Here is a 42,655-nt window from a genome sequence, read left to right as displayed (position 1 = left end):
GATGCGGGCCCACTGCCCGTCAGTCAAAACAGAAGTACGAGACACCCAACAAGCATCGCGGCTAAGGAACCCAGGATTTAGGAGACACGCCCTAGCCCGCAGCAGGAACCCCGCGCGCCGGGCGGCGTTCTCTGGCAGAGTATGACCATGCTCACTGTTATCGGCGAAGGCCTAGTTGACGTGGTCCAGCGCAGCTCCGGAATCGAAGCCCACGTGGGCGGCAGCCCGCTCAACGTCGCCGTCGGGCTGGCCCGCCTGGGGCACCCGGTGCAGTTCGTCGGACGGTACGGCCGGGACGCCTACGGTGAGTCGGTGGCCGCCCACCTGAGGGCCAGTTCCGTGATGCTCCCGCTGGCCCCGGACGGGCTCCCCACCAGCGTGGCCACCGCGCTGGTGGACGACGACGGCGGCGCCACCTACACGTTCGACCTCGCCTGGGAGCTCCCCGGCCTGGGCGAACGGCTGCCGTTCATGCTGCAGGGAACCACGCTGCTGCACACCGGCTCCATTGCCACCATGCTGGCGCCCGGCGCCGCGGAGGTGCTGGCCGCCGTCGAACATGCCCACCCGGCGTCGACCATTAGTTTTGACCCAAACTGCCGGCCCAGCATCATCACTGATGCCGATCATGCCCGCCGGCAGGCGGAGAAGTTTGTGACCCTCTCGGACATCGTCAAGGCTTCCGACGAGGACCTCGCCTGGCTCTACCCCGGCGAGGACCCGCTGGAGTCCGCCCGCCGCTGGCTGGAGCTCGGCGGTGCGGAGGGGCCGGCCGTGGTGGTGGTGACGCGCGGCGCGGCCGGGCCGTGGGGGATCACTGCCGCAGGGGAGGCCGAGTTTGCCGCGCCCCGCGTGGAGGTGGCGGATACCGTTGGTGCCGGGGATTCGTTCATGGCGGCGCTGCTGTCCGGCGTGGTGGACCGCGGCCTGGACGGCGCGCAGAACCGGGCGGACCTGCGGGCACTCCCGGTCGAGGGACTCACCGCCCTCCTGGCCCACGCCTCGCGCGCGGCAGCGGTGACCGTGTCCCGTGCCGGCGCCAATCCGCCCACCCGGGCGGAGCTCAACCACATCGAAGCAGCAGCAGAGGAAGCAGAAGTTCCCACCACCTGAGGAGCATTCATGACATCGCCGGGTCCGTTTTCAAACCTGCCGGACGTCCCCACGTTCGGGCTCACCAGCCGGTCATTCCAGGACGGCGAGACCCTTCCGCCGCCGCAGCGCAGCGGCCGCATGCACGCGGGCGGGGCCGACGACTCCCCGCAGCTGAGCTGGAGCGGTGCGCCGGACGGAACCAGGAGCTACGCCGTGACCGTGTTCGATCCCGATGCACCGGGCCCCGGCGGGTTCTGGCACTGGGCGGTCCTCAACATCCCTTCCGACGTCACCTCGCTCGCGGAGGGCGCCGGGGCCGAGGCCGGCCCGCAGCTCCCCACCGGTGGGGTGCAGCTGAAGAACGACGGCGGCTTCCACGGCTACCTGGGGGCGGCCCCGCCGCCCGGTCACGGCCGGCACCGCTACATCATCACCGTCTACGCACTGGATGTCGAGGAACTGCCGGGCGGGGCAGGGGCGAAGCCGGCCGGCCTGGGTTCCGAACTTGCCCGGCATCTGCTGGGCACGGCCACGCTGACGGGCGTCTACCAGCGCTAACCCGCCCCAAAAGAACTATTGACAGGACAAAGCTCGGCTTTTATCCTCGATTTTGTGGAGCGCTCCAAGGGCGCTCGGTCACATCCTCTTCTCCGGCAGTGTTCTCCCGTCGGAAGATGCAGGACGTGGTTTTCCCAACCATCTGGACACGATCGAAGGAGATCACCAGTGAAGAAGTTCTTTTGGCGCCGCGCTGCGGTGGCTGCAGTTGCGATCCCCATGCTGGCCCTGACGGCATGCTCCAGTCAGGGCGGCCGGGTGCCGGAAGGCAACAGCGGGGGCGGCGGAGGCCAGGTGGCCTCGACCCCGCGGATGAAGATCGCCCTGATCACGCACGCCCCGGCAGGCGACACCTTCTGGGACACCGTCCGGAAGGGTGCGGAGGAGGCCGCGGCCAAGGACAATGTGGAGCTGCTCTACACGAACGATCCCGAAGCCGGCCGGCAGGCGCAGCTGATCCAGCAGGCAGTGGATCAGAAAGTGGACGGGATTGCCGTCACCCTGGCCACGCCGGGTGCGCTGAAGGATTCCCTGAAGAAAGCCTCGGACGCCGGCATCCCCATCGTGAGCCTGAACGCCGGTGAGGACGTCTCGAAGGAACTCGGGGCCTTCACGCACTTCGGCTCCAACGAGGAGCTCGCCGGCCAGGCTGTGGGGGAGAAGCTGGCTGCCGGAAACTTCAAGCATCCTGTCTGCGTGATCCAGGCCCAGGGGCATGTGGGGCTGGAGGCGCGTTGCGCGGGCGTGAAGTCCAAGGTTCCGGGAACCGAGATCCTGTACGTGAACGGTGCCGACATGACATCTGTGGAGTCGACGGCGACGGCGAAGCTGCAGGCAGCCAAGGACGCCGACGTCATCATCGGCCTGGGGGCACCCATCACGCTGACCCTGCTGAAGTCCGTGGCCACCGCGGGCAGCTCGGCGAAGGTGGCCTCCTTTGACCTGAACAAGGAGCTGGCCCAGAAGATCGCCGACGGCACGGTGCTGTTCACGGTGGACCAGCAACCCTGGCTCCAGGGTTACGGTTCCGTGGACGCGCTGTGGCAGGTCAAGCGGGGCGGCTTCAAGATTGGCGGCGGGCAGCCCGTGCTGACCGGGCCCACCATCGTTGACAAGTCCAACGCGGCCGACGTCGTGAAGTTCTCCGATCAGGGCATCCGCTAGGGCATCACTCGCCCGCGACGAGGCGCCATGGGGGAGTGGCGAGGTCCACCACCGGCACGGGAACTGACCCTGGACCGACGTACGGGCCCTCGAAGCGGGTGCCGGGGGCGAACCGGGCACTGTTGGAGGCGACCACCTTGCCGGTTTCCGTGATCAGGGCGACGTGCTCGTCGCGGCGCCCCAGGTTGAGCAGGAAGGTGCGCTCGATGGACTCCATCGACAGGTCCGCCCCGGCCACCGCCACGGTCCGCTGGCCGTGCTCCACCGGCCGTGACGCGGTGACGATCTTCATGTCGGCGCCGCCGAAATCGATGTACGGGCCAATGAGTTCGGGCCGGCCGGAGGCGAGCGGCCGCTCGTACCAGGTCATTTCCGTGTAGTCGTAGTAATTGATGGACGCGGGGTTGAGATTGTGGGGGATGAACACCAGCTTTCCCCCAACCAGGCTCCACCACTGGTGCCAGGCGTCGGCGTCGCTGAACAGGCCCCGGGCCACGGAGACGCCGGCGCTGTCCACAAGGCCGTCATGCTTCAGGACGATATCCTCCACGACGGGCCTGAGGGATTCGAGCTTGGTTCTCGACGTTCCGGGCGCCGCGAGAATGTCCGTCGTGGCCTTGTCCAGCACCGCCAGGTCGGCGAAGACGCGCTCGAGGCTCTCGCCCAGGGCGCGGGCGGTCGACTGCAGCACCTCATCGATGGGCTTCACCGCTGATCCGCCAGGTCCGAGGTGAGGATGGCTAGCTTCTGATTGATGATGAGGGCGCCTTCCCGTTCAAAGTGTGCGATGGCGGCGTTCTCGGCCGCTTCAGGGTCGCCCTGCTCGATGGCGTCGAGGAGTGCCTCGTGCTCGGCTACCGCGGCCGTTTGTTCGTCCAGCCAGGCCTGGCCCCAGGTCAGCGGGGACAGCTCGGCGTGGATCTGGATGAGGAGGGAGGTCAGGCGGCGGGACTGCGCCGCCACGCCCAGCCCAATGTGAAGCCGGGCATCCGCCTGGCGCAGCATGTGCTGCTCCGAGCCTGAAGCGAAGCGCCGGGCGAGCTTCCGGAGGCGCCGCACGTCCTGCTCGTCGGAGCGTTTGGATGCCAGCCGTGCCGCTGAGCCGGCCGTCGCGGCGGCGAGGTCGATGAGGTCGCGCAGGTCGTCGCTCTTGTAGCGGCGCAGTTGCTGGGCGATCTCCGCCTCCCGCACCGGGAGTACGCCCGCTACATAGCTTCCTCCGCCGCGGCCCCGGCGGGTGCCCAAGAGGCCCTTGCTCCGCAGCACGGCAAGGGACTGGCGCAGGGTGAGGGGTGAGACGCCCATATGCTCGGCCATGACCGATTCCGGCGGGAGCCGCTCGCCCGGGTTGAGCAGGCCCATTCCGATGGCGCTCTCGAGCTGCAGGGTCACCTGCTCCGCACGGCCGGTGATGTCCTGGCCCTGGGTCCGTACCTGGGCTGCCATTTCCAGGGCACGGAGGGACACGGATCCACCATCATCCCTCACATCATTCGCCATGGGGTCCGGCCCGCTCCTCGTCGCGCAGTCTCAACAGATAACACTAAGTTTTAGACTATCGACTTCTGCCCACCCACTCGACCGTCCCCGGCTGCCGCTAAAAAACGCCCAGGCGTGCCGCCCGGAGGGGAACCCCGCAGTGGGAACCCACACCGAACGGCACGCCTGGGGTTTCGGTTAGTGTGCCTGCAGCGCCGGTTCATCCTTCCCGGCTGATGCTTCAGGCTCTCCGCCGGCCTGGGCCAGCGTCATTCCCTTGGTTTCTTCAGCCATGAACAGGCAGACGAAGAATCCGATGGCGGTCAGTACCGCGGCGACGAGCATGGTGGGGCCAATGCCCCAGTACGCGAGCCCGAACGGCAGCGCGAAGGTGCCTAGGGCCGCACCGATGCGGCTCACTGCCGTGGTGATGCCGACGGCGCTGGCGCGGACATGGGTTGGGAAGATCTCGCTCGGGTAGGCCCACTCGAGGATGCTGGGTCCGCCGGAGAACAGGGCATAGGCAACGAAGCAGCCCACAATGATGGCCACGGGAGCCGACGGGAACAGGCCCAGGATGAACAGCGGGATGGCCATCAGGGCGAAGCACCAGATGATGAGAGGCCGGCGGCCCCAGGATTCGATGAGCTTGAGGGCCGGGATGCAGCCAGCGAGGAACACCATGTCGATAATGACCGAACCGAGGTTGGAGAGGTTGCCTTCACCCATGCCGAAGGCCGAAAGGATCGTCGGCCCGAACGTGAAGATCGCGAACAACGGGCCCACCTGCAGGGCGTAGAACGAACTGCAGAAAACGATGCGCTTGAGGTACGGCCGGCGCAGGAGCACGCGCAGGTCGACCTTCTTCTTGGCCATGGGAGACTCATCAGCCGTTTCAAAGACCACGTGGTCGACGTTCAGCTGGTCCGAGAGGGCGGCACGAAGCGCCAGCTTGGCGTCGGCCTTGCGTCCGTTGTGCAGCAGCCACCGCGGGGACTCCGGCGTCCCCAGGCGCATGAGCATGACGACGGTGCCCAGCACGGCAGCCGTGAGCAGGATCCAGCGCCAGGAACCGGCGCCGAATGCCTCAAAGATCACGTATCCGACGAGGGATGCCAGGGCTGCGCCAAGGAACCAGCCGACCTGCAGGACGCCAAGCATCTGCCCGCGGCGCTTCCGGGGCAGCCACTCTGCAAGGAGCGAGTTGGCAATCGGGTAGTCCGCGCCGATGGCCAGGCCGGCGATGAAGCGCAGAATGATCAGCTGCAGGGAGTCCTGGACGAAGAATTGCAGCACTGACACGATCACCAGCGCCCAGAGGTCAATGGTGTACATGAGCTGCCGGCCGATCCGGTCGGTCAGCGGACCCAGCAGGACAGCGCCAAAAAAGATACCGACCAGCGCCGAGGCCCCGATCAGGCTGGTCTCAAGCTCGGTCGTGTGGAAATCGGCAGAAATGCCCACGAGGGCAATGGCAATGATGCTCAGGATGTAGCCGTCTAGGACCGGCCCTCCCATGCAGGCAGCGACGAGCTTCTTGTGGAAGCGCGTGAACCGGGCTTCGTCAATGGCGACATGTATGTTCATGAATCCTTCTCACCTGGGTGGGGGAATGAGCCCAGCCGCTTCCTGCGGGAAGTAGCGCCGATGCTACGGGCAGGCCGATTGGGCTGGGCCACATCTCGTGCCGGATCTATCGTCGACAGATCAGCAACACTTGATATATCAGGACAGTAGTGTGGGTCCCGTCACAGGTCAATAGAAAAACGTAAATTACGTGGAGCTGATGTAGGTGCTGAATCCGCTGACGTGGTCCGCCATCAGTTTCGAGGCCTTCGCTTCGTCCTTGGCCAGGATCGCCTGGATGACGTCGTCCAGCTCCAGGATGTGCTCCAGGATCAGCGGTCGCCGCTCCAGCATCACGCCCTGGATCCTGGTCCACAGGTTGGCGTAGCGGATGAGGATTTCCTCCATATGCCCGTTTCCGGCTGCCCGGTAAATCAGTTGGTGGACGGCCAGGTCCAGCCGCATGAGGTCGCTTTGGTCCACCGTGGCCGCCTCCAAGGCGCGGATCACCTCTGAATATTTCCCAAAAGTCTGACGGGCGTCCGCACGTGCCTTGCCCGCTGCCATTCCCGCCGCCACAGGCTCCAGCGCCCGCCGCACCTCGGCGATCTCCTCAAGGTCGGCAAGGTCGACTGGCGCGGCGAATGTGCCCTTGCGGGCGTGCGAGACCACCAGGTGGTCATTTTCGAGTCGCTTCAAGGCTGCCCGGATCGGTGTGCGGCCCATCTGCATTTCTTTCGACAGCTGGGTTTCGTTGATCGAGGCGTTGGGGCGGATGCCCAGCATGATGACCCTGTCGGCGATCACCCGGTAGGCCACATCTTCCAGGGACTCATCGCTGCCACCGGTCTTCCCGGCAATCGGGATCTCCAGCATTGAGCCCACCCTTCTCTCCGCCCGCGGAGCGTCCGGCGCGTTTGATCTACATCACAAAGTCACAACTACGATACCCGCGGGCAGGGCGGCCCAGGACAACGCCGGAAGCCTGCCGGCTGGTGCGGGCAGGCTTCCTGCGCCTGTCTGTTGGCGCTCTGGGGTTAGGGGCTGACGAGTGAGGCGCTGAGGGCGGCGTCGGCGTCCTTGAGGACTTTAGCGGCGACTTCGAGGCCTTCGATGCGGCCGAGTTCGACGTCTTCGTGCTCGATGTTGACGAGCATGCCGGGGTCCACTTCATGGAGGGCGCGCAGGAATTCGGTCCAGTAGGCGGTGTCGTGGCCTTTGCCGAGGGCGACGAAGTCCCAGGCGGCGGGCTTGGGCCACTCGTTGGCCCATTCGTCGCCGCCGAGGTTGGTGCGGTTTTCCTCAGGGGAGAGCCGGCGGAAGCGGTTGTCGAGGACGCCGTAGATCGCGGCGGTGTCCTTGTTGACGCGCACGTCCTTGGCGGCGGCGTGGAAGACCAGCGGCCCCAGTTCGCGGACGACGGCGACCGGGTCCATTTGCTGCCAGAACAGGTGCGAGGCGTCCAGTTCCACGCCGACGTGGGTGGCTCCCGTGAGTTCGACAAGCTTGTGGACGTCGGCGGGGTTGAAGACGAGGTTCTGCGGGTGCAGTTCCAGGGCAACCTTGACGCCGTGGCCGGCGGCGAGCCGGTCGGTTTCCTTCCAGAACTTCGCGGCGACGTCCCACTGGTAGTCCAGGACGTCCAGGGCTGCGGAGTTCCAGGCGTTGACGATCCAGTTCGGCACGGTGGCGCCGGGTTCCCCGCCGGGCAGGCCGGACATGGTGACGACGCGGTTCTGTCCGAGGCGGTGGGCCAGGCGGATGGAGCGGCGGATGTCCTCGGCGTGCTTGTCGCCGATCAGGCGGTTGGGGTGCAGCGGGTTGCCGTTGCAGTTCAGGCCTGAAATGGAGACGCCGGTGCCCTCGAAGATGGCCAGGTAGTCGTCGCGGGCGGCATCGCTGTCGAGGATGTCGTCGAAGGTGGGAACGTGCACCGCGGGCAGAAACCCGCCGGAGTTGATCTCGATGCCGGTCAGGCCCAGGTCGGCGATGACCTTCAGGGCCTCCGGAAGCGGGCGGTCGTGCAGGATCGCGTTGTAGACGCCAAGCTTCATAGCGTGATCTTCTTTCCGTTGTTCAGGGCTGATTCGGTGACGGCGGCGAGCAGTTCCATGTTGCGGACGCCTTCGTCGAAGGAGGCGCAGCGGGGCAGGGATTCCGCCTCGCTGAGGCCGGCGACCTCCTCGAGGAACGCGCGCGACTGGTAGGCGAAGGCGTCGTTCTGGCCGAAGCCGACCTCGGGGGCGTCCATGGCAAGGCCGCCGGCGATGTAGGGGTGGCCCGGGCCGAGGATGACCTGGCGGTAGCCGCTCTCGTGGCCGGAGCCGTCATTGAGGAACAGCTGGACCTCACCGGGGCGGCGCTGGTCGAACTTGGCGGAGCCGTTCTCGCAGAAGACCTCGAAGTTGAGGCTGTTCGCGTGCCCGGCGGCGACGCGGGACACTTCGAAGCTGCCTGCGCCGTTTTCGAACTCGGCGGAGAACGCTGCGTAGTCGTCGTTCTCCACGGCCTCGTAGGTGTCGCTGACGGCGGCGTGGTCGTGTCCGATGACGGCGCCCAGCGGCAGGGGCCGCTTGTCGATCGCGGTGCTGAGCCGGCCGCCGCTGATGGACCTGATGTCGCCGCAGAGGAACTCGGAGACGTATGCGAGGTGGCTTCCGACGTCGGCCAGTGCACCAGATCCCGGGCCGCCCTTGTAGCGCCAGCTCATGGGAGCCTCGGGGCTGAAGCCGTAGTCCGTCCAGTAGCGGCCGCTGAAGTGCAGCACCCTGCCCAGGGTTCCGTTCCGGATGAGGTCGCGGATGTAGGCGATGCCCGGGGTGCGGCGGAAGGTGAAACCGATCCGGGCGATGGAGGAGGCGCTGCGGGCGGCGTCTGCCATAGCGCGGGCGTCCTCCAGGGTGTCGCTCAGCGGCTTCTCGCACAGCACGTGCTTGCCGGCGGCCAGGAGGCCCTCCACCACTTCCCGGTGCAGCGAGTTGGCGATGACGACGCTGACCACGTCGATGTCATCGGCCTCCGCGATGGCCTGCCACGAGGTGTCGTTGCGCTCGTAGCCGAAGCGCCGCGCAGCGAGTGAACCGAATTCAGGGTTCACGTCTCCGATGGAGACCAGCCGTACCGGTGGCAGGACGGGGTTGTAGAGGGCGGAGGCGGTACGGAAGGCGGCGGCGTGGGCCTTGCCGGCCATGCCCGCCCCGATGACGGCTACGCCGATATCTTTGGGCACTGGTTTTCTCCTTTGAAACGGGCTTTGCGGGACTCGGCCGCTGTGAATGGGAATGCTAAATGGAGCGCTCCATAAAAACGATAAGGGTCCAACTTTGTCCTGTCAATATCCCAAAATGCGGGGAACATGGGTCACAATGGCAGGGTGACCCAGGAGACCGGCAAACGCCCGAACATTTACGACGTCGCCTCCGCGGCCGGGGTCTCGAAATCCCTGGTCTCGTTGGTCCTGCGCGGTGCCCCCGGCGTCTCCGCCGCCCGCCGGGCCGCCGTCGAGGAGGCCATCCAGCGGCTGAACTACCGGCCCAGCCGCGCAGCGGCCACCCTGGCCGGAAACCGTTCCCGGACCATCGGCGTCGTTCTGGACGACTTCCGGAATCCCTGGTTCGTCGGCTTGCTGGGCGGGCTGCACGACGAACTGGCCCCCCTCGGCTTCCGGGTGGCCGTCGCCGACCCGTCGTTCAATGCCCACCTGGACCGGACGCCGGTGGACGGGTTGTTGTCGCTGCGGGTGGATGGCATTGTGATCGCGACCGAGCCCACGGAAGAGATGTTTGCCGCAGTCGATGTTCCCGCGGTGGTGGCGGGTAACCGCGACGTCGTTGTTCCCGGGGCGGACATTGTTGCCAACGACGACGAGGCCGGCGGCCGGCTCGCCACCGAGCACCTGATCGGGCTGGGGCACACGGAAATCGGGCATGTAACGGGCGGCGGCGGCGCCGCCCGGCTCCGGACGCAGGGACACGAGGCTGCGATGCGCGAACGCGGGCTGCGGCCGCACACCGTCCAGGGCCACGGGGAGACGATGGAGCCGGACGGCTACGCCGGCGGGCTGAAGCTGCTTGATGAAAATCCCGCACTGACGGCGATTTTTGCGGTCAATGATGTAATGGCGATGGGTGTGGCGGCAGCAGCGCGGGACCGGGGGCGCCGCATCCCGGAGGATCTCTCCCTGATCGGTTATGACAACTCGCCGCTGGCGTCGGCGAACCTGCTCCGCCTGACCACCATCGACGGCCGCAACGCCGAGGTGGGCGTCGGGGCCGCGAATTCCCTGCTGGAGCGCATGAAGGATCCGGGACTGCCGGTCCGGACCAAGCTCGTGGACCCGGAGCTGGTGGTCAGAGGCTCGACGGCGCCGCCTGCCTGAGCTGCCTGGATTGCCTGGCCGTACGCAAACGGCGCCCCCGCCCGCGCAGGCGAGGGGCGCCGTCGTTCTTTGGTGCTGTTCTACAGGCTAGAGCGCGCCCTGCGTGCTGGTGCCCGCGGGGATGGCGGCCAGCCGTGTCACTTCCACCGGCTCCGCCAGGAGCCCTTCAAGCGAGGCGTTCAGGCGCTTGACGGGGTCGCCGGCGCCGTGGGCATCGAGGAGTTCGGCACTTTCCCATTTCTCGATCATGACGATCTGGCCGTTCGGTGCCTCGTGGATGGCGTACAGAATGCAGCCCGGCTCCTCGTGCACCTCTGCGATGGCAGGGTTGAGGGCGGCGACGACGTCATCGAAGGCGCCTTCCTTGGGCGTGAACATGGCGGTGACAACTACGGTCATGGTTTTTCCTTTTCTTAGCGGGTTACGGACTTGCTGGCTATGGAGCGGACCGGTGCGGCGCAGCTGCTGCGCGGCACGAAGTCCGCCTGCACTTCGATGGTTCTGGCGCCGGCGGGGAGCCGACCCTGCATCCGTCCGAGGACAAGCTCAAGCGAATGCACCGCGAGCATGCCGATCGGTTGCCGGATCACGCTGAGCGGGGGGCTTGTCAGTTCGGTCCACGGATTGTCGTCAAAGACGATAACCGAGAGGTCGTCGGGGATCCGCACACCCATTTGAACGAGGCGCCGGACCGAGCTTTGCACCTGGGCGGTGTTTGCCACGATCAGTCCGGTGGGGGCGTCGGGGAGCGCAAGGAGGGACCCCACGGCGTCGCCCCCGCCATCGCCGCGGAAGGGAACATCCCGGACCAGCATGGGATCGAGGCTTATCGATGCGCTTTCGAGGGCAGCCCGGTAGCCGCCGATCCGCGAACGCCCGGTGGAGGTGCTGGCTGGTCCGGTAATGAGGGCGATCCGCTCGTGGCCGAGGGCGATGAGGTGGTCGGTTGCGCGCCGGGCCGAGTCGGAGTTTTCGATGCTTACGACGTCGACGTCGCTGAGATCGGCAATGGCGCGGTCGACGAAAACCACGTTGACCCCAAGGTCCCGCAGGCGGTCCCATTTTTCGACGTTTCCGCCCGTTGGCGTGGCAATGACGCCACCCACCGAACGGTCCAGCAGCGTGTCCAGGGATTCGGCCTCAAGGTGCGGGTCCTCCTGGGTGGTCATCACCACCACCTGCACCCCGTGGCTGCGGGCCTCCCACACCACGCGGTCCGCCAATTGGGCGAAAAACGGGTTGGCGAGGTCCGTGACCACCAGGCCGACGGTGAGGGCGTGGCCCGCACTGAGTTCGCGCGCCGCGGCCCGGGGCCGGTACCCGAGTTCATTGATGACACTCAGGACCTGTTCGCGCTTCGCCGGCGCTACGGGTCCGGAATCGGGGTTCAGTACCCGCGACACCACGGACACCGAGACTCCCGCCGCTGCCGCCACATCGCGGATAGTGGGCGCCTTCTTCAATGCTCCTCCTCGTGGCCGGTGGGGTTTACCGACATCTGTTGACACAGCTTAACACTGACTGGTACAAAAGTGGAACCGGTTCCACTCGGTTACCCAGATCACAGAAACTGCGACGAAGAGTTTGCTCCATCCCAGGGTGGACAGCCACCCCTCTTCGATCAGATATCAATCAGAGAGCTTCCCCATGAACCTTCACAAGCTTCTTAGCGACCGCGAGAACCAGGGCCGCCCCATCCGCGTAGGCCTCATCGGCGCCGGCCGGTACGGAACCATGTACCTGGCTCAGGCAAACAACATCCCGGGCATCCATGTTGTTGCCATCGCCGACATCAATGTGAAGCGGGCAGAAGGCGCCTTCGAGCTGGTGGGATGGCCGAAAGACCAGATCGCCCCTGACATCGCCACCGCCCTGAAGAACCGCTCCACCACCATCGTGGCCAACGCGGACGAGCTGTTCGACGTCGACATCGATGTGATCGTCGAAGCCACCGGCAACCCGATCGTCGGCGTGAAGCACGCGCTGCGGGCGATCGAAACGAAGAAGCACATCATCATGGTCACGGTCGAGGCCGACGCCCTGGCCGGCCCGGCCCTCGCCAAGCGCGCGGAGGAGGCCGGCGTCGTCTATTCGATGGCGTACGGCGACCAGCCCGCGCTCATCATGGAACTGGTGGACTGGGCCCGGACCAGCGGCTTCGACGTGGTGTGTGCGGGCAAGGGCGCCAAGTACCTCGAGCACTACCACGAGATGAACCCGGACAACGTGTGGGAAAACTGGGAGTTCTCCAAGGAGCTCACCGACTCCGGCCAGCTCAACCCGTACATGCACACCTCCTTCCGTGACGGCACCAAGGCCTCCATCGAAATGGCAGCCGTCGCCAACGGTGCCGGCCTTACGCCGTCGGACAACGGCCTGAGCTTCACCCCGGGTGACGTCGAAGAGATCGCGACCATCTGCCGCCCGGCCGACGTCGGGGGAGCCCTGGCCCATGAGGGCAGCGTCGACGTCATGTCCAGCGTCAACCGCGATGGCAGCTGGATCAGCCACAACACCCAGGAAGGCGTGTTCGTCGTCGTGAAGGCCACGAACGGCTACGTCTCCGGCTGCTTCAACGAGTACCCGTGGCACCCGGACCCCACCGGCCAGTACGCAGCGCTGTACCGCCCGTACCACTACGTGGGCCTCGAACTGAACATGTCCATCGCCAATGCAGCCCTTCGCGGCATCGCCACCGGCTCGCCCGTTGGCTTCTTCGGCGACGTCGTTGCCACCGCCAAGAAGGACCTGAAGGCCGGCGAATTCCTCGACGGCGAGGGCGGCTTTACCGTGTGGGGCAAGCTCGTCTCGGCCAAGCACTCGGTGGAGATTGGCGCCCTGCCGGTAGCCCTGGCCCACCACGTCGAGCTGCGTGCCGACATCGCCAAGGGCGCCACCGTCCGGTGGGAGGACGTCATCATGGACGAATCCCTGTCCCAGGCCCTTGAGCTGCGCCGCGAAACGGAAGCGCTCGTCGCCGAAGCCGCCCTGAGCGCCTAATTCACCAAGCAATTCACAAGACTCCTTCCAATGAAGAAAGGCATCACATGAACACCAAGACCCGCGCCCTCACCGGAGTGCTGGCCACCACCCTCGCCGCCACGCTCCTCGCCGGATGCGCTTCCGGAGCCCCGGGCGCCGGCGCACCGGTGGCCAAGATCCAGCTGTCCATCCCGGACCCGCTGACCTCCTCGGTGGGCGTCTCCGCCCAGCACTTCGCCGACCAGGTGAAGAAGACCTCCAACGGCTCCGTGGTTGTCACCGTGGTGCCCAACGGAACGAGCTTCAGCGGGGACCAGAACGCCGCCGTCACCAGGCTGCAGGGCGGGTCCCTGGACGCGCTGATCCTGTCCACGTCGGTGTACGCCTCGGTGGTCCCCGAAATGAACGCCATCAGCATCCCCTACCTCTTTGATGACACGAAGGAAGAGGCAGCGTTCCTGGCAGGAAAGCCCGGCGACGTGCTGAAGGAAAAGCTCAAGGAGAAGAACACGGTCGCGCTGTCCTTCCTCACCAGGACCGGCCGCCAGATCACCAACTCCGAACGGCCCATCGAGCAGCCCTCTGACCTCAAGGGCCTGAAGATTCGCGTTCCCGGCAACCCGCTGTGGACCGACTTCTTCGGCAAGCTGGGCGCCAGCCCCACCACCATGGCCTTCTCCGAGGTGTTCACCGGCCTGCAGACCGGAACCATCGACGGACAGGAAAACCCGATCGAGGTGCCATGGACCAACAAGTTCTCCGAGGTCCAGAAGTACGTCTCGCTGACGCACCACATCAACGACGCCTGGGTCCTGGCCCTGTCCTCGAAGAAGTGGGATTCGCTCAACGAGGACCAGAAGAAGATCCTGACGGACGCCTCGGCCGAGACGGCCACCTTCAAGACCGAATACGACGCCGAGCAGTCGGAAAAGCAGTTGGCCGAACTTACCGCCAAGGGCATGAAGGCCAACGAGCCCACCGCCGCCGGCATTGAGCAGTTCAAGGCCGTCTCCAAGAGCCTCTACCCGGACTTCTCGAAGCTGATCGGCAAGGAATTCTTCGATCAGGCGATTGCCGCCGCCAAGTAAGACCCTTTGAGGGCCGGGGCGCACTCCGACGCCCCGGCCCTCAGCCCCGCATCCCGAACTCAGCATCCCGCTCTCAACGTTGACAGTCTGGAAGAACATGGAACATACACTCGCCCCCAAGGACCTCGAAGAGGTGCTCCCGTCTGACGCGGAAGAGATCCTCCACCACGGGCACGTCGCACCGCGCTGGAGCGGTGCCATCTGGCTGGACAAGGCCCTGGAATGGACAGTGGGCGCGGCAATCCTCGCCGAGCTCGTGGTTATCCTGCTGAACATCATGGTCAGGGTGGTCACGGGCGATTCTGTGCTGTGGACCCAGGAAGTCTCTGAAATAGCGCTCCTGACCATCGCCTTCATCGGCGGTGCGATCGCCTATCCCAAGGGTGCGCACATGGCCGTCCAGGCCCTGATCATGCGGCTTCCGGCCAGCTGGAAGCCCTACCTGGCGGCCCTCGTCGACTGCCTCGTCTTCGTCATGAGTGCGGGTGCCTTTGCGCTCTTCGTTCCAACCCTCGTCCAGCAGCTCGAGGAAAAGACGCCCATCCTGCAGCTGCCGGTGTTCTGGGTCTCGCTGCCCTTCTCAGTCGGTATGGTGCTTATCGCCTGGTTTGCTGTGCTGAAGCTCTGGCGGCAGCCGCGCCGCGCCGTCCTGGTCGGCGCGGGAATCACCGCCGCCCTGGCCGCCGCCGTTGTCCTGTCCCAGCCATTGTTCTACTACGCCTCGCCCAACGTCCTCCTCGGCGTGGTCCTGGTTGCCCTGTTCGCCCTGCTGTTCCTTGGCCTGCCCATCGCGTTCGTCCTCGCCCTGGCTTCCGGGATCTATCTGTACCTGGGCGGGATCTCCGAGGTCAGCGCCATCCCGATCGGCATGGCCTCGGGGGCCAAGGGCTTCGTGTTGCTGGCCATCCCGTTCTTCATCCTCGCCGGAACCGTCATGAACTCCGCCGGCCTGACCCTGCCGCTCGCCAAGCTGGTGGACGCCCTCATCGGGCACCTGCGGGGCGGCCTGCTTCAGGTGGTCGTCGTGACCATGTACATCTTCTCCGGCATCTCCGGGTCCAAGGTTGCGGACGTCGCCGCCGTGGGCACCACCATGCGCGGCATGCTCGAGGAACGAAAGTACCCCCGCGGCGAGGTGGTGGCGGTACTGTCCGCCTCGGCCATCATGGGTGAGACCATCCCGCCGAGCATCGTCCTGCTCATCATGGGCTCCATCACCACCATTTCCACCACCACGCTGTTCCTCGCCGGCTTCGTTCCGGCTGCCTTCCTGGCCCTTGTGGTCATGGCGCTCGTCTTCCTCCGCGCCAAGAAGCAGGGTGGCGTCTCCAGCCCCAAGGCCACCTGGCGTGCGCGCGGCTCCGCCACGTTCTTCGCCATCCCCACGCTGCTGCTTCCGGTGGGCATGGTGGTTGGCATCCTGAGCGGGTTCGCCACCCCCACCGAGGTGTCCTCGGTCGCCGTCGCCTATGCCTTTGTTCTTGCCGCGGCCTACCGGCGCGGCAGCAAGCGGCTGCTGGGCGATACGCTGCGGGAAACGACGACGACGGCGGGCATGGTTCTGTTCATCATCGCTGCCGCGTCGCCGCTGGCCCAGACGCTTGCCCTCGCCGGTGTGTCCCAGCAGATCCACGACCTCATGTCCGGCCTGGGCGACTCACCCATCCTCTTCATGCTTTTCACCGTGGTGCTGCTGATCATCATGGGGCAGCTGCTGGAGGGCCTGCCCGCCGTCCTGATCTTCGCGCCCCTGCTCCTGCCCATCGCCACGGAATTCGGTGTCAACCCGGTGCAGTACGCCATGGTGCTCATCATCTCCATGGGCATCGGCTCCTTCGCCCCGCCCGCCGGCGTCGGCTTCTACGTCGCCTGCGCAACCGGCCTCGAGACCGTGGAAAAGAGCCTGAAGCATTTCTGGCCGTACCTCATCGCCGTGTTCATCGGGCTGCTGGTGCTGGCCGCCGTTCCGTGGTTCAGTACCTTCCTGCCCGCCATGGCCGGACTCATTCCCTTCTAACGGACTGCCCTTCAAAGGAACATGAGCACAGTGACAGACACACAGAACCCCATCCCGGGCGCACCCACGTCCGTTGCCCTGCTGGGCACAGGACCCATGGGTGCCCCGATCGCCAGGAACATCCTTGCCGGCGGCGTTCCCCTCAAGCTCTGGAACCGCACCGCGGAAAAGGCCAGGGCCATCGAAGGGGGACAGGTAGCTGCCACCCCGGCCGAGGCCGCCGCTGAGGTTGTCCTGACCGTCCTGCCGGATCTGCCCCAGGTCGCAGCCCTTCTGTCCGGCGAGCACGGGCTGCTGTCCGGGTGGCGGGCGGCCGGTATCGAGGAACCGGTGCTGGTGGTTCACGGAACGGTTTCCCCCGTGGCTGTTGCCGAGTTCGCCGAGGACTGCCGCCGCCGGCACGGGGTCACGGTGGTGGACGCGCCGCTCAGTGGCGGGACCATCGGTGCCGAGGAAGGCCGGCTGAGCACCATGGTGGGAGGACCCGCCGACGTTGTGAAGCGCCTCCTGCCGCTCTTCGGGCTCTACAGTTCCACCGTGGTCCGGTTCGGTGAAACCGGCGCGGGGTCCACGGTCAAGGCGTGCAACCAGATCGTCGTCTCCGCAACCGTCACGGCCCTGGCCGAAGCGATGGCGGTGGCGACTGCCAGCGGGCTCGACCCCGGGAAGGTGCAGTCCATCCTGGCCGGCGGGCTGGCGAATTCGGAGGTGCTCCGGCAGAAGGGCCAGCGCTGGATCGACGGGGACTTCGAAGGGGGCGGCTCTGCGAAAAACCAGCTGAAGGACCTGAACTTCATCGCCGAGATCGCAAAGGACAGAGGCCTGAAGCTGCCCCTCTCCGCCAGCGTGCGCGGCGCCTTTGAGCTCATGATCGATGCGGGCGACGGCGAGTTGGACCATACCGGGATCTACCGGACGGTCCTCGGGCGGTCAGAATAGGCCAGCTGGCTCAGGCTGCTCCGGGCACTTTTAGGAGTCCGTGAGGCGCCGGGCGTGCGCGGCCTCGGACGGGTCGAGTTCGCCGGCGCCGCTGCTCAGGAACGTCCAGCGGCTGGTACGGCCGTCCGGGCCGGTGAGGCTTCCTTGGCGGAGGGCGCTGTCGATGCGGCTCCGGACAACGGCTTCATTCGCCGGTTCTGTTGCGAAGATGATCCGCAGGCTGACCGTGTCCCCGTTCCGCTCGTGCCGGGTGTGATGCGGCGCGAGCGGGCAGGGCGGCGGGTGGTCCCAGCTTCCGCACAGCTCAAGGGTCACTGCGGCACCCAAGGCGTCAAGGTCGCCGTCGGCCTCCATCTCCACGGTGGACTGATGGACGAATGCCCCACGCACGGCGTCATTCTCCGTCCTGTGCCGCGAGGTGCTCGAGCAGGGCGTCGAGGATCGGAAGCTGGCCCTTGACCAGCTTGCGGCGGGCTTCGGATTCGCTGATCCACTCGGCGCGGTCGATCTCGGGGAACTCCTGGATGGTTCCGGACCCCTTGGGCCACTCCAGCGGAAAGGTGTTGCTCAGGATTTTCTCGGGTGCGAAGGCGGATTCGGCCGTGAATGCGGTGATGAGCTTGCCCGAGGGCTGCCGGAAGGTGCCCAGCAGCAGGTAGTCCGCGGAAGGTGCCGGGACTCCCATTTCCTCGGCAAACTCACGCTGCGCCGCCGCCAGCGGATCCTCTTCTTCAAGGTACTCGCCCTTGGGAATGGACCAGGCGTGCTGGTCCTTGCGCTCCCAGAAGGGGCCGCCCATGTGGGCGATCCACACTTCCACTTCCGCCCCGCTGTTCAGCCGATACAGCAGGAGGCCTGCACTCCTGACCGCCATGATGCCCTCCTGCCCCAAGGCTACCGTTTCGACGGGCTCAACCAGCGGCCGTCCTTCATCACGGCGGCCACCTCGAGCTCCGGGTCGAGCACCACCAGGTCCGCCATAAGCCCGGCCTCAATCCGGCCGACGCCGGAGAGCCCCAGCATGTCCGCCGGGTTTTGGCTCGCCGCTCGGACGGCGTCGGCGACCGGGATGCCGGCCTCCCGGACGGCGTGCCGTACCGCAGCATCCAGCGTGAGGATGCTGCCGGCGATGGTGCCGTCGCTGACGAGGCGTGCCTCGCCGTCGGACACCCGGACGTCCAGCCCGCCCAGCTGGTACGTACCTTCCTGGGCGCAGGCCGCCGCCATGGCATCGGTGACGAACACCGCCCTCGCCGGGCTGGCGGCAATGAAGCGGACCAGCGACGGGTGGAGGTGGACGCCGTCGGCGATCACCTCGGCAAACACCGCGGGATCCTCCAGCAGGGCCAGGGCAGGGCCGGGTTCCCGGTGGTGCAGCGGCCGCATCGCGTTGAACACGTGCGTGCCGGCGGTGGCTCCCGCGGTGATCGCCTGCCGGGCAAGGCCGTAGCCGGCGCCCGTGTGGCCGATCGCTGCGACGGCACCGTAGCCGGTGATCTGCCGGATGGCGGCCAGGCCACCTTCCAGTTCCGGCGCGATCGTGACCATCCTGACGGTGTCCCGGCCGGCCAGCATCAGGCGGTCGACGGCGGCCGGTTCCGGCGCGAGCAGCAGTTCCTCCGCGTGGGCGCCCCGGTGCTCGGGGCTGAGCCAGGGGCCCTCCAGATGGATCCCGGCCAGGACGCCCTGCTCCACCAGGGACGCCAAAGCGGCCACCGCCTTTTCAAGCTCCGCGAGCGGGGCGGTCACCAGGCTGGCCATCAGCGTGGTGGTGCCGTGCGAGCGGTGCACCGCGGCGATCCGGACCGCGGCGGCAGCGGGATCAGCGTCATTGAAGCTGAAACCGCCGCCGCCGTGGATGTGGGCGTCCACGAAGCCGGGCGCGAGGGTGGCATCCGGGAAGTCTGTGTCGGGCTCCCGGTCCGGCAGGCCCGGGCCGACGGCGGTGATCCGGCCGCCGTCGGTCTCCACCCAGCCGGGCTCCAGCACGGTGTCCGGCAGGATGACCCGGGAAGCAGAAATAAGCGTCGGACTCACCAGGTTTCCGTGATCTTGCGCAGGCCGCGCGGCGCATCAGGGTCCCGGCGGCGGGCTGACGCCATGGCATGTGCCAGACGCTGCAGGGGCATGATTTCCAGGACCGGCGCGAGCTGCTCGTGGACAGCGGGCAACGGCACCACGTGGTTCCCCGGGCGGGCGGCACCGGCGTCTCCCACCAGGCAGACGTCGGCGCCGCGTTCGGCCAGGCGGTCCAGCACAGGGTGCAGGGCGCGGCCGCCGGCGCCAGGCGAGGCGACGGCGATGACCGGCCGGTCGGCGTCGATCATCGCGAACGGCCCATGCAGCAGGTCCGCCCCGGAGAAGGCGTGCGCGGCCAGGTAGGACGTTTCCATCAGTTTCAGTGCCGCCTCCCGTGCGGTGGGGTAGGAGAAGCCGCGGCCCGTCGTGATGATGTGGTTCACGAACCTGTAGCGGTCTGCCACCTCCAGTATCTCCGGCCGGGCCAGCACATCCGCCGCATGACGCGGCAGGTCCGCCGCTTCCGCGCCGTTCCCTCCCGCCCACGCGTCGATGAGCAGCCAAAGTGCCAGCAGCTGCGACGTGTAGCTCTTGGTGGCGGCCACGGCGCGCTCCGGTCCGGCCAGGATGTCGAGGTGGTGCCGGGAGGCAGCAGCCAGCGGCGAGGACGGGGCATTCGTAACGGCGACGGTCAGGGCGCCGCCACGGGCGGCCGCGGCCGTGGAGTCTACCAGGTCCGGCGAGCCGCCGGACTGGCTGACCGCCAGCCACAGCACCCCGTCCATCTTCGGTTCGGCACCGTACACGGTGAGGCTCGACGGCGACGCCAGCCCGGCCGGCAGCCCCAGCACCGTCTCGATGAGGTACTTCGCGTACAGGGCGGCGTGGTCGCTGGTGCCGCGCGCCGCCAGGAGGACGTACCGGATGTCCGCGTCGCGGAGGATGCCGGCCAGCCGGGCGATGTCCGGGCGGCCGTGCTCGAGCAGCCGGGCCAGCGCCTCCGGCTGTTCCAGGATTTCGGCGGCCATCAGGGCTCCGGGTACAGAAGAGCCGGGGACCGGGGCGACGGGCGGGGGCGTGGCGGCGGTGGTGTTGCTGTTCACGGTCGTGGTGTGGAGGGCGGTCATGGGTCTCCTTGAATGGGGTCAGGCGGGGGTGTACTGAGTGAAGGGGGATCAGGCGGGGACTTTGGGGACTGGGCGGAGTGGCTCGCCCGTCAGCTGGCGGGCGAGCTCCACGGCACCCCAGGCCGGGGCGCGGTCCAGCACCCGGATATCGGTGAGGCCGTTGGCTGCCAGCAGTTCCCGCACGCGGGCGGCAAGCGAGGGCTGGTTCACCAGCATTCCGCCGGCCAGCAGGACCGGTGCGCCTTCCGAGAGGGTGCCCAGCCGCCGGTTCACCGTCAGGGCCAGGCCGGCGAGGCGGCGGGCGGCGTCGTCGGCGATGGCTGCGCTCGCAGCGTCGGAGGCGGCCAGGGCAAACACGGTTCCGGCCAGTCCGGCCCAGTACCGGCGCTCCGGCCTGCTGTAGAACAGGTCCAGCAGGTCTGAGGGTTGCGTGGCTCCGGTCTGCGACAGCAGTTGGGCGGTCAGTGGTCCGGCGGGCAGGCCCTGGTCGGACTCCTCGAGGGCATTGCGGACCGCGCTGCGGGCGACGGCGTAGCCGCTGCCTTCGTCGCCGAGCAGGTAGCCCCAGCCGCCGGCGCGGGCTTCCCGGCCGTCACTGGCCTTCGCCCAGGCAGCGGAGCCGGTGCCGGAAATGAGGACGGTGCCCGCCGTGAGGCCTCCGGCCACGAGGATGATCCGGGTGTCATGGTCCACGTGGATCCGGGCTCCGGGGAACCGGCGGGAGAGCAGGGCGGTCAGCCGTTCCCGGGCCGCCGGCGTGTCCGCTCCCGCGGCGCCGGCAAAAACGGCCTGGATTCCGTGGTCGGCAGGCTCCCCGATGCCAAGCCGGGTTGCCAGGTCGTCGAGTGCCGCGGCGGCTTCGTGTTCGCCGACGGAGGCGATGTTGGCGCTGCCCACCGTGCATTCGGCGAGCTGCCGCGCAACTGTTGTGCCGCCGTCGTCCTTAACAACAGTGTCCATCACAGCTTCGGCCAGGATCGCGTGGGTCTTGGAGCCGCCGATATCCAAACCCAGAACACGGCCGGGAACGTGCGGCATCACTTGGCCGCCGGCGTGCTGCCGCTGCTGCTGGAATTGCCGGTGGCTTCCGGCCAGCGGGCGCCGTTTTCCCAGTAGTGGCGGATTTCCTCGAGGTTCCGGCCCTTGGTTTCGGGGGCCAGGCGGTGGACGAAGACGAAGCCGGCGATGGCCAGCGCACCGAACACCGCGAACGTCCCGGCGCCGCCCAGCCGCTGCAGCATGGTCAGGAAGAAGGCTGCCACGATCACGTTGGCCACGAGGTCCGAAGTCAGCATGGCGCTGGCGCCCAGGGACCGCAGCCGGGCGGGGAACGACTCGCCGGCGTAGACCCAGACCAGCGCCCCGAAGCCGAAGGTGAAGCCGACGGTGAACAGCAGGACCCCGAAGAAGCCGACCACGGTCAGGATTCCGCCGAAGTCGCGTCCGGCCATGAAGACGCCCACCAGGATGGCGTTGGCCGCGATCATCATGCCGATGCCGCCGAGCAGGATGGGGCGCCGGCCTACCCGGTCCACCAGGGACAGCGAGACGAATACCGCCACCAGCGAAGCGGCCTGGACCAGTGCGGGCAGCAGCAGGAGGGCGGCGTTGCCGGTGAAGCCCATGGCCTCGAAGATCCGGGGGCTGTAATAAACCACGGCGTTGATGCCGGTGATCTGGATGAAGAAGCCCAGCCCGACGACGAACACGGTCGCCTTCAGGTACGGGGAGCGGAGCATCTCGCGCAGGCCGCCGCCGCGCTCTTCGCTGATGGCGCGGTGCATGTCCGCGAGTTCGGCGTCGACGTCGGCATCGGGTTCGATCGAGCTGAGGGTGCGGCGGGCCTCTTCGGTGCGTCCGCGCATCATGTACCAGCGGGCCGTGTCGGGGAGGCGGAGGGTGACGGCGAGGACCGCCAGGGCGGGCACGGCGGCAAGGCCCAGCATCAGCCGCCAGTTTTCAGTGGCGGACAGGACGTAGGCGGCGAGGTAGCCAATGATGATGCCGATGACGGTGGCCACCTGGTACGCCACGAGCAGGGCTCCGCGCACCTTTGGCGGTGCTGATTCCGCCACGAAGACGGGCACCACCACCACGGAAATGCCGATGGTCAGGCCCAGCAGCAGCCGGGCGACGAGCAGCATGGGCACATCAGCGGCGAGGGCGCTGAGCACCGCGAAGGCTGCATACGCTCCGGCCACGCCCACCATGCAGGCCTTGCGGCCCACCTTGTTGGCGAGCCAGCCGCCGAGGACGGCGCCCAGGACTTCACCGACGACGACGGCGGTGGTCACCAGCTCCTGTTGGCTGGTGGAGAGCTGGAACTCCTTGGTGATGAACAGCAGGGCGCCGGCGATATTCGACAGGTCGTAGCCGTAGATTATGCCGATGGTGGCGGCGGTGCCGCCGACCAGAAGGCCGAGGCGGGGCGTCTGGCGCAGGTCTTGCAGGAACGACATCTTTGGGTCCTTGGAAGTGTGATGGGGATGGGTTTGGGTTCGCAGAATTGGTGTAAACCAATTTCCATTATTTTGGCCTAGACCAATTTTCGTGTCAATAGGTACCATCAGATTCATGGAAACCTCCGCGGCCGCTGCCCTGCCCAAGTACTACGTACTCAAGGAGCAGATCCTCACCCTGATCGAGGACGCGGCGCCCGGAACGCTGATCCCTACCGAACGCGCGCTCGCCGAGCAGTACGGAACCTCCCGCACCACCGTCCGGCAGGCCATCGGCGAGCTGGTGGCAGAGGGCCGCCTGGACCGGACGCAGGGGCGGGGCACCTATGTGGCGCCGCCGAAGGTGACCCACGTCCGCCAGCTCACCTCCTTTTCCGACGACGCCGCGAGCCAGGGGCACACGGCTGCGGCCCGGATCGTGGACGTGAGCGTGCTTCCGGCCGACCCGTCCACCGCGCGTCGACTGGCGGTGGAACCCGGGACGGACATTCACCGCGTGGAGCGGATCAGGCTGGTGGACGGCGAGCCGCTGGCGCATGAGATTGCCTTCCTTGCCGGGCCGCTGCCGGAGCTCGCGCGGGCCGTCGCGGAGCGCGGTTCCCTGTACGCCGCCCTGCGCGAGGACTACGGAATTCCGATCACCGAGGTGGAGGACACCGTGGAGACGAAGCTGGCCGGACCTGCCGAGGTGCAGCTCCTCGACGTCGAAATGGGAGCTCCCATGCTGCTGGTGCACCGGCTCGGCATTACCTCGGACGGGCGGCCGGTGGAGTGGACCGAGTCAGTTTTCAGGGGGGACAGGTTCCGCTTCGTCGCGCGCATGCACGTCTAGGGACGGCGGTTTGTTACTTCCAGCGGCGGAAGATGAAGCACTGTTGCGCTGCACGACGGCGGGTGTCGCCGGGCATTGTGAAGCAAGTTACCGGGTGGTTGTGTAAGTCCATAATCACGACGGGGCGGCGTAACGCCCTCCCTGAATCGAGGGGGACATGATCACAGCTTTGGTTCACAGAATCCGGACGCAATGCAGCGCGGAGCTGAACACCTTCCGCAGCCAGGTTCATGCCCTGGCGCGGCAGGACATCGGTGCCGGCGGCCTGGATGCGGCAGCCACCACCATGGCCCGCCGGCCGTGCCTGGCCACCCCTGGAGTTTCGGTGGACATCGTCGGCTTCACCTGCCCCCGTCCCTCCGCCGGGAAACCTTCGGTGCGGGTTGCCGTGTCCATGAGCCTGCAGCCCGGCCGGATGGCCTCCGCTGTCCACTGGGAGGAGGCCCACGCCTGGGCCGGAGCAGTGGCCGAAGGGGAATGGGTTGCCGCCGAATACGTCGGAAGCCAGGAGAGCCCGGACGGAATGGTCTTTCACTACACCCTGAAAAACGCGGACGACCCCGCCGCTGTGCCCGAGTATTCTGCGGAGTATCCGATCCCGACGTATTCGGCGGTTTCGGCCGCGCACTGACAGAACGCAAGACAAAGGATCCGGCGGGAATGTTCCCGCCGGATCCTTTTGTATGCCTTGCTCCTGCTTGATTACTCCTTGCCCAGTCCTGCGGCAGAGGTCTTTTCGCCGGTGACGGCGTTCAGTTTGGTCAGGTCGAAGATGCCGCTGATGTCGGCCTGCTTGGTGGTTCCGGCATCAACGCCGTCCTGCAGCAGCTTCTTGAACGCGCCGGCCAGCGGGTCCACTGTGAACACGATGTTCTTCAGCGAACGGTCAATGACGTCCTGCGAGAGCGCCTTGCCGGCCGCTTCCTTCAGGGCGGCGTTCACTTCCGTGGCCTTCTCTGTGGCCGGGGTGTCGTTGAGCCACTTCACGGCCTCGACGTGGCCCTTGAGCAGGGCTTCGACGGTCTGCGGGTGCTCGGCGGCGAACTTCTTGTTCACGATCAGGATGGTGGTGGGGAACTCGCCGGGCTTGCCCGTCAGCGAGCCGTCCCACAGGTCCTTCTCATCCACCAGGACCTTCGCCCCGGCCTGGAGCACCAAACGCGAGGCCCACGGCTCAGGCAACCACGCGCCGTCGAGCTTGCCGTTTTGGAACAGCTTCAGGGTCTGGGCGTTCTCAGTGGGGTTGATGGCAACGTCGCCGCTGCCGTCGGTGTTGGTCTTGTAGCCCTGCTTGCCGAGCCAGGCGCGCAGCGCCACGTCCTGGGTGCCGCCGAGCTGCGGGGAGGCGAGGGTCTTGCCCTTCAGATCCGCTGCGGTCTTGATTTCCGGCTTCACCACCAACTGCGCGCCGCCGGACGCTGCGCCGGCGATGATGCTGATGGATTCGCCCTTGCTCTTGACGAAGGAGTTGATGGCCGGGTTCGGGCCGATGTAGGTGGCGTCGATCGCGCCGGCGTTGAGCGCCTCGATCGCAGCCGGGCCGGCGTTGAACACCTGCGTGCTGAGCTTGGTGTCGCCGAGCTCCTTGGCGATGAAGCCCTTCTGGACGCCGACCAGTGCGGTGGCGTGGGTGATGTTCCCGAAGTAGCCCAGCTTCAGCTCGGCCGCGGGGCTGGTGGCGGCGGCCGCGCTGGCGGTGTTCGGGGCGGAGCTGTTGGCGGCGGTGGTGGCGACGGCGACGCCTGCTCCCAGGACGGCCAGGATGCCGGCGGCGATGCCGATCTTGAGCCCGCTGGGGCGCTTGCGGCCGCTGGGCTGGCCCGCGGCAATCCGGGTGGAGCCCGGGTTCTGGTCTGAAGAAGACATGATGTTTTCCTTTTGCATGATGGAGCGGAGGGGATGGCGCTGAGCGTTGGATTGAGATTACGGAGGCCCCTCCGGCGGCCACAATGGCTGCCGACGCAGGCGTTCACCCGGCGTCGCAATGGGTCATCCTCCCGGTCTTATGGCTTCACCGGGAGTCTCGGAACGTCAAAAAACCGGGCTAAATGCCCTCAGGTATGGACTTAAGCGTCTCCAGCACCGAGGACAGGAGGCGCTGCTGCCGGCCCCAGACCGGATCGAGCAGTTCGATGTACCAGGAATCGGCCAGCAGGAGGGCAAGGGCTTCGTTGGCTTCGTGCGCCCAGTCCTGGATCTGCTCGGATTCGACCGGAATTTCGCTGCTTCCCAAAACGGTGACCACCTCGCCGTCGTGCTGTGTGACCGGAACGGAGGCCTGGCTGACCTCGCCCGGCGCGTGGGCGATGGCGATGAGTTCCGTCTCGGCCGACAGCCGCAGCAGGCGGCCGGCCGAGGCCGCGGAGCAGAAGCCGGTGACGTACTCGCGCTGCGCGTGCCCGGCGTCGGGGCCGAGGCCGGGCTGGGACTCCTTGGTGAACAGTCCGTTGCGGTTGAGCTCGGCCAGCTGGCCGGCAATGGGAAGGGTCTCGTCATCGAAGCGCGGGGCGAGCGTGCCGGGCTGGTATTGGCTGGTGCCTTCGAGCCAGCGCGCGGTGAGTTCACCGGCGGCGGGGAGGGTGGCCGCCTGGCGCCAGACTTCCCGGTCTGCCAGGAGCCGGCCGTAGTTGTCACGTTCGGTGGTGAATTGATCGCTCATACTCGATGCTAGGCGCCGTTCACGGATGACCGGCAGGGTGAATGACGCCTTCGAACGCAGTGTTAATCGCGGTTACGCCGTGTATCTTCCGGTTTCCCGGCGCTTTGACCGCCGCTTTTTTGCTGCCGGATAGTTGCTGCCACAACCTTTCTCTCCGACACTTCCAAGGGGCAACCATGGTCCGTCAGTCTCTCAAGTTCCGCTCGGGCGCACTCAAGCCGGGGGTGGGCCTGGCCCTCGCCGCCACCACTCTGCTGGCGCTCTCTGCCTGCTCCGACCCTGGGGCAGCTGCGTCGGCGAACGCGCCGGCGGCCACCAACGCCGCCACATCGGCAGGCAAGCCGGCCTCCAAGACCTTCAACCTGACGCCCGAACAGGACCGGTTCCCCGTTACCGTGGACAAGAAGGCCGCTGAACTTGTTCCGGAAGCCATCAAGAAGGACGGGAAGCTGACCGTGGCCGTCAGCCCGTTCGCCCCGCCGCTGGCTGTTTACGCCACCGACAACAAAACGCCGGTGGGCAACGAGGTGGATATCGCCGTCGCCCTGGCCCAGACGCTGGGACTGGAAGCGGAAATTGTTCCCACCGCCTGGGCTGACTGGCCGCTCGGCGTTGAGTCCGGCAAGTACGAGGCCGTCCTCTCCAACGTCACCGTGACGGAGGAGCGCAAGCTCAAGTTCGACTTCGCCAGCTACCGGGACGACAAGCTGGGCTTCTACGCCAAGAGCGACAGCGGCATCACCAAGGTCGAATCCGCCCCGGACGTGGCCGGCAAGCGGATCATCGTCGGCTCGGGCACCAACCAGGAAGCCATCCTGCTGCGCTGGGACGAGGAGAACAAGGCCAAGGGGCTGAAGCCGGTCGAGTTCCAGTACTACGACGACGATTCCGCCTCGAACCTTGCCCTGCAGTCCGGCCGCGCGGACCTGACGTTCGGGCCGAACGCCACGGCCGCCTACAAGGCAGCGACCGATGAGAAGACGAAGCTGGTGGGCCTGGTGGCCGGCGGCTGGCCGCTCAAGGCGAGCATCGCCGCCACCACCAAGAAGGGCAACGGCTTTGCCGCAGCTGCCCAGGCCGGCCTGAACCACCTGATTGAGGATGGCACATACGGCAAGATCCTGGACCGCTGGGGCCTGTCGTCCGAGGCCGTGGCCAAGTCGGAACTGAACCCGGCCGGGCTGCCCAAGAGCTGACCGGGTTCCTGGTGCTAGCTTGCCGGGACCACCTTGAGCGCTGAGTTCCACTGGAACTCCGGAAGGTTGTCGTTGGCCGAGAGCAGTATGTGCAGGAAGCCGGCCTGTTCGAGCTGGTGGGCCCGCCGCTGGGGTCCGACGACGATTGGCCGGAGGCCGCCTGCCGAGGCGAAGTCAGCCACGGCCCGCACGGCGTCCTCATCGTCACCGGCGATGAGGATGTCGAGCTGCTGGCCCGCCACGTCACCGGCGGCCAGTGTTCCGGCGAAGGTGGTGTTGAAGGCCTTCACCACCTTGGCGCCGGTGGCCCTCTGGAGCTCTTCGGCGGCGGAGCTGCCCTCCGGGACGCTGAGGCCTTCGAAGGTGGACGTGTCCACGGGGTTCGTGATGTCCACGTAAATCTTGCCGTCCAGTGCGCTGCCGTACCTGGCCACGACCTCCTTGGCCGGATCAAAGTACACGGCGGGGATCACAATGTCGCCGCTGACGTCGTCGCCCACCACGCCCGTGGTGACCGAGCCGCCGAGTTCCGCCGCAAGGCTGTCCGCCTTGGCCTTGTCGTCGTGGGCGAGCAGCTGGACGTTATTGCCGCCCGCGATCGCGCGGGTTGCCAGTCCGCGGGCCATGTTGCCGGTTCCGATGATGGTGATGTCAGTCATTGTGTTCTTCTTCCTCTCTTGGGCGAGACACGCACTGCGGTCGCAGCTCCCACCCAGTGTCCTTCGATAGATTTGAAGCGTCAACGAAAATTTCCGTTCCGGGACGGGCGCCGGCCTTCGGGGTTTGACGGCGCGGTGAAACCGGATAAAGTATATGCAAATGCATGAAGTGCCGGTTCTGTCCTGCGGCGCCGGCGGCCGGCGCGATGCCTGTTAAGGAGTGCCATGCCCGACCCGTTTTTCCTGGACAAATCTGACCCCGGCAGCTGGAAGGCCCTGAACGGGGTGGCCCTGAAGGTTGCTGGTTCTGCGGAAGCGGCGGGGCTGGGCAGGGCGGTCGTTGAACTGCTCAATGTCCGGGTTTCCCAGCTCAACGGGTGCGCAAACGCCTTCAATCGGGTCTCCATCCTCAGTGGCCACCCGGTCCGTCCGCGGCGGGAAACGGCGAACGCCGCCGAGGACCGGGTCCCTGTCCCCAGCGCATCGGTATCGGGGTGACGGCATGAGCAACCTGGAAACCTTCCCGGAGGAGATCGTCTGCACGGAGGGCGGCCACGCGGAAGCGATCGAGTTCCTGGCCCCGCGGAATGTTCCCTTGGGCGGACCGCGGGCCATGCCCGTCCGGCGGACCCTGCCGCAGAAACAGCGCAGCCTGATCGGCGCCTGGTGCTTCCTGGACCACTACGGCCCGGACCTCGTCCCGGAGTCGGGCGGCATGAAAGTCCCGCGCCATCCCCACACGGGCCTGGCCACGGTGAGCTGGCTCTTTGCCGGCAACGTGGCCCACCGCGACTCGGCCGGATACGCAGCGACGGTCCGCCCCGGGGAAGTCAACCTCATGATCGCCGGGCGGGGGATTTCCCACCAGGAGTTCTCCACACCGGAAACCCGCATCCTCCACGGCGCCCAGCTTTGGTACGCCCTGCCCGAGGAAACCCGGAACATGGCCCCGACCTTCCAGCACTACGCCCCGGAACCCGTGCAGGGAGACGGCAGCGAGTTGCGCGTTTTCCTCGGCTCGCTCGCCGGGTCCTCCTCGCCCGTCACCACCTACACTCCGCCGCTGCTGGGTGCCGAGGCGGTGCTGCATGCCGGAGGGCGGCTCGAGCTGGACCTGGACCCGTCCTTTGAACACGGAATCCTGCTCGACACGGGTGAGGTTTCCGTCGACGGGACACCTATGGCCGTGGACCACCTGCACTACCTGCGCCCCGGCCGGACCAGGATTGCGCTGAAGGCCGGACAGGCGCCGGCCCGGGTGCTGATCCTTGGCGGAGAGCCGCTCGGCGAACAGATCGTGATGTGGTGGAACTTCGTCGGGCGTACCCATGAGGAAGTAGTCGATTACCGCGCCGCCTGGCAGGCAGAGATCGGCGCCGAACCTGCCGACGCTCCCGCCAGCAAAACGTACGCGGACGGCGCACCCTTCCCCCGCTTCGGGCCTTTTCCGGAAGGCTTTCCCGCGCCACTGCCTGCCCCGGCATTGCCCAACGCCAGGCTTCGGCCCCGCGGCTGACAGACCATCAACCTTGGAGGACCCTTGGAACAGCAAACAACCCTGACCGTCCGGAATGCCCCGGAGCGCCGACGCTACGAACTGCTCGACGGCGACGCCGTCATCGGGAAGGCGCACTACCTGCCGTACGACGGCGGAAAGGGAGCGGAGCGGATTTTCTACCACACGACCGTCAGCGAGGACTACGCCGGGCAGGGCCTTGCTGCCCGTCTGGTCCAGTACGCACTGGACGACACCCTGGAAGCCGGGACCGCCGTCGTGCCCGTCTGCCCGTACGTAAAGCTCTGGCTGCGCAAGCACCCGGACTACCAGCAGCGGGCGGCGGCAGTCCGCCCCGAGCACCTGGCCGCCCTCGAGAACAAGCAGCGGTAACGGCAGCCGGTCCGGCTTAGGCGCGCCGCGCTGGGGCAGGCGCCGGGGCTGTAACAGCGCTACGGCAGCCGGCCGGGCCGAAGCACGCTCGGAACCCCCGCCTGCGCGGGCTCCAGCAGCACCGGACTGACCAGCACGGCAGGCCCGCGGTGCAGCACGCCGTCGGAAAGAGCCCGGCAGCGCATGCCGCCACGCCCGCGCATGGCGGCATGCGCGCCGGGCGCGAGCATCCTGTCCATCCACGCGCACGGGTGGGCCGGCCGCCCGCCTTTGAACCGGACCACACTGCCCTGTGACTCCAACGCGAAGTCCTGGCCCAGGAGCGGGGCAAGGTGCGCGCCCCTGAGGATTACGTTGCGCCGGGTCAGCAGCGGATCGAAGGGGCCGGCGTCGAGTTCCGCCGACATGGCTTCGAGGGCCTCCACTGCGAACAGGGTGACGGCGGCGTCCATGTGCGCCGCTTTGCCGAAGAACCTGTCCCCGACGATGCCCTTGCCAGCCACGATCTCCACCTGTTCGGCGTCCCTCGTGGGCACATCAGCCGCGCCGTCCCTCGCCCGGCCGAAGTAGGCGTGACCCGGTGACACGAGCAGGTGCAGGACCTCAACGTCGTATCTGTAGGTTTCGGTCATGCAATAACGCTATACCCGCAGTTTTCAGGCCGGCCTCTTGAGCAGGGTGCTGGCTTCCTGGCGGGTGGTTCCGGAGTCCTGGATGCCCTCGGCGATGTGGGCGAGTTCGGCCGGGATGTCGCGGCCTTTTTTGCGCATGGCGGTGGCCCAGAGCCGGCCGGCGCGGTAGGAGGAGCGGACCAGGGGGCCGGACATGACGCCGACGAAGCCGATCTCTTCGGCTTCGTGCTGCAGGTCCACGAATTCCTGGGGTTTGACCCAGCGGTCCACGGGCAGGTGCCGCTCACTCGGGCGGAGGTACTGGGTGATGGTGATCAGGTCGCAGCCTGCCTGGTGGAGGTCGGCCAGGGCTTCGGAGATTTCTTCGCGGGTTTCTCCCATGCCCAGGATCAGGTTGGATTTGGTGACCATGCCCAGGTTCCGGCCCTGGGTGATGACGTCCAGGGAGCGTTCGTAGCGGAACGCGGGGCGGATGCGCTTGAAGATCCTGGGGACGGTTTCGACGTTGTGGGCGAAGACTTCGGGTTTGGAGTCGCAGATCGCGGCGATGTGCTCGGGGTTGCCGGAGAAGTCCGGGATGAGCAGTTCGACGCCGGTGCCGGGGTTGAGTTCGTGGATCTTGCGGACGGTTTCGGCGTAGAGCCAGACGCCTTCGTCTTCGAGGTCGTCGCGGGCGACGCCGGTGACGGTGGCGTAGCGCAGTTGCATCGACTGGACGGAGCGGGCCACCTTGGTGGGTTCGAACCGGTCGACGGGGGAGGGTTTGCCGGTGTCGATCTGGCAGAAGTCGCAGCGGCGGGTGCATTGGGAGCCGCCGATGAGGAAGGTGGCTTCCTTGTCTTCCCAGCATTCGAAGATGTTGGGGCAGCCGGCCTCTTCGCAGACGGTGTGCAGGCCTTCTTTTTTGACCAGGTTCTTCAGTCCCACGAATTCCGGGCCCATCTGGACCTTGGCCTTGATCCAGTCCGGTTTGCGTTCCACCGGGGTGGCCGCGTTGCGCTGCTCGATCCGCAGCATTTTCCGGCCTTCTGGTGCCAGTGTCATTGTTCTCTTTCCGTAGTACTTATCAGCAGGCCACGACGTTGACGGCGAGGCCGCCCATCGCGGTTTCCTTGTATTTCGAGCTCATGTCCTTGCCGGTCTCGCGCATGGTCACGATGACCTCGTCGAGTGAGACCCGGTGCGAGCCGTTGCCCCACAACGCCATCTTGGCGGCGTTGATGGCCTTCGCGGCAGCGATCGCGTTCCGCTCGATGCACGGGACCTGCACCAGCCCGCCGATCGGGTCACAGGTCAGCCCGAGGTTGTGCTCCATCGCGATTTCCGCGGCGTTCTCCACCTGCGCCGGCGAGCCGCCCATGACCTCCGCAAGCCCGGCAGCGGCCATCGACGACGCTGAACCCACCTCGCCCTGGCAGCCCACCTCCGCCCCGGAGATCGACGCCTGCTCCTTGTACAGCACCCCGACGGCGCCGGCGGCGAGCAGGAAACGGACCACCACGTCGTCGCGGTCCTCCTGCGTCGCGTTCTCCATGCCGGGCGCGAAATGCAGCGCGTAGTACAGCACGGCGGGGATGATCCCGGCGGCGCCGTTGGTCGGGGCGGTCACCACACGCCCGCCCGAGGCGTTCTCCTCGTTGACCGCCAGGGCGATCAGGTTCACCCACTCCTGCCAGTACTTCGGGTCCCGGTGGTTCCCTCCGTGGTCACGGCCTTCCTTCAGGAGGCGTTCGTGCCAGTCAGGAGCACGACGGCGGACCTTCAGCCCGCCGGGCAGCAGCCCCTCCCGCTTCAGGCTGGTATCCACGCAGCCCTCCATCACCGAATAGATGTGCAGCAGGCCCTCGCGGATCTCCGCCTCGGAGCGGGACGCGCACTCGTTGACCAGCATGATGTCCGCGATCGACAGGCCCTGGGCATGGCAGTGCTCCAGCAACTCGGCAGCGGTCCGGAACGGCAGCGGCAGTTCCTTCTTCGACGCCTCCAGCTCCTGCTGCGCCGCCTCCTCCTCGCCCTCCCGGACAATGAACCCGCCGCCGACGGAGAAGAACGTCGCCTGGTGAAGCACGTTCCCTCCGTCGTCGAACACCGTGAACGTCATGCCATTGGTGTGCCGCGGCAGCACAGTCAGCGGCCGCAGCACCATGTCCTCCACCCCATACGGCAACGGCACCGAACCGGCCAGCTGCAGGGTCCCGGTCTCCGCGATCGACGCCAGCCGCTCCTCGACCTCATCGGGCAGGATCAGCTCCGGGTGGTACCCCTCCAGGCCCAGCAGAACCGCCGTCATGGTGCCATGCCCGTGCCCGGTGGCAGCGAGCGAACCGTACAGGTCCACCCGCAGCGACGCCACCTCCGCCAGCGCCCCCGAGGCCTTCAGCTCTTCCGCGAACACGGCGGCAGCCCGCATCGGGCCAACGGTGTGCGAACTTGAGGGGCCAATTCCAATGGAAAACAGGTCGAAGACGCCAACAGCCATGGTCGGTTCCTAACTGGATAGTTGTGATCGGTTCGGGCTGGGGAGGTTAAGTTTCCGGGAGGGGAGGAGCGGGAAGCTACAGTTCGCCGCCGTTTGCTGCCGCGTATTCCTCGGCCGACATCAGCGGGCCCTCGTCCGTGACGGCTACCTTGAACAGCCAGCCGGCGCCGTAGGGGTCGCTGTTGATGAGCGCCGGGTCCGCGACGACGCCGTCGTTGACTTCGGTGACCTCGCCCGTGACCGGGGCGTAGAGGTCCGAGACGGACTTGGTGGACTCCACCTCGCCGCAGGTTTCGCCTGCCGTGACGGTGGCGCCCACCTCGGGCAGGTCCACGTACACGATATCGCCCAGGGCGTCGGCAGCCACGGCGGAGATCCCGATCCCCACGGGCCCGGACCCGTCAACGGCAACCCATTCGTGCTCGGCGGAGTACTTCAGTTCAGCAACAACCTTGCTCATTTCAATTCCTTTGTCTTTAGAAGTTCGTGGATGGTTACTTTTGGCGCTTGTAGAACGGCAGGGCGACGACTTCGAACCGCTCGGGCTTGCCGCGCAGGTCGACGTCCAGGACCGTGCCGACTTCGGAATGCTCGACGTCGACATAGGCCATGGCGACCGGGTAACCGAGGGTGGGGGAAGGCTGTCCGGAGGTGACCTCGCCGATCAGGGTGCCGTCCTTGAGGACCGGGTAGTGGCCGCGGGCGGCGCGCCGGCCGGTGCCCTTCAGGCCCACAAGTTTCTGGCCAATGGTGGAACCGACGCCTGCTGCCTTGAGGTCGGCCAGCGCCTGCTTGCCCACGAAGTCGCTCTCCTTGGCCAGCGAAACCACCGGACCGAGTCCCGCCGAGTAGGCGTTGACGCGGCGCGAGAGTTCGTTGCCGTAGAGCGGCATGCCGGCTTCCAGGCGCAGCGAGTCGCGTGCGGCGAGTCCGGCCGGGATCAGGTTGTGCCCTTCGCCGGCCTCGAGCAGGGACTCCCAGAGGCCGGGCGCATCGTCGTTGGGCACGTAGATTTCGAAGCCGTCTTCTCCGGTATAGCCCGTGCGGGCCAGCAGCAGGGTCTGGATGGCGCCGCTGACGGCAATCCCCACCTCAACAGCCGCGTAGTACTTCAGCTCCGTCACCAGGGAGTGCTGCTCGGCCGGGACCAGCTGCAGAAGGATGGCCTCCGCGTTGGGCCCCTGCACCGCGATCAGCGAAATTTCCGACGAGACGTCCTCGACGGCGACGTCGAAGTTCGCCGCGCGCTCGGCGAGGGCAGCGGCCACCTTGCTTGCATTGCCCGCGTTGGGCACCACGAGGTACTTTTCCTCCCCGCGGCGGTAAGAGATCAGGTCATCGATGATGCCGCCGTCGGCGTCGCAGATCAGTGAATACTTGGCCTTACCGACGGCGATGGCGGACAGCTTGCCGGCCAGGGCATAGTCCAGGAAGGCCGCGGCGTCAGGGCCGGTGACCCAGACTTCGCCCATGTGGGAAAGGTCGAACAGGCCGGCGGCGTTGCGCACGGCATGGTGTTCGGCGAGTTCGGATTCGTATTTGAGGGGCATCTGCCAGCCGCCGAAGTCGGTGAAGGAAGCGCCGGCTTTCTTGTGCTGGTCGTAAAGGGCGGTGTAATTCTCGGTCATGGGAGGTCCTTAGTTCTCGAAGTCTGCTGTGTTGTCCTCGAACGCTTCGAGGGGCGGGCAGGAGCAGACCAGGTTGCGGTCGCCGGCTGCGCCGTCGATGCGGCCCACCGGCGGGAAGTACTTGTCCTGCCGGAGCGAGGACACCGGGAAGGCGGCCTGCTCGCGCGGGTACGAACGCTTCCAGTCGGAACTGACGACGGCGGCTGCCGTGTGGGGTGCGTTGCGCAGCGGCGAGTTTTCCAGGCTGAAGTCGCCGTTGGCCACCTGCTCGATCTCGGCGTGGATGGTGATCATCGCGTCGATGAACCGGTCGATCTCGGCCAGGTCCTCGGACTCGGTGGGCTCCACCATCAGGGTGCCGGCCACCGGGAACGCGAGCGTGGGCGCGTGGAAGCCGAAGTCGATGAGGCGCTTGGCCACATCCTCGGCGGTGACCCCGGTCTTGGCCGTGAGGCCGCGCAGGTCCAGGATGCACTCGTGCGCCACCAGCCCGCTGTCCCCGGTGTAGAGGACCGGGAAGAACTCGTCCAGCCGCGCCGCGACATAGTTCGCCGCGAGGAGTGCCGACCTGGTGGCCTCGGTCAGGCCCTGGCCGCCCATGAGCTTCACGTACGCCCAGGAGATGGGCAACACGCCGGCCGAACCGAACCGCGACGCGCTGATCGCAACGCCGTGCCCCTCTCCTGCGTTTTCGGAAGAAGCGTTGTTGGCGTCACCCGGCATGAACGGGGCAAGGTGCGCCTTCGCGGCGACGGGGCCGACGCCGGGACCGCCGCCGCCGTGCGGGATGCAGAAGGTCTTGTGCAGGTTCAGGTGCGAGACATCGCCGCCGAACTTGCCCGGCTGCGCCAACCCGACCAGCGCGTTGAGGTTCGCACCGTCCACGTAGACCTGGCCGCCGGCCGCGTGGACAGCGTCGCAGACCTCGCGGACATCGCCGTCGTACACCCCGTGCGTGGACGGGTAGGTGATCATGATGCACGAGAGCGCATCCTTGTTGGCCTCGATCCTGGCGTACAGGTCCGTGTGGTCGATGGTGCCGTCGGCGGCGGTGGCCACCACCACCACCTTCATGCCGGCCAGCACGGCCGAGGCCGCGTTGGTGCCGTGCGCCGAGGCGGGGATGAGGCAGATGTTGCGCTGCCCTTCGCCCCGGGAGAGGTGGTAGCCGCGGATCGCCAGCAGGCCGGCGAGCTCGCCCTGGGACCCGGCGTTGGGCTGGATGGACACCTGGTCGTAACCGGTGATTTCGGCGAGGTCGGCTTCCAAACCGCCGATGAGTTCGCGCCAGCCCTCGGTCTGGGAATCCGGGGCGAACGGGTGGATCGAGGCGAACTCCGGCCAGGAGATGGCCTCCATCTCTGCGGTGGCGTTCAGCTTCATGGTGCAGGAGCCCAGCGGGATCATCGTGCGGTCCAGCGCCAGGTCCCGGTCGGACAGCCTGCGGATGTAGCGCAGCAGCTGGGTTTCGGAGCGGTGCGTGTTGAACACCGGGTGCTGCAGGTAGTCCGAGGTGCGCAGCACAGCCTCGGGCAGCTCAAGGCCCGCCGCGTCCCCTACCGGACCGGCGCCGAAGGCGACGGCAACAGCGGAAAGCGTTGCCGCCGTCGTCGTCTCATCGATGGAGACGCCCACGGTGTCCGCGTCGATGAAGCGGAGGTTGATGCCGCGCGCCTCCGCGGCGGTGATGACCTTGGCGGCCTTGCCCGGGACGCGGACGGTGAGGGTGTCGAAGAAGGACTCGGCGGCCAGTTCGCGGCCAGCCTTTTTCAAAGCGGTTGCCAGGACGCGGGCGTTGTTGTGCACGGTCTCGGCGATGGCCTTCAGGCCGTCGGGGCCGTGGTAGACGGCGTAGAAGGACGACACGATGGCCAGCAGTGCCTGCGCGGTGCAGATGTTGGAGGTGGCCTTTTCGCGGCGGATGTGCTGCTCGCGGGTCTGCAGGGCCAGCCGGTAGGCGGGGGCGCCGGCATTGTCCTTGGAGACACCGACGATGCGGCCGGGAAGGGTGCGCTCCATGCCGGTGCGGACGGCGATGTAGGCGGCGTGCGGTCCGCCGAAGAACAGCGGCACGCCGAAGCGCTGGGCGGTTCCGACGGCGATGTCGGCGCCCTGTTCGCCCGGGGGAGTGATGAGGGTCAGGGCCAGCAGGTCGGCGGCAACCGTCACCAGGGCGCCGCGCTCCTTGGCGGCGGCGATCACCTCGGAATGGTCGAAGACCCGGCCCGAAACGCCGGGCTGCTGGAGCACGACGCCGTTGATGTCGCCGTCGGGAAGCCCCTGGGAAAGGTCTGCGACCTCCACCTCGAAGCCGAGTGCTTCAGCACGGCCCTTGACGACGGCGATGGTCTGGGGGAGGCAGTCGGCGTCCAGGACGGTCTTGCCGTCGTTCCTCTTGTTGGCGCGGCGCATGAGCAGGACGGCCTCGGCCACGGCGGTGGCTTCGTCCAGCAGGGAAGCGTTGGCGATGGGCAGTGCGGTGAGGTCCTGGACCATGGTCTGGAAGTTCAGCAGCGCCTCGAGCCGGCCCTGGGAGATTTCCGGCTGGTACGGCGTGTAGGCCGTGTACCAGGCGGGGGCTTCGAGGATGTTGCGGCGGATCACCGGCGGCGTCACGGTGTCGTAGTAGCCCTGGCCGATCATCTGCACGGCGGTCTTGTTCTTGGCGGCAAGCCGGCGAAGCTCGGCCAGGACCTCAACTTCGCTCAGCGCAGCGGTGAGCCGCAGGGCGTTTTCCTGGCGGATGGATGCCGGAACGGCAGCATCAACCAGGCCATCGACCGTGTCATAGCCGACGTTTTTGAGCATGGTGTCGATATCGGCCTGGCGCCGGGCGCCGATATGCCGGTCCGCAAACGTTGACGGAAGAGATTGAATCGTCATGAGGAACTCCAGGTCTGGCCGGCCACGGATGGCACGGCATGGGTTGGGTTCCTCCCCGCTCTGTATTGGACCTGAGAGATTCCGCAGACGTGGATGTCCGCTTGCACCGTCGGTGAGCCAAACAATGCCTGGCTGCTTTCCAGAGTTGCCTCGCCGCGGCGGTACTGGGGCCTGAGAGATTCCTGGGGAGGATTTGCTCCTACGGCGCCTGCCCGATGGATGACTGGGAGGACTCTCCCGCCACGGTTCGAAAGGCTATGAAAATGTGGGTGATTCGGCTCACAATGTACAGCACTGTGCGGCGAATGCCAAAACGCGCTGCGGCAGATCCCGCCGGGGGCCGGGTTTGACAATTCTTCGTGACCAAGACCACACTGAGTCCGGTGGCTAGCGGGGCTGGGCTGACCGGCGCGGGCCGGACTTCCAGCAGGATCGCGGCTCTCGCCGTCCATAATTGAAAATGCTTACGATCTGCGGCGGGAGAGCCCTGCCGGTACATCAGCAGGCGCCGTAGGAGCAAACCCTCCCCAGGAAACTCTCAGGCCCACGTACCGCCGCGGCGAGGCAACTCTGAAAAGCAGCCGGGCGTGCCCGGCTCACCGAAGGTGCAAAGCGGTCAACCATGTCCGCGGAATCTCTCAGGTCCAGTACAGAGCGGGGAGGAACCCTGTCAGTGTGGCCATTTGGTGCCACTTGAACAATGGAGTTCCTTATGACGATTCACCCTCCTGCGTCCCCGGCCAGCGAGGCTCCGCGCCTCGAACGGCAGCTGAGCAACCGCCACATCCAGCTGATCGCTATCGGCGGCGCCATCGGCACCGGCCTGTTCATGGGCTCCGGCAAGACCATTTCCGCGGCCGGGCCGTCCGTGATCTTCGTGTACATGATCATCGGCTTCATGCTCTTCTTCGTTATGCGCGCCATGGGCGAGCTGCTGCTCAGCAACCTCAACTACAAGTCCTTCAGCGATTTCGCCGCTGACCTGCTGGGTCCCTGGGCTGGCTTTTTCACCGGATGGACCTACTGGTTCTGCTGGGTGATCACCGGAATCGCCGACGTCATTGCGATCGCCGGCTACTCCCGCGAGCTCTGGCCCGGGCTGCCCCTCTGGATCCCGGGCCTCGCCACCGTGGCCATCCTGCTGCTGCTGAACCTCACCACCGTCAAGGCCTTCGGTGAAACCGAATTCTGGTTCGCCCTCATCAAGATCGTCGCCATCGCCGCCCTGATCGTCGTGGGCATGTTCATGATCCTCACCGGCTTCCAGAGCGACTCCGGGCAGGCCAGCTTCACCAACCTGTGGAGCCACGGCGGCTTCTTCCCCAACGAATTCATGGGCTTCGTGGCCGGCTTCCAGATCGCCGTGTTCGCCTTCGTCGGCATCGAACTGGTGGGCACCACGGCCGCCGAGGCGAAGAACCCGGAAAAGAACCTGCCCAAGGCCATCAACTCCATTCCGGTGCGCGTGCTGCTCTTCTATGTGGGCGCCCTCATCATCCTGATGTCCGTCACCCCGTGGACCCAGTTCGCAGCCGGCCACAGCCCGTTCATCGCCATGTTCTCGCTGGCCGGACTCGGAGCTGCGGCCACGGTGGTCAACCTCGTGGTGCTGACCTCGGCAATGTCCTCGGCAAACTCCGGCATCTACTCCACCTCGCGCATGGTTTACGGCCTGGCCGAGGAAGGGGACGCGCCCGCCGTCTTCAGCAGCCTGTCCCGCCGCAAGGTGCCCAGCAACGCCCTGTTCCTGTCCTGTGTGCTGCTGCTTTCCGGTGTGGTGCTCATGTACGCCGGACAGGACGTCGGCAAGGCGTTCGACATGGTCACCACCGTCTCCGCCGTTTGCTTCGTCTTCGTCTGGTCGATCATCCTCGCCAGCTACATCGCCTTCCGCCGCCGCCGCCCGCACCTGCACAGCGCCTCAAAGTTCAAGATGCCCGGCGGCATCCCCATGGTCTGGGTAGTCTTCGCGTTCTTCGCCTTTGTGCTGTGGACCCTCACCACGCAGCCCGACACCCTGGCCGCACTTCTGGTCACGCCGGTCTGGTTCATCCTGCTCGGCGCCGCCTGGCTGGTGCTGCGCCGCCGGCCGGCCCACATTGCCCGCTACGAGGCCTTCCAGGACGCACTGCGCGCTGAGGAAAACGCCGCGCGCGGAGGTGCGGACAGCCAGTACCAGGAGAAAGAAAGCGTCCAGCGATGATCGGGACCAAGGAAACGCCGACGGCGGCCGGCCAGGTCCGCGGGCCCGGAACCGGGGAGTTTGTGCTCACCTTCCACTGCCCGGATTCCCTGGGCATCGTCCAGTCGGTAGCGGATTTCCTGCTCAAGCAGGAGTGCTACATCGTCGACCTCAAACAGTTCGGCGATCGGGGCGCGGGGCACTTCTTCATGAGGGTGCACTTCGCCTCGGCGGCCCCCGCGGGTGACTCCGCCGCCGTCGAACAGCCCGCCGTCGAACAGCTCCGGGACAGCTTCGCGCCGCTGGCAGGCGAGTGGAACATGGACTGGCGCCTGGAGCGGCGCGACCGCAAGCAGCGCATCCTGGTGATGGTGTCCAAGTACGATCACTGCCTCAACGACCTGCTGGTCCGCGCCCGCAACGGCGAACTCCCGGTGGAGATTGCAGCGGTGGTGTCCAACCACCCGGACCTGGAGGGGCTTGCAGCCTGGCACGGAGTCCCGTTCCACCACATCCCCGTGACAGCATCTACCAAGCCCGAAGCGGAAGCGGCGCTGCTTGAACTCGTTGACGCGCTTGGCGTGGAACTGGTGGTCCTGGCCCGTTACATGCAGGTTCTCAGCGACTCGGCCACCGCCCGGCTCACCGGCAGGGCCATCAATATCCACCATTCGTTCCTGCCCAGCTTCAAGGGCGCAAAGCCCTACCACCAGGCGCATGAGCGCGGGGTGAAGACAGTCGGCGCCACGGCACACTACGTCAATTCGGAGCTGGATGAGGGCCCGATCATCGCGCAGCAGGTGATCGAGGTCGACCACACCTACACGCCGGCGGACCTGGTGTCCGTGGGCAAGGACGCGGAGTGCAGGGCCTTGACGAATGCCGTGCGCTGGCACGCCGAAGGAAGAATAATCCTGTCCGGGAACCGGACGGTCATCCTCCGGTGACAATGGCCCAACCAGACCTGGAGGTATCCATGACGAACCACTTGCCTGTGCTGAACCACCTGCCTGTGCGCCTGGAGATCATTCCCACGGACGGCATCATCCCCAAGATCCAGGGGCACGTTCCGGCCGGATCCACGCTGACGGTGACCTGCCTCCCGCACCACGGCGTGGAGGCCACGGTGCACGCCTCCGTCCGGCTGGGCGAGCTGGGCTACAACGTGATTCCCCACCTGGCCGCGCGAAGCCTCGGGAGCCGGGCCCAGCTGGCGGGCCTGCTCCGCGACTGCCAAGCCGCAGGAATCACTGAGGTCTTCGCGATCGGAGGGGATGCCTCGGAGTCCGGCGGCCCCTATGGCAACAGCTTCCAACTCATGGAGGACATCGCCGAGCTGACCGGCGGGACCATGGCCATAGGTGTGGCCGGATATCCGGAAGGGCATCCAAAGCACAATGAGCTGCACATGCTCGATGCCCTGCTGGAGAAGCAGCACCTGGCCTCGAACGTGGTCACCCAGATGTGCTTTTCGGCCGCCAGGGTCGGCTGGTATGCCGAACTGATCCGCCGCGAGGGCGTGGACCTTCCCATCTGGGCGGGAGTGGCCGGGGCCGTCCCGCGGGCCAAGCTCATATCGCTGGCCACCAAGATCGGGGTGGGCCCGTCGCTGAAATTCCTGAACCGCAAGGGACCGCTGGCGCGCAGGCTCCTGAACGCCGGCAGCTACTCATCCGGGTCGCTGGTTTCCGAGCTGGCTGTCACGGAACCTGCCCTTGCGGGCATCCACCTTTACACGTTCAACAATGTCGAAACGCAGCCCGCGATGGACTGGAGCATTCCGGCCCTTAAGCTGCGGGTAAATTGAACGGGTGACCCTGACGTTGAAAAAGGCCGTGGCCCCCGACGGCGCGGAGCTTGCCTGGGCCGAGGAAGGGCGCGGCGAACCCCTGCTGCTCGTGGCCGGGCAGGCGACGGGAATGGCCGGCTGGGACCCGGTGGTGCCGGCCCTGGCCCGTTCGTTCCGGGTCATCCGTTTCGATCACCGCGGCATCGGCGCCAGCGCGGAAGGCAGCGCCGAAAACTACACCACCAGGGCCTTTGCGGCGGACGCCACTGCGGTTCTTGATGCGGCCGGCGTCCGCAGGGCGCATGTCTACGGGCACTCGATGGGCGGCCGCGCTGCCCAGTGGATGGCCGTGGATTTCCCTACCCGGGTGGCCTCGCTCGTCCTGGCGGCGACAAGCGCCAGCGACGCCAGGGGCCCTGCCCGGAGCGCCGCGGCAACCGCCGCGCTCACCAGCGGAGACCCCGCCCGCATGGCGCCGCTGTTCTTCAGCCCCGCCTTTGTTGAGCACAATCCTGCCGTTGTAGGCGCGTTCTTCCGGGTTCAGGCCTCCGCGGCCGTCAAGAGCAGGCACTTCAGGGCAAGCCGACTGCATGACGCCTGGGATGCCCTTCCCCAAATCCAGGCCCCCACTCTGATCATCCACGGCAGCGAGGATGCCCTGGCGCCTGTTGCCAACGCCGTCGCGATGGCTGAACTGATTCCGGACGCACAGCTGATTCAGGTCGACGGCGGCAGGCACGGTCTGCACCTGGACGACGCCCGGGTGCAGACGTGGATCGAGGATTTCCTGTCCTTGGTGGCCACCTGACGCCGGGCAGCCGCATCATCTTGGAGTTTTTGTACAGATAATGGCCGCTAACACCCGGCAAAGTCATATGGTCGTAGCAACGCTCTGACAGATGGAGCGTGCGATGCCCAAGTTGTTTGCCCGCGATGCCCGTGGTGATTTCCTCGATT

41 protein-coding genes and 2 riboswitches are annotated in these 42,655 nt (G+C 66.8%); of the genes, 18 read left to right on the top strand and 23 right to left on the bottom strand.

The genetic code is table 11. From position 1 onward, the window contains the following. The first annotated feature begins 147 nt into the window (after positions 1-147). The 3 genes from ACFRAH_RS22580 (at position 148) to ACFRAH_RS22570 (ending at position 2,817) form a co-directional block, all read left to right on the top strand. Positions 148-1,113, top strand: coding sequence for a carbohydrate kinase (locus ACFRAH_RS22580; protein ID WP_377993142.1), 966 nt, complete (start codon positions 148-150; stop codon positions 1,111-1,113). A 9-nt stretch (positions 1,114-1,122) separates the two neighbouring features. After that, positions 1,123-1,653 carry a YbhB/YbcL family Raf kinase inhibitor-like protein gene (locus tag ACFRAH_RS22575; RefSeq protein ID WP_377993141.1) on the top strand — a complete coding sequence of 177 codons (531 nt, stop codon included), beginning with the start codon at positions 1,123-1,125 and terminating at the stop codon, positions 1,651-1,653. Between the two features lie 168 nt (positions 1,654-1,821). Continuing rightward, a complete protein-coding gene (locus ACFRAH_RS22570) occupies positions 1,822-2,817 on the top strand; it encodes a substrate-binding domain-containing protein (RefSeq protein WP_377993140.1) in 996 nt (331 codons plus the stop codon). A 4-nt stretch (positions 2,818-2,821) separates the two neighbouring features. Here ACFRAH_RS22570 and ACFRAH_RS22565 read toward each other — a convergent pair whose 3' ends face one another. The 6 genes from ACFRAH_RS22565 to ACFRAH_RS22540 all read right to left on the bottom strand — a co-directional run bounded on the left by ACFRAH_RS22565 (position 2,822) and on the right by ACFRAH_RS22540 (position 9,091). Next, complete coding sequence (locus tag ACFRAH_RS22565) at positions 2,822-3,526, bottom strand: cache domain-containing protein (RefSeq protein WP_377993139.1); 705 nt, start codon at positions 3,524-3,526, stop codon at positions 2,822-2,824. Beyond that, positions 3,523-4,317, bottom strand: coding sequence for a FadR/GntR family transcriptional regulator (locus ACFRAH_RS22560; RefSeq protein ID WP_377993138.1), 795 nt, complete (start codon positions 4,315-4,317; stop codon positions 3,523-3,525). The genes ACFRAH_RS22565 and ACFRAH_RS22560 overlap by 4 nt, the downstream gene beginning before the upstream one ends. A gap of 177 nt (positions 4,318-4,494) precedes the next feature. Then, the gene (locus tag ACFRAH_RS22555) at positions 4,495-5,883 is read right to left on the bottom strand and encodes an MFS transporter (RefSeq protein ID WP_377993137.1); all 1,389 of its coding nucleotides are present in this window, start codon (positions 5,881-5,883) and stop codon (positions 4,495-4,497) included. Between the two features lie 186 nt (positions 5,884-6,069). Further along, a complete protein-coding gene (locus ACFRAH_RS22550) occupies positions 6,070-6,738 on the bottom strand; it encodes a GntR family transcriptional regulator (protein ID WP_377993136.1) in 669 nt (222 codons plus the stop codon). Positions 6,739-6,899: 161 nt separating this feature from the next. Continuing rightward, positions 6,900-7,916 carry a sugar phosphate isomerase/epimerase family protein gene (locus ACFRAH_RS22545; protein WP_377993135.1) on the bottom strand — a complete coding sequence of 339 codons (1,017 nt, stop codon included), beginning with the start codon at positions 7,914-7,916 and terminating at the stop codon, positions 6,900-6,902. Then, positions 7,913-9,091 (bottom strand): Gfo/Idh/MocA family protein, encoded by a 1,179-nt coding sequence (locus ACFRAH_RS22540; RefSeq protein ID WP_377993134.1) that lies wholly within the window; start codon positions 9,089-9,091, stop codon positions 7,913-7,915. The genes ACFRAH_RS22545 and ACFRAH_RS22540 overlap by 4 nt, the downstream gene beginning before the upstream one ends. A gap of 144 nt (positions 9,092-9,235) precedes the next feature. Here ACFRAH_RS22540 and ACFRAH_RS22535 point away from each other — a divergent pair, with 144 nt between their 5' ends. Beyond that, a complete protein-coding gene (locus ACFRAH_RS22535) occupies positions 9,236-10,240 on the top strand; it encodes a LacI family DNA-binding transcriptional regulator (RefSeq protein WP_377993133.1) in 1,005 nt (334 codons plus the stop codon). Positions 10,241-10,327: 87 nt separating this feature from the next. Here ACFRAH_RS22535 and ACFRAH_RS22530 read toward each other — a convergent pair whose 3' ends face one another. Together ACFRAH_RS22530 and ACFRAH_RS22525 are read right to left on the bottom strand one after the other, a co-directional pair. Continuing rightward, positions 10,328-10,639, bottom strand: a complete 312-nt coding sequence (locus ACFRAH_RS22530) for a putative quinol monooxygenase (protein WP_377993132.1) — start codon at positions 10,637-10,639, stop codon at positions 10,328-10,330. Between the two features lie 14 nt (positions 10,640-10,653). Then, a complete protein-coding gene (locus tag ACFRAH_RS22525; protein WP_377993131.1) occupies positions 10,654-11,703 on the bottom strand; it encodes a LacI family DNA-binding transcriptional regulator in 1,050 nt (349 codons plus the stop codon). 184 nt (positions 11,704-11,887) lie between these two features. Here ACFRAH_RS22525 and ACFRAH_RS22520 point away from each other — a divergent pair, with 184 nt between their 5' ends. The 4 genes from ACFRAH_RS22520 (at position 11,888) to ACFRAH_RS22505 (ending at position 17,266) form a co-directional block, all read left to right on the top strand. Further along, the gene (locus tag ACFRAH_RS22520) at positions 11,888-13,240 is read left to right on the top strand and encodes an NAD(P)H-dependent oxidoreductase (protein ID WP_377993130.1); all 1,353 of its coding nucleotides are present in this window, start codon (positions 11,888-11,890) and stop codon (positions 13,238-13,240) included. A gap of 47 nt (positions 13,241-13,287) precedes the next feature. Beyond that, a complete protein-coding gene (locus ACFRAH_RS22515) occupies positions 13,288-14,310 on the top strand; it encodes a DctP family TRAP transporter solute-binding subunit (protein WP_377993129.1) in 1,023 nt (340 codons plus the stop codon). Between the two features lie 97 nt (positions 14,311-14,407). Beyond that, positions 14,408-16,327, top strand: coding sequence for a TRAP transporter large permease subunit (locus ACFRAH_RS22510; protein WP_377993128.1), 1,920 nt, complete (start codon positions 14,408-14,410; stop codon positions 16,325-16,327). A 21-nt stretch (positions 16,328-16,348) separates the two neighbouring features. Beyond that, positions 16,349-17,266 (top strand): NAD(P)-dependent oxidoreductase, encoded by a 918-nt coding sequence (locus ACFRAH_RS22505; protein WP_377993127.1) that lies wholly within the window; start codon positions 16,349-16,351, stop codon positions 17,264-17,266. Positions 17,267-17,296: 30 nt separating this feature from the next. Here the strand turns inward: ACFRAH_RS22505 and ACFRAH_RS22500 are convergent, their stop codons facing one another. The 6 genes from ACFRAH_RS22500 to ACFRAH_RS22475 are packed head-to-tail and all read right to left on the bottom strand — an operon-like array spanning position 17,297 to position 22,871. Beyond that, positions 17,297-17,656 carry a hypothetical protein gene (locus ACFRAH_RS22500; RefSeq protein ID WP_377993126.1) on the bottom strand — a complete coding sequence of 120 codons (360 nt, stop codon included), beginning with the start codon at positions 17,654-17,656 and terminating at the stop codon, positions 17,297-17,299. Positions 17,657-17,660: 4 nt separating this feature from the next. After that, entirely contained in the window at positions 17,661-18,140 is a 480-nt protein-coding gene (locus tag ACFRAH_RS22495) for an NUDIX domain-containing protein (protein WP_377993125.1), read from the bottom strand. Between the two features lie 20 nt (positions 18,141-18,160). Then, positions 18,161-19,303 carry an N-acetylglucosamine-6-phosphate deacetylase gene (nagA, locus tag ACFRAH_RS22490; RefSeq protein WP_377993124.1) on the bottom strand — a complete coding sequence of 381 codons (1,143 nt, stop codon included), beginning with the start codon at positions 19,301-19,303 and terminating at the stop codon, positions 18,161-18,163. Further along, entirely contained in the window at positions 19,300-20,412 is a 1,113-nt protein-coding gene (locus tag ACFRAH_RS22485; RefSeq protein ID WP_377993123.1) for an SIS domain-containing protein, read from the bottom strand. The genes nagA and ACFRAH_RS22485 overlap by 4 nt, the downstream gene beginning before the upstream one ends. 48 nt (positions 20,413-20,460) lie before the next feature. Then, entirely contained in the window at positions 20,461-21,450 is a 990-nt protein-coding gene (locus ACFRAH_RS22480; RefSeq protein WP_377993122.1) for an N-acetylglucosamine kinase, read from the bottom strand. Next, positions 21,450-22,871: a sugar porter family MFS transporter gene (locus tag ACFRAH_RS22475; protein ID WP_377993121.1), complete on the bottom strand. Its 1,422-nt coding sequence runs from the start codon at positions 22,869-22,871 to the stop codon at positions 21,450-21,452. The genes ACFRAH_RS22480 and ACFRAH_RS22475 overlap by 1 nt, the downstream gene beginning before the upstream one ends. Positions 22,872-22,986: 115 nt before the next feature. On the opposite strand from ACFRAH_RS22475, the gene ACFRAH_RS22470 reads away from it, so the two are divergent. Then, on the top strand, positions 22,987-23,703 hold the full coding sequence (locus ACFRAH_RS22470) for a GntR family transcriptional regulator (protein WP_377993120.1): 717 nt from the start codon (positions 22,987-22,989) through the stop codon (positions 23,701-23,703). A 157-nt stretch (positions 23,704-23,860) separates the two neighbouring features. Further along, a complete protein-coding gene (locus ACFRAH_RS22465; RefSeq protein WP_377993119.1) occupies positions 23,861-24,334 on the top strand; it encodes a hypothetical protein in 474 nt (157 codons plus the stop codon). A 71-nt stretch (positions 24,335-24,405) separates the two neighbouring features. On the opposite strand, the gene ACFRAH_RS22460 is transcribed toward ACFRAH_RS22465, so the two are convergent. Together ACFRAH_RS22460 and ACFRAH_RS22455 are read right to left on the bottom strand one after the other, a co-directional pair. Then, the gene (locus ACFRAH_RS22460; protein WP_377993118.1) at positions 24,406-25,569 is read right to left on the bottom strand and encodes an ABC transporter substrate-binding protein; all 1,164 of its coding nucleotides are present in this window, start codon (positions 25,567-25,569) and stop codon (positions 24,406-24,408) included. A gap of 178 nt (positions 25,570-25,747) precedes the next feature. Then, positions 25,748-26,362 carry a DUF6919 domain-containing protein gene (locus tag ACFRAH_RS22455; protein WP_377993117.1) on the bottom strand — a complete coding sequence of 205 codons (615 nt, stop codon included), beginning with the start codon at positions 26,360-26,362 and terminating at the stop codon, positions 25,748-25,750. A 176-nt stretch (positions 26,363-26,538) separates the two neighbouring features. Between ACFRAH_RS22455 and ACFRAH_RS22450 the strand changes: the two genes are divergently transcribed. Next, entirely contained in the window at positions 26,539-27,558 is a 1,020-nt protein-coding gene (locus ACFRAH_RS22450) for an ABC transporter substrate-binding protein (RefSeq protein ID WP_377993116.1), read from the top strand. 14 nt (positions 27,559-27,572) lie between these two features. On the opposite strand, the gene ACFRAH_RS22445 is transcribed toward ACFRAH_RS22450, so the two are convergent. Then, complete coding sequence (locus ACFRAH_RS22445; RefSeq protein WP_377993115.1) at positions 27,573-28,217, bottom strand: NADPH-dependent F420 reductase; 645 nt, start codon at positions 28,215-28,217, stop codon at positions 27,573-27,575. A 225-nt stretch (positions 28,218-28,442) separates the two neighbouring features. Here ACFRAH_RS22445 and ACFRAH_RS22440 point away from each other — a divergent pair, with 225 nt between their 5' ends. The 3 genes from ACFRAH_RS22440 to ACFRAH_RS22430 are packed head-to-tail and all read left to right on the top strand — an operon-like array spanning position 28,443 to position 30,105. After that, on the top strand, positions 28,443-28,715 hold the full coding sequence (locus ACFRAH_RS22440; RefSeq protein WP_377993114.1) for a hypothetical protein: 273 nt from the start codon (positions 28,443-28,445) through the stop codon (positions 28,713-28,715). Between the two features lie 4 nt (positions 28,716-28,719). Next, the gene (locus ACFRAH_RS22435) at positions 28,720-29,733 is read left to right on the top strand and encodes a pirin family protein (RefSeq protein ID WP_377993113.1); all 1,014 of its coding nucleotides are present in this window, start codon (positions 28,720-28,722) and stop codon (positions 29,731-29,733) included. Positions 29,734-29,757: 24 nt separating this feature from the next. Continuing rightward, positions 29,758-30,105, top strand: coding sequence for a GNAT family N-acetyltransferase (locus ACFRAH_RS22430; protein WP_377993112.1), 348 nt, complete (start codon positions 29,758-29,760; stop codon positions 30,103-30,105). 59 nt (positions 30,106-30,164) lie between these two features. On the opposite strand, the gene ACFRAH_RS22425 is transcribed toward ACFRAH_RS22430, so the two are convergent. The 6 genes from ACFRAH_RS22425 to gcvP all read right to left on the bottom strand — a co-directional run bounded on the left by ACFRAH_RS22425 (position 30,165) and on the right by gcvP (position 37,727). Then, positions 30,165-30,737 (bottom strand): MOSC domain-containing protein, encoded by a 573-nt coding sequence (locus tag ACFRAH_RS22425; RefSeq protein ID WP_377993111.1) that lies wholly within the window; start codon positions 30,735-30,737, stop codon positions 30,165-30,167. 24 nt (positions 30,738-30,761) lie between these two features. Further along, the gene (lipA, locus tag ACFRAH_RS22420; protein WP_377993110.1) at positions 30,762-31,781 is read right to left on the bottom strand and encodes a lipoyl synthase; all 1,020 of its coding nucleotides are present in this window, start codon (positions 31,779-31,781) and stop codon (positions 30,762-30,764) included. A gap of 22 nt (positions 31,782-31,803) precedes the next feature. Beyond that, positions 31,804-33,216 carry an L-serine ammonia-lyase gene (locus tag ACFRAH_RS22415; protein ID WP_377993109.1) on the bottom strand — a complete coding sequence of 471 codons (1,413 nt, stop codon included), beginning with the start codon at positions 33,214-33,216 and terminating at the stop codon, positions 31,804-31,806. A gap of 76 nt (positions 33,217-33,292) precedes the next feature. Continuing rightward, entirely contained in the window at positions 33,293-33,676 is a 384-nt protein-coding gene (gene gcvH, locus ACFRAH_RS22410; protein ID WP_377993108.1) for a glycine cleavage system protein GcvH, read from the bottom strand. Between the two features lie 34 nt (positions 33,677-33,710). After that, positions 33,711-34,844, bottom strand: coding sequence for a glycine cleavage system aminomethyltransferase GcvT (gene gcvT / locus ACFRAH_RS22405; RefSeq protein WP_377993107.1), 1,134 nt, complete (start codon positions 34,842-34,844; stop codon positions 33,711-33,713). A 9-nt stretch (positions 34,845-34,853) separates the two neighbouring features. After that, positions 34,854-37,727, bottom strand: coding sequence for an aminomethyl-transferring glycine dehydrogenase (gene gcvP, locus ACFRAH_RS22400; protein WP_377993106.1), 2,874 nt, complete (start codon positions 37,725-37,727; stop codon positions 34,854-34,856). A 149-nt stretch (positions 37,728-37,876) separates the two neighbouring features. Then, positions 37,877-37,977: riboswitch (glycine riboswitch) on the bottom strand. 217 nt (positions 37,978-38,194) lie between these two features. Further along, a riboswitch (glycine riboswitch) is annotated at positions 38,195-38,291 on the top strand. Positions 38,292-38,439: 148 nt separating this feature from the next. Here gcvP and cycA point away from each other — a divergent pair. The 4 genes from cycA to ACFRAH_RS22380 are packed head-to-tail and all read left to right on the top strand — an operon-like array spanning position 38,440 to position 42,506. Further along, the gene (gene cycA, locus ACFRAH_RS22395; RefSeq protein ID WP_377993105.1) at positions 38,440-39,930 is read left to right on the top strand and encodes a D-serine/D-alanine/glycine transporter; all 1,491 of its coding nucleotides are present in this window, start codon (positions 38,440-38,442) and stop codon (positions 39,928-39,930) included. After that, positions 39,927-40,856 (top strand): formyltetrahydrofolate deformylase, encoded by a 930-nt coding sequence (gene purU, locus ACFRAH_RS22390; RefSeq protein WP_377993104.1) that lies wholly within the window; start codon positions 39,927-39,929, stop codon positions 40,854-40,856. The genes cycA and purU overlap by 4 nt, the downstream gene beginning before the upstream one ends. Positions 40,857-40,885: 29 nt before the next feature. After that, positions 40,886-41,716 (top strand): methylenetetrahydrofolate reductase, encoded by an 831-nt coding sequence (locus ACFRAH_RS22385; protein WP_377993103.1) that lies wholly within the window; start codon positions 40,886-40,888, stop codon positions 41,714-41,716. Positions 41,717-41,720: 4 nt separating this feature from the next. After that, entirely contained in the window at positions 41,721-42,506 is a 786-nt protein-coding gene (locus tag ACFRAH_RS22380; RefSeq protein WP_377993102.1) for an alpha/beta fold hydrolase, read from the top strand. Positions 42,507-42,655: the final 149 nt, after the last annotated feature.

The sequence above is a fragment of the Arthrobacter sp. NPDC056727 genome (genome assembly GCF_042790555.1).
GTDB lineage: Bacteria > Actinomycetota > Actinomycetes > Actinomycetales > Micrococcaceae > Arthrobacter.
This window is presented reverse-complemented; position numbering and strand designations above follow the sequence as displayed.

Coding starts and splice junctions, on each gene's coding strand:
- ACFRAH_RS22560 (WP_377993138.1), bottom strand. CDS start 4,317: ATGGCGAATGATGTGAGGGATGATGGTGGATCCGTGTCCCTCCGTGCC.
- ACFRAH_RS22450 (WP_377993116.1), top strand. CDS start 26,539: ATGGTCCGTCAGTCTCTCAAGTTCCGCTCGGGCGCACTCAAGCCGGGG.
- ACFRAH_RS22470 (WP_377993120.1), top strand. CDS start 22,987: ATGGAAACCTCCGCGGCCGCTGCCCTGCCCAAGTACTACGTACTCAAG.
- ACFRAH_RS22530 (WP_377993132.1), bottom strand. CDS start 10,639: ATGACCGTAGTTGTCACCGCCATGTTCACGCCCAAGGAAGGCGCCTTC.
- ACFRAH_RS22515 (WP_377993129.1), top strand. CDS start 13,288: ATGAACACCAAGACCCGCGCCCTCACCGGAGTGCTGGCCACCACCCTC.
- ACFRAH_RS22580 (WP_377993142.1), top strand. CDS start 148: ATGCTCACTGTTATCGGCGAAGGCCTAGTTGACGTGGTCCAGCGCAGC.
- ACFRAH_RS22385 (WP_377993103.1), top strand. CDS start 40,886: ATGACGAACCACTTGCCTGTGCTGAACCACCTGCCTGTGCGCCTGGAG.
- ACFRAH_RS22455 (WP_377993117.1), bottom strand. CDS start 26,362: ATGAGCGATCAATTCACCACCGAACGTGACAACTACGGCCGGCTCCTG.
- ACFRAH_RS22465 (WP_377993119.1), top strand. CDS start 23,861: ATGATCACAGCTTTGGTTCACAGAATCCGGACGCAATGCAGCGCGGAG.
- purU (WP_377993104.1), top strand. CDS start 39,927: ATGATCGGGACCAAGGAAACGCCGACGGCGGCCGGCCAGGTCCGCGGG.
- ACFRAH_RS22415 (WP_377993109.1), bottom strand. CDS start 33,216: ATGGCTGTTGGCGTCTTCGACCTGTTTTCCATTGGAATTGGCCCCTCA.
- ACFRAH_RS22440 (WP_377993114.1), top strand. CDS start 28,443: ATGCCCGACCCGTTTTTCCTGGACAAATCTGACCCCGGCAGCTGGAAG.
- ACFRAH_RS22460 (WP_377993118.1), bottom strand. CDS start 25,569: ATGTCTTCTTCAGACCAGAACCCGGGCTCCACCCGGATTGCCGCGGGC.
- ACFRAH_RS22475 (WP_377993121.1), bottom strand. CDS start 22,871: ATGTCGTTCCTGCAAGACCTGCGCCAGACGCCCCGCCTCGGCCTTCTG.
- ACFRAH_RS22505 (WP_377993127.1), top strand. CDS start 16,349: ATGAGCACAGTGACAGACACACAGAACCCCATCCCGGGCGCACCCACG.
- cycA (WP_377993105.1), top strand. CDS start 38,440: ATGACGATTCACCCTCCTGCGTCCCCGGCCAGCGAGGCTCCGCGCCTC.
- ACFRAH_RS22520 (WP_377993130.1), top strand. CDS start 11,888: ATGAACCTTCACAAGCTTCTTAGCGACCGCGAGAACCAGGGCCGCCCC.
- ACFRAH_RS22495 (WP_377993125.1), bottom strand. CDS start 18,140: ATGGCGGTCAGGAGTGCAGGCCTCCTGCTGTATCGGCTGAACAGCGGG.
- ACFRAH_RS22575 (WP_377993141.1), top strand. CDS start 1,123: ATGACATCGCCGGGTCCGTTTTCAAACCTGCCGGACGTCCCCACGTTC.
- ACFRAH_RS22435 (WP_377993113.1), top strand. CDS start 28,720: ATGAGCAACCTGGAAACCTTCCCGGAGGAGATCGTCTGCACGGAGGGC.
- gcvT (WP_377993107.1), bottom strand. CDS start 34,844: ATGACCGAGAATTACACCGCCCTTTACGACCAGCACAAGAAAGCCGGC.
- ACFRAH_RS22545 (WP_377993135.1), bottom strand. CDS start 7,916: ATGAAGCTTGGCGTCTACAACGCGATCCTGCACGACCGCCCGCTTCCG.
- ACFRAH_RS22445 (WP_377993115.1), bottom strand. CDS start 28,217: ATGACTGACATCACCATCATCGGAACCGGCAACATGGCCCGCGGACTG.
- ACFRAH_RS22485 (WP_377993123.1), bottom strand. CDS start 20,412: ATGACCGCCCTCCACACCACGACCGTGAACAGCAACACCACCGCCGCC.
- lipA (WP_377993110.1), bottom strand. CDS start 31,781: ATGACACTGGCACCAGAAGGCCGGAAAATGCTGCGGATCGAGCAGCGC.
- ACFRAH_RS22480 (WP_377993122.1), bottom strand. CDS start 21,450: ATGCCGCACGTTCCCGGCCGTGTTCTGGGTTTGGATATCGGCGGCTCC.
- ACFRAH_RS22550 (WP_377993136.1), bottom strand. CDS start 6,738: ATGCTGGAGATCCCGATTGCCGGGAAGACCGGTGGCAGCGATGAGTCC.
- gcvH (WP_377993108.1), bottom strand. CDS start 33,676: ATGAGCAAGGTTGTTGCTGAACTGAAGTACTCCGCCGAGCACGAATGG.
- gcvP (WP_377993106.1), bottom strand. CDS start 37,727: ATGACGATTCAATCTCTTCCGTCAACGTTTGCGGACCGGCATATCGGC.
- ACFRAH_RS22555 (WP_377993137.1), bottom strand. CDS start 5,883: ATGAACATACATGTCGCCATTGACGAAGCCCGGTTCACGCGCTTCCAC.
- ACFRAH_RS22510 (WP_377993128.1), top strand. CDS start 14,408: ATGGAACATACACTCGCCCCCAAGGACCTCGAAGAGGTGCTCCCGTCT.
- ACFRAH_RS22425 (WP_377993111.1), bottom strand. CDS start 30,737: ATGACCGAAACCTACAGATACGACGTTGAGGTCCTGCACCTGCTCGTG.